Consider the following 56,578-nt stretch of genomic DNA (forward strand, 5'->3'; position numbering starts at 1 on the left):
CCGCCTCCCGACCCCGCCGTCCCCGACACGCAGACGCGGCCGGAAGCGACTCCCTCCCCCACGCCGACCCCTGCCCCGAAGCCGACTCCCACCCCGACGGCCGAGCCCACGCCCACACCCACCCCTTCGCCGTCCCCCACTCCCACGGTCTTCCAGGTCAACCGGTTGGGGTGGAGCGGGAACGGTGACGACACGGAGCCGACGGTGCGGTTCGGGCGCAGCAGCTGGATCTGGGACCGCTGGGGACTGAGCATCGGCGGCGAGCGGTACGAGCACGGCATCACCGTGGGCTCCCCGTCGTCCGTGCTCATCGACCTCAACCGCGGTTGCACCACGTATGACGCCCTGGCCGGTGTCGACGACCTGGCGTTGGGGATCGGCGCGGTCCGCTTCTCCGTCTACGGCGACAGCGGGCGGCTGTGGCGGTCGGAGGTGGTGCGCGGCGGCGACGCGGCGGTGCCGGTGAGCGTGGACATCACCGGGCAGCGGACGATCCGGCTGGTCGTCGAGTCCGCCGGGCGCTTCCCGTTCGTGCACGTGGCGGACTGGGCCCGGTCCAGGATCAGCTGCCGGTAGGAGAACGGGCGGCCAGGGTCGGCGCGGTGCTGATCCTGTGTCCCGCGGGGCTCAGTGCGTGTGGTCCCGCGCCGGGACCTCGCAGGCCCCGTCGGCGCACGCGCCGCCGTCCTGGTCCGTCTCGACCACCGTTCCGGTCTCCTGCGCGACCTGCTCCAGCGCGCGGAGGAACGTGGACGTCTCCTGGCCGCCCTGCACCATCCACTTACCCTCGAAGACGAAGGTCGGGACGGCCGTGATGCCGAGCCGCCGGGCCTCGTCGATCTCCCCGGTCACCTCGTCGACCAGCTCCTCGCCCGCCAGGAACGCGGCGACCGGCTCGCGGTCCAGGCCGACCGCTGCAGCGGCGTCCGCGAGGCGCTCGCGGTCGCCGATGTCCAGGCCCTCGGCGAAGTGGGCGTCCAGGAGGCGGCCCTTGAGGCGCGCCTGCGCGGCGTGACCGTAGGTGTCGAGCACGAAGCGCAGCAGGCGGTGGGCGAGCAGCGAGTTGTTCTCGACGACGGTGTCGAAGTCGAAGGTCAGGCCTTCGGCCGCGCCGAGCTGCGTGATCTTCTCGTCCATGGCGAGGGCCTGCGGCCCGTACTTGGCCGCCAGTACCGCGCGGTGCGGCTGCGGGGTCTCGGGGGCGGACGGGTCGAGCTGGAACGGCCGGTAGACCACTTCGACGGAGTCGGCACCCGGGAAGGCGGCGAGGGCGCGCTCGAAGCGGGCCTTGCCGACGTGGCACCACGGGCAGGCGATGTCGCTGTAGATCTCGACCTTCACGGACGCTCCCAAATTGCTTGAATGATCAATATTCAGCAACAGGAACCGGCCCGAAGCTATTCCCCGGCGGGTGCGGGTACCCGTGCGGAGGCTTCGAGCGTCTCCGCCGCGGCTCCCAGGTCCAGCCGCCCGCCCGCCGCGCTCGCGGCCTCGTACCCCGTGTCCCCCAGCGCGGCCCGCGCGCCCGCCTCCGCCTCACGGAAACTCACCGTCTCGGGCACCGTGCGGGGCAGCAGCGAGCCGCGCAGCGCCGACGACGCCCCGTGCAGCAGCGCGGCGGCCAGCGGCTCGCCCAGCACGACGAGGAGCTCGGCCCCGTACTCCAGCAGGCCCGCGACCATCGACTCCGTACAGCGCGACTCGATGCCCAGCCGCACCGCGCCCGCGGTCCTGGCCAGCGCGTCCCGAGGATCGCCTTCCGCGGCCGCGATCCGGGCGAAGAGGCCGGCCAGCACCACCCCGAAGACCGGCGGCGGAGTGCCCTGGCTCGCCTGGTCGCGGGCGAGCACACACAGCTCCCGGGCCCGCGCCACGTCACCGCGCCGCAGCGCCAGATGGGCGGACAGGGCGCGGACGTAGTTCCTGGCGTCCATCACCCCGAACCGCTCCGCCTCCTCCGCGGCCCGGCGGCAGAGCTTCTCGGCCTCCGCGTCATCACCCGAACGGATGGCGAGCTCCGCCATCCTTCCGACGAGGAACGGGCCCTCGGCGATGGCACCCAGCTCCTCGCCGAGCCGCAGCGCCGCCTCGAAGTCCGCGCGGGCCGCCGCGTACTCGCCCCACATGACCTCCATCTCGGCACGCGCGCCGTGCACCTGCGCGAGCATCCAGCGATCGCCGACGCGGTTGCTGAGAGCCGTCAGCTCGTCCCAGTCGTCGGTGGCGCGGGCCAGTCCGCCGGGCAGGTCGATGGCGACGTGCGTACGGAACATCAGTGCGGCCGCGAGCGACCAGTCGTCCCCGTGCTCACGGCAGTTGCGGACCACCAAGTCCGTGCACTCGCGGATCGCCGTGTGCCCGCCGCCGATGTAGCTCGCGACCGGCCACAGCAGGCCCGGGAAGCGGGCCGAGGCCTGCCGCGTGTCCTGGTACACCGCGGCGATCAACGCGGCCGTCTCCTGCACCGGAGGGGTGCTCAGGAACTCCTCGGAGGCATGGTCCGTACTCACGAAGAACAGCAGCAGCCGGGCGTCCATCCGCGCCCAGAAGTACGGGCCGTCCCGCTCACCCGGTTCACTCATCCCGGTGACCCGCGTCAGCCAGCCCGCGCCCTCCTCCCGGTAGTTGCGCAGCCACCAGAACCAGCCCATGTCCACGGCCAGGGCCAGCGCGTCCGCCTCGCCGCCCGCCGTGATCGCGCGCTGCAGTACCGCGCGGATGTTGTCCAGCTCGGCCTCCATGCGGCGCAGCCACACCAGTTGGCGCGTGGTGCGCAGGTGCGGATCGGCGGGTCGCACGAAGCCGCGGAAGTAACCGGTGTGACGGCGGGCGGCTTCCGCCAGCTCCCGTGGTCGCTCCCGGGCGCGTTCCGCCGCGTACTCGTGGATCGTCTCCAGGAAGCGGTAGCGGACGCCGTCCCGGCTCTCCTCGCCGTCCTCGCCGCCCTTGCCCGGCTGCGCCGCGACCACCAGGGACTTGTCGACCAGCTGGCCGATCAGCTCGATGACGTCGTCCCCGCCGACCACCGCCTCGGCGGCGGCCAGCGTCCAGCCGCCCGCGAAGACGCTCAGGCTGCGCAGCGCCGCGTGCTCCTCCTCCGACAGCAGGTCCCAGCTCCAGTCGACGACCGCGCGCAACGTCTGCTGACGCGGCAGGAGCGTGCGGCTGCCGCTGGTGAGCAGCCGGAACCGGTTGTCCAGGCGGTCGGCGATCTGACGCGGGGACAGCATGCGCAGCCGGGCCGCGGCGAGTTCGATGGCCAGGGGCAGACCGTCCAGCCGGCGGCAGATCTCGTCGACGGCCGCCGCGTCCTGCTCCACGTCGAACCCCGGGCGCACGGCCGCGGCGCGCTCGGCGAACAACCGGTGCGCGGTCGTCGGGGACAGCGGCTCCACCGGGCGCACGGTCTCACCGGGCACGCCCAGCGGCTCCCTGCTCGTCGCCAGTACCGTGACGCCGGGACAGGCGCCGAGCAGTTCCGCCGCCAACTCGGCGGCGGCACCGATCACATGCTCGCAGTTGTCCAGAACGAGCAGCAGCCGGCGGTGGGCGCAGTGCTCCAGCAGACGCGCGGTCGGATCGCCCGCCTCGGCGCCCGCGCCGCCGCCCGAACCCTTGATGCCCTCGCGGGCCACGCCGAAGATCGTCGTGTCCCGGCGGCCGAGAGCGCTCAGGACCGCCTGCGGGACCGCTTCGGGATGGTCGAGCGGGGCCAGTTCCGCGATCCAGACCCCATCCGGGTAGCCGGGCCCGGTCAGAGCCGCGCCCGCCTCTTCCGAGAGGCGGGTCTTGCCGGAGCCGCCGGGGCCGGTGAGGGTCACCAGGCGGGAGTGCGCCACGTCGGCCCGGATTTCCAGGAGTTCGGCCCGGCGGCCGACGAAGCTGGTGAGTCTGGGGCGGAGGTTGCCCTCCGGGGCCCTGGCGAACGCGGGCTCGGGGGCCGGGGTGGGGCGCGGTTCCGGTGGGTCCTCGGTGGTGAGCAGTTCGGCGTGCAGCGCGCGCAGTTCCGGGCCCGGGTCCGCGCCCAGCCGGTCCGCGAGCGCTCTGCGGGCCTGCTCGTACGCCATGAGCGCGTCCGCGGAGCGGTGCGCGGCGCGCAGCGCGCGGATCAGCTGTACGTGGAACGGCTCGTCCAGCGGGTGGTCCGCGACCAGCTCCCGCAGTCGGGGGAGCGTCTCGGCGGCGCGCCCGCACGCCAGGTCCGCGTCGATCCTGCGGTGCAGCGCCGTGAGCCGCAGCGCTTCGGGGCGGGCCCCCGCCGACGTCCGGTCCGGCAGATCGGCGTACGCCGGGCCGCGCCACAGCGCGAGCGCCTCGCGCAGGATTCTCGCGGCGGCCTGCGGGTCGCCCGCGTCGAGCGCGGCGGCGCCCTCGGCGGCACGCCGCTCGAAGACGTGGAGGTCCACGTCCTCGGGCCCGGTGAGGAGACGGTAGCCGCCCGGTCCGGAGGTGATGACGTCCTTGCCGAGGGCACGCCGCAGCCGGGAGACGAGCGCTTGCAGCGCGCCGCCTGCGTCGTGCGGGAGGTCGGCGTCCGGGCCCCAGACCTCCGCGATGAGCGCGTCGGCGGAGACGGGCCGGTCGGCGTGCAGCGCCAGGGCGGCGAGCAGGGCTCGGAGCCGGCTGCCACCGAGGGGAACGGGGGCGCCGGCGGGGTCACGCGCTTCGGTGGTGCCGAGGATCAGGAACCGCACGGGGACCATTCTGCCGGGTCGGTGAGCGCGGATCCGGTGGGCGCCCGCGCCCACCGGGCGTTGCCCCCTACCGGCGCCGCTTCGGGCCCGTCGGGCCCTCGTCCTCGTCGTTGTGGGTGCCCAGGAGTTCGTCGGCCAGGGTGGGGAGGTCGTCCAGGGGGGTTTCCTCGGCCCAGTCGGAGCGGGGGCGGCGGGCCGGAGGGGCCGCGTCGGGATCGATCGCGGGGAGCTCGCGGGTGCGCTCGTTGTCCGGGGTCTCCGGACGGAAGAAGGACGGCGGGACGCGGTCGGCCGGGCCGCGGTCCGCGGACCGCGGGCGGACCGGCGGCAGGACGGCCGTCTCGTCCGCGGCCGAGGGCCGGACCGGCGGCAGGACCGCCGTCTCGTCCACGGCCGGGGCCGGTGCTGCCGGCCTCTTCTTCGGCGCCGAGGCCGGCGAGGCCGGGACCGCCGGCAGGACCGCCGTCTCGTCCGCCGCCGCGGCCGGGGGCTTCGGGACCGTCGGGAGGACGGTGGTCTCGGCGTCCGGGGCCTTGGGGGCCGGCTTCGGCGTCTCCACGGTCTGCGTGGTGTTGCCGGCCGCTGCGGCAGCCGCGGCGGTTGCCGCAGCCGCTGCCGCGCGGGCCTCCTCGGCGCGGCGGAGGGCGTCCTCCGCCTTGCGCTGCTTCTCGAGGCGGCGGGCCTCGGCCTCGGCGCGGAGCTTGGACTCCTCCTCGGCCTGGCGGCGCAGCCGGTCCTGTTCCGCGGCGCGGGCGGCCGCTTCGGCGGCGAGCCGGAGCCGTTCCTCCTCGGCGAGGCGGGCGGCCTCCTCGGCGCGCAGGCGGGCTGCTTCGGCCTCCTGCTCGGCGGCCTCGCGGCGGGCGTCCTCCTCGATCTCCCGCTGACGCTCGGCCTCCTCCTCGCGCAGACGGGCGAGCTGTGCCTGACGCTCGGCTTCGAGGCGGGCTTCCTCGGCGAGCCGGGCGGCCTCTTCCTCGGCACGGATGCGGGCGGCTTCCTCGGCCTGGCGACGGGCCTCCTCGCGGGCCTCGATCTCCTGCTGGGAGAGCGGCAGTGCCTGGTCAAGACGGTGCCGTACGACAGTGGTGACTGCTTCGGGCTCCTGGCCGGCGTCGATGACGAGGTAGCGGGAGGGATCGGCGGCGGCCAGCGTGAGGAAGCCGGCGCGGACCCGGTGGTGGAATTCGGCGGGCTCCGACTCGAGCCGGTCAGGGGCCTCGGTGAAGCGCTCGCGGGCGGCCTCGGGCGAGACGTCGAGGAGTACGGTGAGGTTCGGGACCAGTCCCGCGGTGGCCCAGCGGGAGATGCGGGCGATCTCCGTGGGGGCCAGGTCGCGGCCGGCGCCCTGGTAGGCGACGGAGGAGTCGATGTAGCGGTCGGAGATCACGACGGCTCCGCGTTCCAGGGCGGGACGGACGACGGAGTCGACGTGCTCCGCGCGGTCGGCGGCGTACAGCAGCGCCTCGGCACGGTGGGACAGCCCGGCGGACGAGACGTCCAGCAGGATCGAGCGCAGGCGCTTGCCGACGGCGGTCGCGCCCGGTTCCCGGGTGACGACGACCTCGTGGCCCTTGGCGCGGATCCACTCGGAGAGCGCCTCTACCTGGGTGGACTTCCCGGCGCCGTCGCCGCCCTCTATCGCGATGAAGAAGCCGGTCGCGTGGGGCGCCGCGGCGGGCTCGCCGCCGCGCAGGGCCTCACGCAGGTCGCGGCGGAGCGGCACGCCCTGGCGGTCGTCGGTCTTGCCCAGGACGAGTGCGGCGACCGGCAGCAGCAGGGCGCCGATGAGCATCAGCGTGTAGGCGGCGCCGCCGTGCTGGAAGGTGAAGTGGCCGTTGGCGAGGCGGTGCGGGCCGATGAGACCGGCGAGCAGCGGGGCGCCGATGGCGGCGACGGCGACCGCGACGCGGACGACGGCGTGCAGGTGGTCGGTGGTGCGCGCGCGACGCTGCTCCTCGGCCTCCTGCTCGATGAGGACGTGGCCGGTGTTGGCGGTGACGCCGGCGGCCGTGCCGGCGAGGGCTGCCAGGAGCAGGACGGTGGTCTGGTCGGGGACCAGGCCGGTGAGCAGCAGCGCGAGGCCGGTGACGGCGATGGCGATGGCCAGCAGGCGGCGCCGTGAGAGGGCCGGCAGGACACGCGGTCCCACCCGGATGCCGAGGACGGTGCCCGCGGTCAGTGCCAGCACGAGGAGGCCGAAGCCGACCGGGCCGAAGCCGAGGTCGAGTGCGTGCAGCACCGACAGGGCGACGGCGGCGGCGATCGAGCCGGCCACGCCCGCGGTGGCCAGAACGAGGAGCGGGAGGGCTCCCGTGCGGCCGCGCTCCGAGCCGTCGGGTCCCTTGGGGAGCCGGAGACCTTCGAGCGGGGAGTGCGGGCGGACGGTCGTGGTGTCCGGCAGTTCGAGGAAGTACAGGACGGCGATGGACGCGGAGAACAGCCCGGCGGCGACGTAGGAGGAGAGCGCGACCTGGTGGAGGTCGAACCAGTCCACGCCGAGCGCGAGCAGGCTGTTCAGCAGGGTCACGACGAGGAGCGCCGCCGCGGCGACCGGCAGGGCGACGAAGCCGGTGCGCAGGTCCAGCCGGTGGAGCGTCGCGAGGTGGTCGGGGGCGGGCCGCACGGCCGTGTCACCGGGGGTCGGGACCGGGAGCAGCCCGGGGGCCGCGCCGTCCCTGGCGACCGTCCACAGGCGTTCGGCGATCCCAGCCGCGAAGGCGGTGACGAGCAGCCAGACGACGGCGGAGGACGGGACCCAGGTGATCCACAGCGGGGCGACGAGGAACAGCGCCAGCCGAACCCCGTCCGCACCGATCATGGTCCAGCGGCGGTCCAGGACGCCGGCGGTCGACGTGAGCGCCGACAGCGGGCCCAGCAGCACGGCGCCGAAGAGCAGGGTGGAGACCAGTCGGGCGCCGAGCACCGCGGCGACCGCGAAGGACGCACCCCGGTAGCCGCCGCCGAACGACCCGTCGAGCACGGCCGCCTGCACCGTGAGCCAGATCAGCACCAGCATGCCGAGCCGGTCGGCGATGCCGCCGGTGAGCTGGGCGCTCCACAGCTTCCGCAACTGCGGGATCTTCAGCAGGGCACCCACCGCCCGCTCGCGCGAGTCCGCCGCGAGGTCTCCGGCGAAAGCGTCGGTCACGTCCCTTGGCCGCTCGATTCGCGTCATTCGGACAGCCTATCCGGAGCACGGAAATCCATGACCCCCCGCCCGAACAAACAGGCGGAGGGTCATGGATGAGCCGGAGGTGCGGCGGATTGTCAGGCGCTCTGCCTACTCGGGGGTCTGCGTCGCCGCCGCGGTCTTCTTGGCCGTGGTCTTCTTCGCCGCGGTCTTCTTGGCAGCCGTGGTGGTCTTCTTCGCCGCGGTCTTCTTGGCCGGGGCCTTCTTGGCGGGAGCCTTCTTGGCCGCGGTCTTCTTCTTCGCCGGACCCTTGGCACGCTTCTCGGCGAGCAGCTCGTAGCCGCGCTCCGGCGTGATGGTCTCGACGTCGTCGTCGGTCCGCAGGGTCGCGTTCGTCTCGCCGTCGGTGACGTACGGGCCGAAGCGGCCGTCCTTGACGACGACCGGGCGCTCGCTGACCGGGTCGGTGCCCAGTTCCTTGAGCGGCGGCTTGGCGGCGGCGCGGCCGCGCTGCTTGGGCTGCGCGTAGATCGCCAGCGCCTCGTCGAGGGTGATGTCGAAGAGCTGGTCCTCGGTCTCCAGGGAGCGCGAGTCCGTGCCCTTCTTCAGATATGGGCCGTAGCGGCCGTTCTGCGCGGTGATCTCGACGCCCTCGGCGTCCGTGCCGACGACGCGCGGGAGCGACATCAGCTTGAGGGCGTCGGCGAGCGTCACCGTGTCGAGCTGCATGGACTTGAAGAGCGACGCGGTACGCGGCTTGATCGCGTTCTTGCCGGTCTTCGGGGTGTCCTCGGGCAGGACCTCGGTGACGTACGGCCCGTAGCGGCCGTCGCGGGCGATGATCGGGCGGCCGGTCTCCGGGTCGTTGCCCAGCTCGAAGTCGCCGCTGGGCTTGGCGAACAGCTCCTCGGCGTACGCGACGGACAGCTCGTCCGGCGGCAGTTCCTCGTGGACGTCGGCGCGCTGGTGGTTCTCCTCGCCCTTCTCGCCCCGCTCGATGTACGGGCCGTAGCGGCCGACCCGCAGCACGATGCCCTCACCGATGGGGAAGGAGGAGATCTCCCGGGCGTCGATGGCACCGAGGTCCTCGACGAGCTCCTTGAGGCCGCCGAGGTGGTCGCCGTCGCCGTTGCCGGCGTCCGCTGCCGAGGCCTTGGCCGCGGAGTCGGTGCCGCCGAAGTAGAAGTGCCGCAGCCACGGCACGGCCTGGGCCTCACCGCGGGCGATGCGGTCGAGGTCCTCTTCCATGGAAGCGGTGAAGTCGTAGTCGACGAGCCGGCCGAAGTGCTTCTCCAGCAGGTTGACGACGGCGAAGGAGAGGAAGGACGGCACGAGGGCCGTGCCCTTCTTGAAGACGTAGCCGCGGTCGAGGATCGTGCCGATGATCGACGCGTACGTCGACGGGCGGCCGATCTCGCGCTCTTCGAGCTCCTTGATCAGCGAGGCTTCGGTGTAGCGGGCCGGCGGCTTCGTGGCGTGACCGTCGACGGTCAGCTCCTCCGCCGTCAGCCCGTCGCCCTCGCTGACCTGCGGCAGCCGCCGCTCACGGTCGTCGAGCTCGGCGTTCGGGTCGTCCGCGCCCTCGACGTAGGCCTTCATGAAGCCGTGGAACGTGATGATCTTGCCGGAGGCGGAGAACTCCGCCGCGCGGCCGTCGCTCGACGTGCCACCGATCTTGACGGTGACGGAGTTGCCGACCGCGTCCTTCATCTGGGACGCGACGGTACGCATCCAGATCAGCTCGTAGAGCCGGAACTGGTCGCCGGTCAGACCGGTCTCCGCGGGGGTGCGGAAGCGGTCGCCGGAGGGGCGGATCGCCTCGTGCGCCTCCTGCGCGTTCTTCACCTTGCCGGTGTAGACGCGCGGCTTCTCCGGGAGGTACTCGGCACCGTAGAGCTGCGTGACCTGGGCGCGGGCGGCCTTGATCGCGGTCTCCGACAGCGTCGTGGAGTCCGTACGCATATAGGTGATGAAGCCGTTCTCGTACAGCTTCTGCGCCACCTGCATCGTCACCTTGGCACCGAAGCCCAGCTTGCGCGAGGCCTCCTGCTGCAGGGTCGTCGTGCGGAAGGGGGCGTACGGCGAACGGCGGTACGGCTTGGACTCGACGCTGCGGACGGCGAAGGCGCTGTCGGCGAGCGAGGCGGCCAGCGCGCGGGCGTTGACCTCGTCCAGGTGCAGGACGGTCGCGTTGTCCTTGAGCTGCCCGGTCGACGCGTCGAAGTCGCGGCCCTGGGCGATACGGCGACCGTCGACGCTGGTCAGACGGGCGGAGACGGTCGACGGGTCGGAGGCGTCACCCGCGCGGCCGGTGGCGAAGGTGCCGCTCAGGTCCCAGTACTCGGCGGTGCGGAACGCGATGCGTTCGCGTTCCCGCTCGACGACGAGCCGGGTGGCGACGGACTGGACACGGCCGGCCGACAGGCGCGGCATGACCTTCTTCCACAGGACCGGCGAGACCTCGTAGCCGTAGAGGCGGTCGAGGATGCGGCGGGTCTCCTGGGCGTCGACGAGCGGCTGGTTCAGCTCGCGCGGGTTCGCGACCGCCGCCTGGATGGCTTCCTTGGTGATCTCGTGGAAGACCATCCGGCGGACCGGGACCTTGGGCTTGAGGACTTCCTGCAGGTGCCAGGCGATGGCCTCGCCCTCGCGGTCCTCATCGGTGGCGAGGAAGAGTTCGTCGGAATCCTTGAGCAGGTCCTTGAGCTTCTTGACCTGCGCCTTCTTGTCGGCGTTGACGACGTAGATCGGCTCGAAGTCACTGTCTACATTGACGCCGAGACGAGCCCACGGCTGGCCCTTGAACTCCGCCGGCACTTCGGCGGCCCCGTTGGGGAGGTCGCGGATGTGCCCGACGCTGGCCTCGACCACGTAGCCCGGGCCGAGATAGCTCTTGATCGTCTTCGCCTTGGCAGGCGACTCGACGATGACGAGTCGGCGGCCGCTCTTTGCGGTCTCGCGGGTCGGGGACAACTTCGCTCTTCTCTCCGGGTCGAAGGGGTTCGCTGCGGAGTGTGACCGTACATCCCGGTCCCATGTCAAACGCGAAAAGTCCGCAACGCCACTCGAACGGTAACCCGATGTACGTTCTAACCTTTACAGCACACTGTCACACAGTAAAGGGGGCGCAGGTGAAGGCTACGTCCACCTGGCGACTTGTGCCGGAGCTTGAGAAGGCTCTAGCCGAAGGTATGACGGTCGAAGAATGGATCGGGGACAGGTGCCCTGTCTGCTCCTACGCCCGCATCAGCGAGGACAAGCTAGAGGGCGAAGCCATCGGTGTCGGCAGGCAGCACGCCAACAACGATCAAGCTGCGGTTGACCTGAACTGGGTAGTGGTCGCCCGGTACACCGACAACCACATCACCGCCGCTGACCCCGATATCCAGCGCCCCGCCTTCCTTGAAATGGTGCGCGATCTCCGAGCCAGGCGTACGCCTGATGGGGTACCCGTTTGCGGCATCATCGCGGTAGCCGAGGATCGCGTACGCAGGCTGCCCGAAGACTTCCTACGAGTACACCGAGCACTGACGGTGGACCGCCAGGGGTGCTTCTACGTGGTGGACGAGAAGCGCCACGTCGATGTGCACTCCGATGGAGCACAGGTTGTCGGTCTCGTCACATCTTCCTCTGATGAGAGGGAGGTATCGAAGATCAAACGGCGCTCGGAGCGCTCTATCCGCGATCGGGCCCGAGAGGGCAAGCAGTCCGGCGGACATCGCCGTTTCGGTTGGCTGCCGGCGGACGCGAAGGCAGGTCGGCCGAACAATGACCGTCTCGATCCGGCGGAGGCTCCATACCTGCGCACGGCCATCGAGGACATCATGACCGGCAAGTCCGAGCGGACCGTGACGCAATGGCTCATCGCTGAGAAGGTCCCCACCGTGAAGGGTGGGAAGTGGCAGAGCACGACCGTGCGGAACATGGTCAGCAATCCCGCGATCTGCGGCTACCGGATGCTGGACGGCGAGCTGGTGCGTGATCCGGAGACCGGTCTCCCCGTGGTCGGTGACTGGGAGACGATCGCGACGCCCGAGGAGTGGAAGAAGGTTCTCCGGCGCTACAACAGCTACTACAAGGTGGACCCGGAGACCCTCAAGGGAGACCCGAGCCGGGGGGTGCGCAAGCGCCGCAAAGAGATCACCCAGACCCGCAAGTACCTGATGTCCGGCTACCTGCGCTGCGGCCGGGTGGACCTGTCGGATCAGCGGTGCCTCTCGACCATGGTCGGCAACCCCGTCAGCGACAGGGCTCCCCATGGCACCTACGCCTGCAATGCGTCGAACTGCCCCGGAGTGGCACGGCGGATGGACTTGGTGGACAAGTCCATCACCAAGCTTGTTCAGACGATTCTCTCGCAGCAGTACGCCGCCAAGGAGCCCCAACACCGGGAATGGCACGGGCAAGCGATCCTGGATTCCCTGGTGAAGCGGAAGCGTCTCCTCAAGGAGGCGTACAACAGTGGCGCGGTACAGCCTGCCGACTTCTTCGAGATGCTTCCCGAACTCGACTTTCAGATCCTGGAATCGGAGAAGGATCAGGAAGAGTTCCTGGTCGCACAAGAGGCGCAGAACTTCCTAGCGGGGTTCACAACCGAGCGTTGGACGAAGTTCGATCTCCGCCAGAAGCGGATTGCGATCGGAACCGTCATACAGACGGTGATCGTCCATCCCTTGCCACAAGGGCGTTCCACCCGCGCGCCGTTCGATCCGGACCTCTTGGAGGTCATCTTCCGACCTAAGACATGAACAGATCGTGCAGGATTTCCAGCTGCTCTTCGCTCAGGCGGGGGGCAGCTTTGGCTTGCTCCTCAGCCCACGCGTCAATCCGTGCCTGAACGGCGTCCTCGCAGGTAGGCGCAGCGGTGGCCACTGTGGTCATGACTCCCCCTCGTACTTGAGTTGCGCGGCGAGGTTGTGTTGTTGGCGTGTGGTTTCGGCGAGGAGTGCTTCCCCTGGGCTGTATCCGTTGCCGAGATAGGCCCAGGAGGCTTCGGTGATGAGGGTGGTGTTTTCTTGTTCGTGCTCGGGTAGACCGGCACGGATGCGTTCGTGGGCGCGTTCGGTGCGCCAAGTGCGGCGTGCGCCGCGCAGTTCGCCGAGGGTCGTGGAGTAGCGACGGGATTTGCTGGAGAAGTGGCCCCGAAAGCCGAGCATGTGCGCCCAGTGGCGCAGTTTGAGGTGTGCCAGGTCGGGGATCCCGCCGAGGTCCCAGGCCGTGCGGATCATTTGGCGAACGTGTCGCTGCACCACAAGGTGGACGAGGGGTTGACCTTGCCCGGTGCCGTCGCAGGGTAGGCACTCGGTGCGGCGTCCGTCGGTGATGCGAAAGCCGCGCCCTTTGCAGTGGGGGCAGGTCACAGAGCGGTCGAGGGTCCCCGCGGTCTCTGCTCCCTTGGTGGCGTACTTCGCGACGTAGGCCGCCACCTTGTGATCGGTGAGCTTGTTCAGGGACGCGCTCAGGGGCCGTACGTCGATCTGCCGACCCCAGCGGAAGAGGCGGGAGCCGATCGCGTCGTTGTCGTCCAGGCGCACGGAGACGGCTTTCGCGGCGGCCCGGATCGCCTTGATCAGAACCTGTGTGGTCGCGTCAGCGGGGGGTTCTTGGTCGCTGCCTTCGGGCCCGTCGAAGCGGATGATCGCGTGGTAGTGGACCAGGCCGCGCTTTTGGTACTCGGCGACCTTGGCGAAGGAGATCCGCAGGACCTTGTTCAGGGCGCGGACGGTCAGGCTGAGTGCGGCGGCGACGGTGCGGCGGAGGTAGACAGTGAAGCGCTGCCACAGGGCGGGGGCGTGCGCGTTCCACAGCACGGCCCCGCTGTAGTCGTAGCGGGTGGGGTTGATCGGGGTGCCCAAGGACGGGTCGTCGAGAGTGTGGCGGTGGCCGCACTTGCAGGTGAGACGGGTACCCGTAGTGTTCTTGGCCCGGTTGTGAACCGCGCCGAACGACGGGGCGGTGAAGGTGGCGAACACCCGGGGGTGCCCGGAGACGCTTTCCGGAATGCCCTTGCCGCCGCAAAGCCCGGCTTTGATCAATTGGTAGGTGTCGGTGGCGTAGACGCGGGAACAGGCCGCGCAGCGCGAGGCACGGCGGTTGCCGCACGGCAGCAGGAGCCTGCCCGTGGGGTGGTCATCAGTGGTGAACACATGCAGGGCTTCACCGGTGTGCGCGTTGAGAGTGGCGGAGTAGCCGGTGAGCTGGACGGGGTGGGTGCAGCCGCCGAGGCGGTCGATCTGTTCCTGGACGCGGTCGAAGTCGAGGAGTTGGGCCAGGGCGAGCAGGTCACGGGCAGCGGTGCCGACCACGGGCGCGGCCGGGGGTGGTTCGGATGAGGTGGGGGGCGGGGTGCTGAGGGTGGCGAGCTGGGCAGGGGGGCACCACCGGGCGAGCAGGTTGTGTGCGGCCCGGCTGGTGTGCGGCGTGGCCGGGGCGGGGGTGGTCATGGTGGCGGTGTCCTTCCTTGCGGTAGGGGCGGCCCGGCCAGGAACGGCATGCGCGCGGGCATGGCGGTTCCTGGCCGGAGCCACAGGGGGTTTGAGCAGAGGGGGAGTTAGGCCGGCGGCCGGATGCTCAGGCAGTGAGTTGCGCGTGCACGGCACCGGCCAGTGGGGAGGCGACGCCGAGGCGACTGGCCAATTCCGGGGCGGTGATGTGCTGCCCGTGCCGTTGCTGATGGTCGGCAGCTATCCGGCGCCCTGCTTCCAGCAGCGGAGCGGGGACCGGCCGGGAGACCGCAGCGGGAGCGGCCGGGCCGGGCACCATGGCCGCAGTCGTAGCGGTCGGGACCGGGCCGGAGGCCATAGCCGGTTCCGGTGAGATCGCGGGAGCGGTCGAGGGGTCCGGGGTGCTGGTGTGGAAGTGAGCCAGGAGCAGGGGCCCGACCTTGCCCCAGCCCAGGAGCAGGAGGGGTGCGACGGTGTCCAGGGCGGCGCGGCCGTAGTGCCGGGCGGCGAGGGGTTCGGCGATGTTCAGGGCCAGGGTGAGGAGCCCGCACACGTGCATGAGGCGTTGTGCCGGGGCGAGTTCGGCCGGGGCGACGCCATGCAAGGCCAGGTGGCGCAGGGCGACCAGCAGGCCGACCACGGACAGATCCACCATGGGGGCGATCAATGGTGCGATCGGGTGTGGGACGCCCAGGCGAAGCGCCAGGGACCAGACGTTGCCGAAAGAGAAGGTGAAGGCCAAGGCCGCGATGACCGCCATCACGGCCGTGACGATGCGCTGCGTGTTGCGGTCGGCGGTGGCGGTCATCGCGGGGTGTCCCCCTTTCGGTCGGTGGGGTGAGGCGGGGTCAGCGGCCGTCACGGGGGCGAGGGTGGTTCTTGAACATCACCGGCGGTGCGGCCAGGGCCACGGCGAGCAGGTCCGTGGGGTCGGCGGTCAGGTGGGCGGTGTCGGCGGCGATCTGCGCGGCGTAGTACGGGTCCACCTCCGGCATCCGAACCCGGATGAAGCCTTCCTGGCCCTGGGTGACCATGGCCGCGACGCCGACGTATCCGGGGTCCTGCAACAGCACCGGATTGGCGTCCGGCCAGTTGCGGATGTCCTCCCCGAGCGCGGCCACCGAGGCTTCCGCCGTCTTCTGTGCGAAGGACAGCCCCACCGGGCACACGTCCCGGATGAACGTCGGGATCGCATCACCCGTGGCTTTCTGGGTGGCGAGGATGACCACCATCCCGATCGAACGGCCCTTCTTGACGAGGTCTTCCACTAGCCGGGCGTTCTCCGCAGCCAGCGCAGCCAGGGCCTTGGTCTTGGGGTCGCTGCCCTTGTGGTCACGGAAGTAGGTGTGCGCTTCATCGATGATCACGACGACCAGCGGCCATTCCGGGGACGGGCCGACGTGCCACATGTTGGCCACCCCCAGCACCCGCCGGATGGTGGACGAGCGCTCACGTCGCAACGCGACGAGCCGCTTAAGTAGCTCGTTGGCTTCCTCCAGGTCATCACCGGCGAAGGCGAAGAGACGTTTCACCATGTCGGCGTAGTCGCCCTCATCGGCCGAGGACACCTTTCCGTCCAGGACAACGATCTGCACCGCGCCGGATGGCGCCAGGCGGCACACGATGGCGTTGATCAGGGACGTTTTCCCGTACCCGGGCAGGCCGGCAACCGTGATGCCGGGGATGTTGGACACCCGCAGGCTCACCAGCTCGGCGTACTCGTCCACGCCCAGATCCCACAGGCTCACGTCCGCCAGCGGCAGCCCGGAGGGGACGAACGTGGTGGGGACGATCAGGGGGTCCGTGCGCACCGCGCGCATGATGACCTTGCCGGGTCCGTTCTGCCGTACCGACAGCCGGGTGCATCCCCAGTCGTCCGCCAGGTAGGCCGCCTTGTTCTTGAAGTCCTCCAGCCCCACGTTCGGCAGGCAGTTCGCGTGCACGATGACGCCGAACCGGTCCGGGATCGTCGAGATCTTCGGGCGCAGCTCCCGGGGCTTGGGAATCTGCCCGTCCTTGGCGGTAATCGACGCGACGAAGGTCGGGGTTTTGTCGAGGACCGACAGGCCGCACATCACGGAGACGCGCGGCCACCGGCGCCGTATCCGTGCCGCCTGTCGGATGCTGGCCCGCATCTCGGTATCGGCCCGCACGTAGCGGACGGTGATCCGGATGCCCAGCACCAGGAACACCAGCAGGCCAAGGGCCACGAGCAACGGCGCGTAGTGGGTGACCGTCTGGGGGGTCATGCCGTCCTCCTTTCGTTGTGGGTGTCGAACAGGAACTCGACCAGGGCCAATTCGAAATCGCCCCAGTCCGTCAGGTTGTCCAGCGGCGGATAGCCGTGGGCGACAAGCAGCGCGCCCATCGACTTCACGAACTGTTCGGTGAACCGGTCATCGCCGGGCACGTGGTCCAGCGGGTAGGCGCGTGGCGGGCCGAACATCACGCGGCACCGCCCCGGTAGAGGAACCGGAACAGGCCCACGTGCAGGTCGATCAGGTCCGGGCCCGTGGTGACGGGCGGGTAGCCGTGCGCCTCCAGGACCTTGACCACGTCGAGGAGCAGGCCCGCCGTGAAGCGGGGATCGTCGTCATCCGGTACGAGCGGATAGACCCGCTCCGCAGGCGCGGCGGTCACTTGACCAGCTCCAGGCCCTCAGCGCGGTAGGACAGGCCCACGTTCACCGCACCACCCATCCCAGCCATCCCCCACGGGGACGCGATCAGGCCCATCGGGCGCACCACCGCACCCGGGGCGAGCTTGTCCGGGATCTGCGACGCCGGAACGGTGATCTTGAGGATCTGGGCGCGCCCGTCGAACATCTCGACGAGGTTGACCACCGACAGCGCCTCACCGGACATCCGGTCGAAAGCCCGCTCCGGCGGCATCCCCTCAGCGGTGTCCTTCAGCTTGTCCACGGCCGCCACCGCGACCATGAACATCGATCCGGCGGTGTCGACCTTCGCGAATGCACGTGCCATGACTTGCTCCTTCGTTGAGCCGAACCCCGTTGGGTGCGGCGTGAGACCAACAGTGCCCGAACACTCTGGAGGAGTCAAGCGATCTAGATGACTTGGTTCGTTCGGAACGGACTAGAGGTCTTGCGCGCCGGGGTTATCCGCAGGGCGCGGCAGGTGTTCAGGGTGGTCTAGATCGGACTATCCTCGGCCTATGACGCTGCCCGCCCACGGCCCGCGACCGCCGTACCAACTGGCCGCAGACAAGATCCGTGAGGACATCCGGACCGGGAAACTGCGCCCTGGCGGGCGTCTGCCGTCCGCACGTGAGCTCAAGGACGAACTCGGCATCGCCAACGCCACCGTGCACGCGGCGCTACGAGTGCTCAAAGACGAAGGCTTGGTCTACTCCGTCCACGGCCGAGGCACCTACATCGCCGAGTCCAACTACAAGCCCGACCCCGTCGGCGAGTTCAAGTTCGACTACACCCCGCCCGCTTGGTACACGCAGAACGCCGGCGAACCCCAAGCGACTGGCGAAAGCGACGAGGAAGCCGCGGAACCGGATCAGCCGGCCCCGGCCCCCGGAGGCGATCAGGCATCCGCGATGACGGAATTCCTGATCGGCCTCCGAGACCAGATGCGCTCCATGAGCGCTCAGGTCACCGGGCTCACGCAGCAGGTGACCGAACTTGAGTCGAAGGTCCAGCGCCTAGAGCAGCAATCCGCACCTGAACACCCGTAAGGCGCTCGCGCACCTCGTCCAGCTCGGCCACTATCCGGGATCCCAGTTCGGCTATCTCCCGCATCAGGCGTAGATCCTTTTCCGTCATCACCATTCCCCCGCTTCGCTGCGAACCCGTCCCACCACTGCTCTCACGCATCGCCAGCCCCCGTACCGCCGCCGGTCGCTCCCGCAGGATCACGGACTGTAGAGCGGAAATCCGGCCGCTCCAAACGACCTTGATCAACTTGTCGGGCGCGCGCTTCTGGCCCCCGTACGCACTGGGACACAGGCGGACACAGGCGTACGCAGGCGGACACAACGGCACCCCGCGCCACGCTCACTTGCGTGATGAACGTCACATTTCCCTCCCCGGCCGTTAGGCGCTTCGCGGCCCCAGCGACGGAGGCGACACGAGCCGCGCTCCGCTGTCCGCACGGGCATCCTGGATCGGCAACATCACTGAAAACGTCACTGAAAAGCGCCCTCAAAATCACAATTCGGCAACTCCGTTCAGTGATGTTGCGCGTGCCGCTCAGCAACCGTGGTTTGCCCCGGAAACGCCCTACTTTGCCCACACTCAGCGCCGCTTGCCCGCCTTCCGCAGCCGCTAGCGGACCGGTCGCCGGGACACGGCGGATCCCGCGCCCCACTGGCAGCCTGGCACCAGAGCACCACCGCCAACGGCCCGCGCCCGCACCGAAGTCGCTCCCTCCCGTCAGATGGGCAGGAACTTCGATTCCGCGCCCGCCCCACGGGATGGCTCTGCCGTTGGTCAGCGCTTGTCGCCTCACGTTGCCCCTGCCATCGGTCGCCCTGCCCATGTCACTTAGCCGCCCCTCGGCGATGCACCAATGCTCCGAAGAAACGCCGGTTGGGCTAACCGGCGATCCCGTGCGAGAATCCCCGGCTTCCATCCGGGATCGAGCAGCACCCATTTCACGCATGCGGTGACCCACCTCCCAAAAGAGTCCGCAATTTGGACCTCTACCTACGGCAAGTCCCAGCGCCGGCCCTGTTGTGACACCGACTCCGCAATTTCCGTGCGACCCGTGTCACACGCCATGCGTCGCTCGCCGCCAACCGCGCCGCCCAGACGCATCCTGGGGGACACCCCACCTGTGGATAACTCTTGCGCCGCAGAGCCGGAACGCGGACGGCGCCGAGAGGCCAACAGCTCAGTACCAGCCGCGATTTGGGCGCGCGGGCGCCGATCAGAGTTCCTTGCGAAGTCCATGGGAGAAGCCTGCGCGAATCCGCCTGTGGATAGATTTCAAAAATCCGCTGCCAAAGCGCGCGTAAGCCCTCAAAGGGCGTAAAGCGTGCGAAAACTTTCGAGATCTGCCGGGCGTGGCATAGAGAGCGCTGACCCGATGCGCGAGGAAGGGTGGTGTCCCCTGGAGTGGTGTAGCAGCGATCACTTCTCGCGACTTGCTGCCACCACATCGCGGTACTACATCGTTCTGCGGGACACGATCCGCACACCGGACCGGCGGTCGACGGCAGTTACCCCCAGCCCTGGCGGCCAGCCGACCCTGTCCATGCTCACGCCCATGGCACTCGAATGGGAACAGATCATCGTCGACTCCTCCGACCCCATCGCCCTCGGGCGCTGGTGGGCCGAGGCTCTCGGCTGGGTAGTGGTCGACGAATCCGAGGAGATCATCGAGATCCGGCCTGAGCCGGACCAGATGCCGGGGCTGCTCTTCGTGCCTGTCCCCGAGGGCAAGACGTGGAAGAACCGGCTCCACCCCGACTTCCGCCCCGACGACCAGGAGGCCGAGGTCGCCCGGCTGCTCTCCCTCGGTGCCCGGCGTGCCGACACCGTGCAGGACGAGCAGCACTGGGTGACCCTCCTCGACCCGGAGGGCAACGAATTCTGTGTCCTGGGTGAGCGGAAGAGCTGAGCGGGCCGGGCAGCCGTTCGGGCGGAGGTGCCGGACGGTTTCGACTACCCGCAGGTGCCCCAGGCGCTGTTCGCCGACCCGGTTACACCACTACACGGGACATGACCCGAGGAAGCGCAGCCGGACGGGAAGCGCAGCAGCGGGTTACCCAGTGCCTTCCACCGGTCGCAGACGACGGAGGGCGAGCGCAGGACCAGCAGCCCGACCGGCAGCACCAGCCACGTTCCGCAGCAGCAGCCAAGCCCGGTCAGCAGCAGAGCTGTTAAGAGTTTCTTTACTGGATCAAGGCGGCCCGCTGACGCGGGCCGCGCGCGCTGGCGGCCCAAGGCCGCCGACGCTCCTGTCTCCGCCCCGCTCCGGCGGCCCCGGGCCGCTCAGCGCGCAAGGACAGAGAAGCGGACAACCAGGAGCAGGAAGCAACCCCGACAGCCCCACAGCAGCCCAACCAGGCCGCACCCACGACACGCAGCAGACGCAGCCGGACACCCACACGACCATGCAGCCCACGACACCGCCACCCATGAAGCCGCGGGAAGCCTGCCCAGCACAACCACCATCAGGTCCACCACCACCCAGCACCGGAGACCACGGCTGACACCACCACGCGCCGTCACGCACAAGCCCATGGATTGGCTGAACCAAGTGGAGCTACAACGAGCCTCCCGCGCCGATCCAGCCGCCGAACCCGCCTTCGTGGCTAGCGTTCGACGGCTGGCGTCCCACCCCGCTCTTCATGCGTGCCCTATGCCTTCAGTGCAGCGACCTCAACGGCTCGTTGGTGCAGGTTCCGCGCAGCCCCGTTGGTCAGGTGGGGCCTGATCCGGAGACGCATGGTGTGAAAGTGGTCGTCGCCTCGTGCTGAAGAGATCACGGCGTAATCGTCGAGGAAGGTTTCCCATGTCGCGCAGGCGGCTTCCACGTGGCCCAGTTCCAATTGCCGTTGTGCCAAGAGCCCGTTGGCGTGAACGCGGCCCTGCCGTTCCTGCGGAGGCCGGACGCGGTTGGACTGCTGCAACGCCTTCACCGAACCGGGCAGGTCACCCAGCTCGTACAGGACGTGGGAGACGTGGAACTGATAGGCAGACTGGTCGTAGCCACCCACCGCATCATTCCGCCCGTCGGCCTTAGACAGCGCCGTCTCGGTCTCAGCAAGCCGGGCGAACGCCTGCCGTCGGTCTTTGACCATCCCCGCACCGTGGGCCTGTTGTCCGGCGAGGAACGCCCGCAGGCGGGGGCCGGCCTTCGGGGAAGCTTCGGCGGCGGAGTCGGCCAGTTCCAGAGCTTTGGGACCGTGGCCCAGGTTCGATGCCTGCAACGCCATGCCGCGCAGCGTGCGGCAGTAGGTGAGGTGGTCCTCGGCGCTCCCGGCCAGGTGGAGTGCTTGCACGTAGTAGCGCTGTCCGAGGCCGTGCTCCCGCTCGTACATGGCCATCCAGCCCGTCAAATAGACCAGGTCCGACGCTGCGGCCAGCATGTCTCTCTTCACCGACTCCGACCCGTCGGCTCGGAGGTACGGCGACACGGTGTTCAGCAAGAACGCCGCCGCCATCGGCCGGGCGTGGCCGCCGCCGAGTTCATCAAGGATGTCCGCGATGCGGTCCGTCATGGTGCGGACGGTGGCAACCTCGCCGGGCCCCACCCGTATCGTGCGTCCGGCCGTGGAGGCTTCTAGCCTGCCCGAAAGATCGGTGTACCTGGGCACCATCAGCGCAGCCGAGTACAGGCCGGCCGCCAGCACGCCGCGCCGTGATGGGTCCATGTCCGCCCTTCCGAGGTCCACCAGATCCGACACCAGATCGGCACCGCCAGACTCAGTGTCGCTCCCGAATCCCGCTTCGGCGGACGTTACTGGGCGCCGCAGTCGCCGGGAGAACGCTTCGCAGATGAACGGCCTGATCTCCGGTCCCGGTAAGGAGCCCTTGAGCCAGTAGGAAACGGTCGAATCGTCGTAGGTGAGCGTCACCCCTTGCTCGGCTCCGACGCGTACGACTGCCCGCACGAGCTGGCCCCTTGTCCACTGCGCCTCCGTCAGAAGCGTGCGCAGGGCGGTATTCGGTGTGCGCGTGCGTGGTGCCATGCGATGACCTCCATCGTCGTTCACGGCATTCACGGTCCCGTCCAGCATTGCCCGTTCTCTCAGACGGCGTACCCGAGTTCACTCAACATCAGCCGCGCAACGAACAACCAGCGCACTCTCAGCCACCGCGCACCCAGCGTCTCACCGCAGGCAGTCCCGTGACCTCCGTCGCGGATCTTCAGGACGCCCCACCCACTACGGAGACGACACCATGACCGGAGACGACCACCAGACCAAGCCACCGCGTACAGCGCTCCATGCCAGTTCGACGCCGATCCAGAGGCGCGACCAGGAACTCAGCGCCAAGGCGCTCAGCCTCGCGGCCAGCGGCTGGGACACGTTCCAGAGACGGTCCGGCGAACCACACGAGGGGCAAGCATCGGGCGGTGATGCCGCATGACTGGCAGCGAGTGGGACTGGATCAAGGAAGACACCCTCGTCCTGGACACGAGCAACCATCGAGTCGGCGAGGTGCAGCAGATCGGCACTTGCTACCCGACCAGCGCGGAAGCCACTGAGTTCGCATGGTTGCGGCCACCGGGTGGCGGTGTCGAGTGGAGTGCCCCACTGTCAGCTCTCGAACCTGCGGGCGGTAACCAGTGATCCGCTCCGTGGCCGAGAAGCCACGCCATCGACGCCCGCCCTCCCCCTCCAGTGACGGCCGCACCATCGGAGCTCTCTTGATGCTCCTCAACGTGCTCGGCGCCCCCGCGGTTGCCGTCCTGCTGGTGGCGGGGCAGCCCACCGCACCACCTGCACCGAACTTCGCTGTGGCGATGCCGGACACTCCGCCGCCCAGCCTCTAGACCCCGGTCCCCGCCGATGTCTCGTACTCGGACGGGGACCGGTACCAGCGCGCCCGGCTCCAGCCACCCAGGAGTCACGGATTTCCCGACCGTGACGGCCGGAGCCGGGCGTACCCCCGCAGCACCCCGCGCGGCATCTCACCGAGCGGGCAGCATTCCAGGAAGGAACATCCCATGGCAAAGCCGCCGCCGCCCGGACCCCGCCGACCCCAAACACCGACGCCCCGGCCGCCGGACCCCTCGCCGATCCCGGCCAAGGGCCGCACCGCCGCATAGGCACGCCACCTGTAGCTCACCGACGAGACGAAGGAGACCACCATGGGATGGGGAACCGGCAAGGGCGGAAGTGGCGGTGACGGCAAACACTCCGGAGGGAAAGACCCGGGGACCAGCAAGCCATCTCCGGATGGGTCGAAGCCCGCTCCGGAGCCCAAGCACAAGGGCGGCGACAAGAAGTGACCAACACGCACCAGCAGGAGCAGGCCGCAGCCCAACGCGGCCTGCTCCGCGCGGTCTCAAACGACCTCGGTCATCAGCCGGCCCCAGAGTGGTTGGCAGCGTTCAACGCCGTACCGCGGCATCATTTCCTACCTGAGCGAATCTGGCTGGACGACGGAGACAACAGCTACGAACCGTGCGATCTGAAGAATGACACCGCACGCTGGTACACCGCCGCCTACGCGGATGTACCCGTAGTCACACAGGTCAACGATGGCGCGGAGCCCCAGGACGGTGACGTTTGGGCATCCTCCTCAGCGTCCGCGCCCTCCATCGTCTTCCGCATGCTGGAAGACCTGGACGCCCATGACGGCGCGAATGTGCTGGAAATCGGCACTGGCACCGGCTGGAGCACGGGCCTGCTCTCGCACCGACTCGGCGAAGCGAACGTCACGACTCTGGAAATCGACGGATCCGTGACCGCCAGGGCCCGCACCGCCCTCCACAACGCAGGCATGTACCCGCACGTGGTCTGCGCCGACGGGGCGAAGGGCTGGCCCTCGCGAGCCCCGTACGACCGGGTCATCTGTACCTGTTCCGTACGACGCGTGCCGCACACATGGGTACAGCAGGCCCAGCCCGGAGCCGTGATCGTCACAGCGTGGGACAACCCATGGATCACCTACGGACTCCTGCGCCTGGATGTACGCGACGGCATTGGCGAGGGCCGGTTCAGCCCCCATGGGGCGTTCATGCTCATGCGCGGCCAGCGCTCCGACCTACGCATCTATCGCGATGTCGTCCGGGACGCACACCGGCCCGCCGAGTCGCAGACCAGCTTGGCGCCGTGGGAAGTAGCCGGCCAGGACATCAACGCCCAGTTCGCGATCGGGATGCGCTTGGGCGACGTCTGGTACACCCGCCAGCAGGACCCGCATGTGGACGGCGTCATGACGCGACTGTGGGTAGCCACCACTGACGCGACCTCATGGGCCGCCATCGACTACGACGGAGAACGCGACGACCAATTCACTGTCTGGCAGCACGGCCCACGCCGCCTATGGGACGAAGTCGAAACAGCACACCACTGGTGGAGAGATAACGACTCCCCCGAACCAGACCGATTCGGTCTCACCGTCACGGCTTCCGAGCAACGAGCCTGGCTCCACAGTCCCGATGTTCCCGTAACACCCTGATCCTTGGTGCGAGGCCAATTCTTCGTGCGTCCAAGCCTCAGGCCCCCACCGGAAGACACCAAGGTGGGGGCCTGAGCGGCTTCATCGGACCAGGACGCCAACCCACCTCTTCCTCCACCTCGCGTGCCGCCGTCTCATCGGGAGTCTCGCCCTGCCCGATCAGCCCATGGGAGCTCCCAAGCCCACGCGAAGGCCACCCACTGCGCGGTCTCGTGGTCTATGGCCGAAATACCGACCCGACCCCCCGTTCAAGGTCCTCAGGGGCCATGATGGGTGTGAGTGCCCCAGTCCCTGGCATGTCCGTTCCGGACGCGCGATGGAACCCTAAGAGGGAGGGCACGGATGGCGACCAACTTTGGCCAACGAATCCGACGGCACCAGGTGGTGCGCCTTGCGGGTGACCTGGACCGTCCCCGCCAGGCGCTGTCGTGGACGCGATGATGCGCCCCGATCAGGACGGCTCGCCCCGTGACCTGTCCGGGGAGGGGCTCCTGGCTCGCCAGCGCTCGATTCTGACGTGGTGTGATCTGCATCTGATGGCCACCGCCACCCTGACCTGGCTCATGGTCGACGACACCCGCACGGTTACGGCGGCCATGGCCGAAGTCCTTGCCGACCCCGACAAGACGCAGCAGCCGCCCCGCCCAGACCATGTCCCGAGCGGACTCCAAATCTCCAGCGGCCGCTGCCCACGAGGTATCACCGGCATGGATCGTGTCGAACTCGGCCTGCATCTCCTCGCCGAGCGTACCTGTGCCGCCGCCGCGGTAACCCACCAGTTGACCGAGAGCGCCGTCCGCGTCAAGTTGCACAGCGCGCTGAAGATGCTGGCGGCCCCTTGCGACCCTCACCACCGGCAAACACTGCCCCCGGTCGTGGTCCCCGCGCCACCGGCACGCCGCAACTGGCCCGCGTCAGGCGGCGTGGCATGGGGCGTCTGATCTGCTCCGGAAGAACGTGGCGGGTCCCGGCCGAACAGGTAGGGCGCCCGGCTCGCACCGCCCTCGGGAAGCTCCGTGGGAGCAGGTCACGGTGGCAGATTTCGCAGGGCGATCGCGCAACCAGGGGCGGGTGGGCTGTGTTGCTCTCAACAGGGATCTGGCACACATTCCGTAGGTGGCCTTGGGCTGCTACGTCGGGTCGGTCAGCGGGAAGATGCGGAGCAGGTCGGCGAGGCGCAGGAGGCGCAGGGTGCGTGCGTCGGTGCAGATCAGCGAGAGGTGGCCGTGGCGTTCTTGCGAGCGGCGTCTGGCCCGGCACAGTAGGCCCAGGCTGCTGCAGTCGATGAAGGTGACGGCTCGCAGGTCCACCACGACATCGGGCCGGTGGCCTGCGGTAGCGGCGTCCAGGTGCTCGATCAGCTGGGGGGCCATGGCGAGGTCGATCTCCCCGTGCAGGGCGACCGTGGTACGGGTACCGATCGTGACACTGCAGACCGATCCATCGGGCCGATGGTCACTGGAGGACATGGCGCTCCCGGTTGTGATGTCACAACCTGGCTGCGCACGTGGCCCCCAGGACGGCACCGGTGCGGCGCCGATTGCCACCAGGGGCCAGAGTGGATTGCCCACAGTCTATGAGCCTGGCACATGCGCCCAATAGGGCCATAGGGCCCGGTTAGCCCGGATAGGTGAATGGCAAATCCGTCAGTCGGGCGAGCGTAAGGACGGGCTCTTGCCGCCCATAATCGGTTACGGAATGTGCGTCAGAGCTGCCTACTCACCTACGTAGCCAGGCGGTTGAGGTCCGTTGCCAGCGAAGGCGACCCTGATCGGTGACCATACGGTCAGGGCTTGGGGATCAAGGTGGTGTCCAAGCGGCCGTCGATGACCGCGTGAGCCAGGTCGGAGATGCGTAGGTTGTGGCTGCGGGCGTAAGCGCGCAGGGTGGCGAAGGCCCGGTCCGGTTCGGTGTTCCAGCGTTCGGCCAGGACGCCCTTCGCTTGTTCGATCACGACGCGGGAGTTGAGGGCGCTTTGCAGCTGTGCGTTCTCCAGGTGGGCATTGTCCAGGGTGCGTTGTTGGAGGATGGCGATGGTGGCGATGTCGGCCATCGCCTGCGCGAGGGCGACATCCTCGTCGGCCAAGTGGCCGGGTTCGGTGTGGAACAGGTTCAGGGCTCCGACGATCCTGTCGCGTACCCGTAGCGGGACGGCGTGGGTGACGACGAAGCCCGATTCTGCCGCCCGGACCGCGAAGTCCGTCCACTGGACAGTGGTGGCCGGGTCCGTCAGGTCGACGTTGGCCCGGGCCGTCCCGGAGTGGTAGCAGTCCACGCATGGACCCTGGGCGTGCTGCAGTGTGAACAGCTCCAGCAATTGGGTGTTCTCGTCCGAGGCTGCGACGGCCTGCAGTTCGCCATGCAGGTCGGCCAGCAGGATGCCGGCCGCCGAGACGTCGAGTAGCTCCACGCAGCGGGTCGAGAGGCGTTGCAGGAAGTCGATGACGTCGAAGTCGTCGATCAGGGAGTCGGCCAGCTCCACGAAAATCTCCATCAGCCGCATCGTGCGGGCCATACCCATCATCCCTCTCGAGTGTCGGACGACGGTGCGTCCGGATCCGGTGTGAAACGCAAGCGTCGTGCCACCACATCTGCGGCCACCTCGCGCAGCGGGCTTCCCTGGGCGTACGCGTGGGCCCGCAGCCGCAACAGTGCCTGCGCCAACGGCACCCCCAACTGAACGCTGAGCATCCCCGTCGCCTGGTGGACCTCCGCCCAATTCAGATCCACGGAACTGCTTACATCCGCAGTCGGGCGTAGTTCGGAACCGTTACCGCTCAGATACCAGGCGGTCAAAGCAGCGGCCAGCATCGAGGCATCGGAGGCCTGCGAATCCAGCAGCGGCCCGGGGACGCTGCACCGCAAGGTCAGGGCCCCGACGCGGATCGCGCCCAAGCCCAGCGGGAAGCAGAACAGGCCTCCAACCGGCAGGTCCGCTTCAGTGATCGCGGCGCGCAACGCCGGCCACTGATCCGGGCGGGCGGTGTGCAGGTCCGGGACGGTGATCGTGCAGTTCGTGCGGGCGCAATCGATTCCGGGCCCTTCCCCCAGGGTGAACTGCAAGTCCTCCAGCAGGGTACTGGCGGCGCTGTGAGACCAGAGGGGTTCCAGCCCATCACCGTCCAGGACCAACGACAGCGCCACACCGTCCACCCACAACGCGGTCGCGCACGCCGCCGCAAGGTCCCCGTGCCGCCCCAGATGCAGCCGCGTCAAGACATCCGCCATCCGGTCACCGATCATCGGCGCAGCCTCCGGTAACCCAGCACCAGCCGCACATACCCGAGCGGGTGCGGGGGCCAATGGCAACAGGCATCGGCGATGGTGGCGTAGGGCGGGAAGATTGTGGTCATTTCCACTGTGTCGAAGAGCCGACGGATGTCGGGCGCGTCGTACACCAGGCGCAACCAGCCGCCTGCGCTCACGCACTTCGCGCGGGCCGTGCACAACTCCCGCAGGGCGGTGCAGTCCATGAACGTCACCGCCCGCAGATCCACGACCAACTCCGGTCTGAGGGGATCGGCGCAAGCGCGACGAAGGACCGTCCCGAAGGAGGGGACAGTATCCAGGTCCAGCTCACCGCGCAGCTTCACGATCTGGCACCGCCGCTGTTGGACTGGCTGCTCACTCGTGATCGTCATCAGTGCCCACCTCTGGGAGTCCTCGCGTCCGACCGGACATGCCAGGGTCAAGGGCACTCACCCCCATCATGGGCCCTTCGACCCGTGATGGGGGGAATCCAAGGAAACCGAGACCAGCGCTTCACCCAGAAATGTTGGCGGGCCCACACGAGAGCCCAGACTGCCCCATCCGGGGGCTATTCGGTTTCTGCACGCGGCGACGAGGTGGGACTCGGGCTCGCCGACGCTGGCCCGCCCAAGCGAGCAAGACTGGTCCGAGCCCGACGGGAAGACGGGGCCATGGTTGGGGCATCTCCTAGATCGACGCCCAACGTGTCCGCCAACTCCCTCAACGCCTTCTCAGGGATCCGAGGTGCCTTTGCGGCCTGTTCTTCCACCCAACGGTTGATGATTTCGTCCATGTCGTCTCTGACCTGCGCTTCCTGCACTGGTTGGTGACAACATCGGTAACCCGACAACCGTCATTCCTGCCGCACGGCCCGACCGCTCTGTCCGTTTCCGGGCCGCGTGACATGCGCTTATACCTGTACGAGACACCAGACGCCGGCGAGCAGCGAGACCGCCCCGAAAAGAATGGTCAGAACCGCGCCCGCGGGGCCACCGCCCTGGGTCACCGGCGCCCGTCCCGCCGTGCGCGCCCCCGCCCAGACCAGAAGCGCCGCCCCGAACAGCGCGAAGACCATTCCGGCGAACAGTGCGGGTGTGCGCTCCATGCCCGTCCCCTTCTATATGACCTTCCGCACGGCGTTCTCGCGGCTCGCGCCGGAGACTCGCACCTCCGTACGGCGTCCGGGCGAATACCAGGTGAATGGCGGCGGACAAGCGAGCGCTACATCACATCGAGCGAGGCCCGTTTGCGATCACCGCGTTCGAAGGGCGCGTCGGTGCCCTCGGGGAAGCGACGCCTCGTCACGTTGTCCGGGGATCAACCCCCCATTCTGCCCCGGGCGGGACGGGCACTGGGGCGAACTGGAAAGATGTGCGGCGTCGACCGCAACCGCCGTGTCCGACGCCCGACGTTTCTCAGCAGGGGGAGCCACCCGCCATGTCCGACCAGAACCCGTACGGCCAGCCGCAGGACCCGCAGCAGCAGCCGGGCGCGGCATACGGCTACCCGCAGTACGGCCAGCCGCAGCAGCCCCCGCAGAACCCGTACGGCCAGCCCGGCGGCCAGCCCGGCTACGGCTACCCGCAGCAGCCGGGCATGCAGCCCGGTTACGCGCAGCCCGGCGCGTACACCGGCGACCCGGCCGCGCCGTACGGCTACGACCCCTACGGCCGCCCGTACTCCGACAAGTCGAAGGTGACGGCGGGGCTGCTCTCGCTGTTCCTGGGCGGCTTCGGCGTGGGCCGGTTCTACACCGGCCACATCGGCATGGCCCTCGGCCAGCTCTTCACGCTCGGCGGCTGCGGTGTCTGGTCGCTGATCGACGGCATCATCCTGCTGACCGGCAACAACAACACCGACGCCCAGGGCCGCGTCCTGCGTGGCTGAAACCCGTCTGCGGCCGACCGCCGGCCGGGTGCGGCGCCTCGTCTCGCACCCGGCCGCGGTCCCGCTCGCGCTCCTCGCGGGCGCCGGGTACTTGTGGACCACCAACCCGCACGAGCCGGGGCACCTGTTGCCGCGCTGCCCCTTCAACTGGGCGACGGGGCTGCTCTGTCCAGGGTGCGGTGCGACGCGCATGGTCTATGACCTGATGCACGGTGATATGTCCGGCGCCTTCCATGACAACGCCGCCCTGTTCGTCATCGCTCCGGTGGGCCTGTACCTCTACGGCCGCTGGCTGGTGGAGGGGTTGCGCGGCCGGTCGTACCGGCCGGTCGTACCGGGCCGGTACCAGGCGGTCGTCATCGGCGCCGCGTTGATCTGGGGTGTACTGCGCAATATCAATTAGCACGCATCTGATCACAATTCCATGAAGTCGGGTCGAATGATGTGACTCCCGGTAGGCGTTGCTGCCAAGATCAGGCCACGCATCGGGGGGCGGAGCACCTACGCACGTCCCGTTGGTGTCTCGTCCCCTACGCAAGGAGCCATCCATGGCCACCCCCACGCCCGACGCCCCGTTCGGTTACGACCCGCAGGGCCGTCCGCTCTCGGACAAGTCCAAGATCACCGCGGGCCTGCTGCAGCTCTTCCTCGGCACCCTCGGCATCGGACGTTTCTACACCGGCCACACCGGCATGGCCCTCGGCCAGCTCTTCACCCTCGGCGGCTGCGGCATCTGGTCGTTCATCGACGCCATCATCTTCTTCACCAGCAAGGACCGCACCGATTCCAACGGTCGTGTGCTGCAGGGCTGAGTCCCCCGCTGACCGCTCCGCCTCGGCCCGCTCCCGTTCTCCGCACGGGAGCGGGCCGAGGTGCGTTGCAGCGTCCGGACGTCCCGTCAGTCCTCGATCGGGTCCAGGAAGGCCTGTTCGACGAGGAGCCGGATCGAGTCCGGCGTACGGTCGCGCAGTATCACCGGGTCCTCCCCCAGCAACTGCGCGATGGCGTCCAGGATCCGGCCGGCCGGCAGCGTCCCGTCGCACACGCCCGCGAACCCCGCGCCGACCGTGTCGACCTTGGTGGCGCGCCGCATCCCGCGGTTGGCACGCAGCACCACGTGCTCCGGGTCCTCGGCACCCGGCAGGCCCACCTGTTCCTGCACCACCTCGTCGGCGAGCCGGAAGCGCGCTTCCAGCAGGGCCGCGTCGTCGTGGGTGCGCAGGAAGTCCTGGCGGACGAACCAGTCCTTGATGTGCGCGCCGAGCGGCTGCTCCACCGGGTGCGGCCATTCCTCGGCGGTGATCGCCGGCCGGTCCGAGCCCGACTTGCGCAGGGTGATCCAGCCGAAGCCGATGCCCTTGACCTTGCGCTGCTCGAACTCGTCCAGCCAGGCGTCGTAGCGGGCCGCGTACCGCTCGGGGTCGTCGCGGTGATCGCCGCCGTCGCGCAGCCACAACTCGGCGTACTGGGTGATGTCCTGCACCTCGCGCTGCACGATCCAGGCGTCGCAGCCGCGCGGCACCCAGCCGGCCAGCCGCTCCCGCCAGTCCTCGCCTTCGGTGTGCTGCCAGTTGGCGAGGAGCTGGCAGTAGCCGCCGTCGTTGAGGTGCGCGGCGGACTGCTGGACGAGGGTGCGGCAGAGATCGTCACCGCGCATCCCGCCGTCGCGGTACGTGAAGCGGCCCGCCGGGGAGATGACGAACGGCGGGTTGGACACGATCAGGTCGAAGCGGTCCTCGCCGACCGGATCGAAGAGGCTGCCCTGCCGCAGATCGGCCTCCGGCGCGCCGGAGAGCGCGAGGGTGAGGCGCGCGAAGTGCAGGGCGCGCGCGTTCACGTCGGTCGCGGTGACGCGGGTGGAGTGCCGGGAGGCGTGCAGCGCCTGGACGCCCGAGCCGGTGCCGAGGTCGAGGGCGGAGCCCGCCGGGTCGCGGATCGTGAGCCCCGCGAGCGTCGTGGAGGCCCCTCCGACGCCCAGCACCAGGTCCGCCCGGTCCACGCCGGGCGCCGTGCCGATGCCGGCTGCGCCGCCCACGGCGCAGCCGAGGTCCGAGACGATCCACCAATCCTCGCCGCCGTCTCCCGCGTACGGGCGTACGTCCACGGTGGCGCGCAGTTCGTCGCCGTCCCTGACCAGCCAGCCGTCGGCGAGGCACACCTCGACGGGCAGGGCGGCGCGCAGCCGCTCGTGGGCCACCGGCCGCTGCAGCAGGAAGAGCCGCACCAGCGACTCCAGCGGGCTGCCGCCGCGGGTGGCGCGCAGCGCGGGCACGGTCTCGGCCCTGGACAGGGCCGCGTAAGCGGTGGCGCCGAGCAGATCGAGGCAGCCGTCGGCGGTGAAGGCGGCGGCCCGCAGGGCGTCACGCAGCTGTTCCGCGTGATCCGGGGCGGGGAGGGGCGGGGCGCTGGAGAGGGGCGGGGTACTCACGCTTCCATTGTCGCGGAACGAGCGCGGCCCGGCGCCCTCGGAGGGGCGCCGGGCCGTGTCGGATCGCCGGGATCAGGTGAGGCGGCCGCCGACCGCGTGCGGTCGGCGGCGTGCCCCGGTCAGGTCGCGGACGGTGAGACCGGCGGGGCCGAGGCCGGTGACTTGCAGCCGGTCTGGTTGGCCATCGACTTGCCGACCTCACCCTTGCGCAGGGTGTTGAGAGCCGCCTCGGCGGTCTTGTTGGCCGTGTCCGCCTCCGCCGAGGCGGCGGTGAGGCCGTCGGCGAACTTCCCCTGGTCCGTGGTGTCGAGACCGTCCACCTTGGCCTTCACCGACGCGTAGGCGGTGGAAGCCTTGGTGAGGTCGGCGACGGTCGCCTTCTGCTGGGCCGCGCCGTCGTCGACCGGTGGCGCCCCGGCCTTGCTCACGATGTCCGCGAGCGCCTTGTACGCCTCGGAGATCTGCTCGAAGGCCGCGGAGTCCGCCGCCTTCACATCCGCGGGCTTGCCGTTCTTGTCGACCTTCGTGATGGCCGTGTTCGCGTCGTTGATCTGCTTGGTCTGTGCCGAGGCCTGGTCGCAGACGGTCTTCGCCCAGGCGTCCAGCTGGTCGTTCGAGTCGTCGCTGCCGCATCCCGTCAATGCCAGGAGCAGAGCGGCACCGGACAGCGCGCCCACGAGCTTCTTCTTCACCGGTTGTGTCCCTTCCATGGCTCTACGGCCCCGGAACTTACACGCCAAATGGGTGTCGACCACGAGTCCGAAGGACGATTCATCCTTTGATCAAGCCATTTGTACCAAGGAACAGGCGGTGTCGCCGCTCACGAGCACGGCGGCGGGCGGCACCAAAAGGTGCCGCCCGCCGCCGTTCTGACGTGACGTCGGTCCGGATCAGGGAGTCCGGATCAGGTGCCCGGATCCGTGGGTCCGGGCCGGTTAGGAGACCGACGCCGGATCGGCCGAGCGTTCCGGCGTCGAGGCGTTGTTGCCGTCCTCCATCGCGATGCCACGCCGCTTGGAGTTGTAGACCGCGCCGACGATGATGGCGATCGAGACCACCGCGACCGTGATGCGGACCGCGAGGTTCGCGTCGTCGCCGTACGAGAACTTCACCACCGCCGGGGCGATCAGCAGTGCCACCAGGTTCATCACCTTGAGCAGCGGGTTGATCGCCGGGCCGGCGGTGTCCTTGAACGGGTCGCCGACCGTGTCACCGATGACGGTCGCGGCGTGGGCCTCGCTGCCCTTGCCACCGTGGTTACCGTCCTCGACCAGCTTCTTGGCGTTGTCCCAGGCACCACCGGAGTTGGCCAGGAACACCGCCATCAGGGTGCCGGTGCCGATCGCGCCGGCCAGGTACGAGGCGAGCGATCCGACACCGAGGGAGAAGCCGACCGCGATGGGTGCGAGGACGGCGAGCAGGCCGGGGGTGGTCAGCTCGCGCAGCGCGTCCTTGGTGCAGATGTCGACGACTTTCCCGTACTCCGGCAGTTCGGTGCCGTCCATGATCCCTGGGTGCTCGCGGAACTGCCGCCGCACCTCGTAGACGACCGAGCCCGCGGAGCGCGAGACGGCGTTGATGGCGAGGCCGGAGAAGAGGAACACGACGGCCGCGCCGAGCAGCAGCCCGAAGAGGTTGTTCGGCTGCGAGATGTCGAGGCTGAGCCATCGCAGGTCCGACGGGGAGATGTGGGCTCCCGCGACCGCGGTGTCGATCGCCTCCTTGAACGCGCCGAAGAGCGCGGTGGCCGCGAGCACCGCCGTGGCGATGGCGATGCCCTTGGTGATGGCCTTGGTGGTGTTGCCGACCGCGTCCAGGTCGGTGAGCACCTGGGCACCCTCGCCGTGCACGTCCCCGGACATTTCGGCGATGCCCTGGGCGTTGTCGGAGACCGGGCCGAAGGTGTCCATGGCCACGATCACGCCGACGGTGGTGAGCAGGCCGGTGCCCGCCAGGGCGACGGCGAACAGCGCGAGCCACACCGAGGTGCCGCCGAGCAGGAACGCCCCGTAGACCGACAGCCCGATCAGCACCGCCGAGTAGACCGCCGACTCCAGGCCGATGGCGATGCCGGCCAGGACGACGGTGGCCGCGCCGGTCAGCGAGGACTTGCCGATGTCCTGGACGGGACGCCGGCTGGTCTCGGTGAAGTAGCCGGTGAGCTGCTGGATGAGCGCGGCGAGGACGATGCCGATGGCGACCGCGACGAGCGCGAGGACGCGCGGGTCGCCCGGGTGGGCGGCGATGTCGGCCGGGACGCCCTTCAGCTCGGCGTAGGTGGCCGGCAGATAGAGGTAGACCGCCACGGCGACGAGCACCATGGAGATGACGGCGGAGATGAAGAAGCCGCGGTTGATGGCGGTCATCCCGCTGCGGTCGGAGCGGCGCGGCGCGACCGCGAAGATGCCGACCATCGCGGTGAGCACGCCGATCGCGGGGATCAGCAGCGGGAAGGCCAGTCCGGCGTCGCCGAACGTCACTTTGCCCAGGATGAGTGCGGCCACCAGGGTGACGGCGTAGGACTCGAAGAGGTCGGCGGCCATTCCGGCGCAGTCACCGACGTTGTCGCCCACGTTGTCCGCGATGGTCGCGGCGTTGCGCGGGTCGTCCTCGGGGATGCCCTTCTCGACCTTGCCGACCAGGTCGGCGCCCACGTCGGCGGCCTTGGTGAAGATGCCGCCGCCGACACGCATGAACATCGCGAGCAGGGCCGCGCCGAATCCGAAGCCCTCCAGCACCTTGGGCGCGTCGGCCTTGTAGACGAGCACGACGACCGAGGCGCCCAGCAGGCCGAGGCCCACCGTGAACATGCCGACCACACCACCGGTGCGGAAAGCGATCTTCATCGCGCGGTGCGAGACATCGGTCAGATCCGCTTTCGGCTCACCGGGCGCGGGCGTGGCCGCCCGGGCGGCCGCGGCCACGCGCACATTGGCGCGCACCGCCAGCCACATGCCGACATAGCCGGTGACCGCCGAGAATACGGCGCCCACGAGAAAGAACACCGAACGGCCGATTCGCTGCGAGGTGTTGTCCGAAGGCAGCAGCATGAGCAGGAAGAACGCCGCTACGGCGAAGATCCCCAAAGTGCGGAACTGCCGGGCGAGATAGGCGTTCGCGCCTTCCTGCACGGCAGCCGCGATGCGCTTCATGCTGTCGGTGCCCTCGTCCGCCGAGAGCACTTGACGTACCAGCACTCCGGCGAGCGCCAGTGCCGCCAGTGCGACCACCACGATGATCAGTACGAGATTCCGGTTGCCGTCGGTCAGTACCGGCCCGGCGGCCAGTGCCTGAGCGATGTCGTGCGTGTGAGGGGTAAGTGGCCCCGCCATTCGTCCTCCTTGACGTTTGGCGCATGGGCGCGCGGCTCCTGCGACTCCCACAGCCGCGACGCTCAGCGAGCTGAGCAAAGATGGACGGATTGTAGGGAGCGGGACTAGATCAAAACAGTGCGCGGGATCAGAATTCGCCTGTGTCGAGGAAGCCGGAATTCCCCACCGGCGCGTAAACCACCGAATGCGGTGAACAATCGGGCGCGGGGGAGGCGGCGCGGGGGGCACGGAGGCGACGCGGCAGGACGCGAGGACGGCGTCGGGGCAGCGCGACGGGCGTGCGTGGCGGGCGTGCGTGGCGGCCCACCGGGCGCCGGGGCGCGGGGCGGCCGTTTCACCCGCCGCGGTTGGGCTGTTCGGGTGAGGCGCGACGGGCAGTCATCGCGGAACGCACCCGGGCGTGTCGAGGCGCTTCGGGACGCGTGGGTTCCTGAGCCGGGGCATGCGGAGGCTCGGGGTGGGTCCTGAGGAGCGGTGCGTGTCCTAGGGGAGCACGGCAACAGGTGCCGTCGGCCAGCTCATGCGGATGATCCCGCCGTGCTCGCCCACGGTGACCTCGACATCGTCGACCAGGCCGCTGATGACGGCCAGGCCCATCTCGCCCTCTTCGTCGGACTCGTCGGCGCCGGACCCCCGGGCCGACGGGACGGAGCCCGCCGGCGAGCCCGGTGACTCGTCGCCGACCTCGATGGAGAACTTCTTCTCCTCCTCGGTCAGCAGGACCCGCACGGGCCGGTCCACGCCGTTGCTCAGGTGCAGGCCGACAGCTCGACTGCACGCCTCGCCCACGGCAAGCCGCACCTCGTCAAGGACTGCCTCGTCCACCCCCGCCCGGCGCGCTACCGCAGCCGCTACGAGCCGTGCGGTACGCACGTGCTCGGGCTGAGCGCTGAAGAGCAGTTCTACGGTGGGCATGGCCTCCCCCTCGCTCCTATGGGTGGGCATCACAGGGGACCGGGCGACGAAACCGCCCGGTACCCCCGTCCTGCGACGATCGGGATGATCAGTCGTTCGCCGCGACAGCCTCGTCGACCGAGGTGTGGATCGGGAACACCTTGGTCAGGCCGGTAATCCGGAAAATCTTAAGAATGCGCTCCTGGTTGCACACCAGGCGCAGCGAGCCTTCGTGCGCCCGCACCCGCTTGAGACCGCCGACCAGCACACCCAGACCGGTGGAGTCGAGGAAATCGACTCCCTCCATGTCCACAACCAGGTGATAACTGCCGTCGTTCACCAGCTCTACCAGCTGCTCACGCAGCTTGGGCGCGGTGTACACATCAATCTCGCCGCCGACCTCGACGACCGTACGGTCGCCAACGGTTCGAGTCGACAGGGACAGGTCCACGGATCCTCCAGCACCTTGCATCGAGCGGCGTCGCCCCCGGGAACCTCCCCGTCGAAGGGGAGGGTACGGATCGGCAGCCGCGATGGCATTCAATCACTTCACAGCGGGCCAGCACGACGCCTTCCTGCGATTGTCCGTCATGCCGGTGACACACTGAGTGTCGATGGCTAAGGATCAACTTCCGCAGTCGGCGCATGGCCGCCCGTCCCCCCGCACCGTTCTCGAGCGGCTCGCCACGGGGGCAGGCCGAGCCGCACGCATCACCCATACGGAGCACTTGCCCCCGCGGGTGGGTCGCCATGCCGATTGGCCTGATCAGATCCGTCCGGAGGTGCTGAACGCCATCCGGACGGCCGGTATCGACCGCCCCTGGGAGCACCAGGCGGTCACCGCGGGCCACGCGATGCGCGGCCAATCGGTGGTCGTCGCCACCGGAACCGCCTCCGGCAAGTCCCTCGCCTACCTCGCCCCGGTCCTCAGCGCCCTCCTGGACGGCTCGGAGGCTCCGAACGGCCGTGGGGCCACCGCGCTCTATCTGGCGCCCACCAAGGCCCTCGCAGCGGATCAGCGGCGAGCGGTCGCCGCACTCGCCCGACCCCTCGGTTCGGCGATCCGTCCCGCGCTGTACGACGGCGATACTCCGTTCGAGGAACGCGAGTGGGTCCGCCAGTACGCCACGTACGTCCTCACCAACCCCGACATGCTGCACCGCGGCATCCTCCCCGCCCACGCGCGCTGGGCCTCGTACCTGCGCCGGCTGCGCTACGTCGTCATCGACGAGTGCCACACCTACCGGGGTGTCTTCGGCTCGCACGTCGCCCAGGTGCTGCGGCGGCTGCGCCGGCTGTGCGCCCACTACGGCGCCGATCCGGTCTTCGTGCTCGCCTCGGCCACCGCCGCCGATCCCGCGGCCGCCGCCGGCCGTCTGACCGGCGTCCAGGTCGTGGAGGTCACCGACGATGCCTCCCCGCGCGGCGAACTGGCCTTCGCCCTCTGGGAACCGCCGCTGACCGAGATGAGCGGCGAGCACGGCGCGCCCGTCCGCCGCACCGCCACCGCCGAGTGCGCCGACCTCCTCACCGACCTCGTCGTCCAGGGCACCCGCACTGTCGCCTTCGTCCGCTCCCGGCGTGCCGCCGAGCTGATCGCCCTGATCGCCCAGGAGAAGCTGGCCGCCGTCGACCCCTCGCTGCCCTCGCGGGTCGCCGCCTACCGCGGCGGCTACCTCCCCGAGGAGCGCCGCGCCCTCGAACGCGACCTGCACTCGGGCCGGCTCCTCGGTCTGGCCTCCACCACCGCCCTGGAGCTGGGTGTCGACGTCTCCGGACTCGACGCCGTCCTGCTGGCCGGCTATCCCGGCACCCGCGCCTCGATGTGGCAGCAGGCGGGCCGCGCCGGGCGCGCCGGGCAGGGCGCCCTCGCCATCCTCGTGGGCCGCGACGACCCGCTCGACACCTATCTCGTCCACCACCCCGAAGCGATCTTCCAGCGCCCGGTGGAGTCCACGGTGCTGGACCCCGACAACCCCTACGTCCTCGCCCCCCATCTGTGCGCGGCCGCCGCCGAACTCCCTCTCACCGACGACGATCTGACGCTCTTCGGCCCCGAGACCGCCGCTCTCCTCCCGCAACTGGAACGCCGCGGCCTGCTGCGGCGCCGGTCCGGCGGCTACTTCTGGACCCGCCGGGAGCGCGCCGCCGATCTCACCGACATCCGGGGCGCCGGCGGCAAGGCCGTCCAGGTCGTCGAGTCCGCCACCGGGCGGCTGCTCGGCACCGTCGACGACGCCTCCGCCCACGCCTCGGTCCACGACGGCGCGGTCCATCTCCACCAGGGCCGGACGTATCTGGTCGAGCGCCTGGACCTCGAGGACGCGGTGGCCCTGGTCGGGGAGGCCGACCCCGACTACTCGACCACGGCCCGGGAGAACACCTCCGTCTCCGTCCTCTCCACCGACCTGGAGGAGTCCTGGGGAGCGGCCCGCGTCCACTTCGGATCGGTCGAGGTCACCCATCAGGTCGTCTCCTTCCTGCGCCGTCGGCTGATCACCGGTCAAGTGCTCGGCGAGACCAAACTCGACCTCCCGCCGCGCTCGCTGCGCACCCGCGCGGTGTGGTGGACCGTCACCGACGACCAGTTGGAAGCCGCCCGGATCCACCCCGAGGAACTGCCCGGCGCCCTGCACGCCGCGGAACACGCCTCCATCGGCCTCCTCCCGCTCTTCGCCACCTGCGACCGCTGGGACATCGGCGGCGTCTCGATCCCGCTGCACGCCGACACCGGTCTGCCCACCGTCTTCGTCTACGACGGCCACCCGGGCGGTGCGGGCTTCGCCGAGCGCGCGTTCCACACGGCCCGCGGCTGGCTCACCGCCACCCGGGAGGCCATCGCCTCCTGCGAGTGCGAGTTCGGCTGTCCCTCCTGCGTCCAGTCCCCCAAATGCGGCAACGGCAACGAGCCGTTGGACAAACGGGCCGCCGTCCGTCTCCTGGACTGCCTGCTGGCCCGCGAGACGGATCCCGGAGCGGGTGCCGGCTCAGCCCTCGATGCAAGTGCCGACTCAGGTGCCGACTCAGATGCCGGTCCGCGGGTCGACCCGCGTACGGCGCCGGAAGCCGGCCCGGTCCCGCCCGGAGGGTGAGGCGTCGGGCCCGGGGAGGCGGGGCCGGCGCGGGAGCGGACCCGTGCCGGGCCGACGGCGGCGGTGACGTCCGCGATCCCGCCCGTCACCGTGCACCGGACGAGCCGGGCGCCCTGGGCCGCCGCCGTCCGGGCAGCCCGCGCGCAGGCGGCCGCCGGGCCGTCCATGGCGTGGTCGGCCGCGGCCAGAGCCGCGAGATCCGCCGCGCCGCCCGCCCGGTGGCGGGCGGTGATCGCCTGGCCCATGGCCAGGACCGCGGCGAACGCCAGGCACAGCACCCCTATGAGCAGCGCGGCCCAGATCGTCGCCGAGCCCCGGTCCCCGCCCCGCCGCCCGCCGCTCACCGGATCGTGTCCTCGGCGAGCGCCGCCGCCTCGGCGTGCAGCGCGACCTCCAGCAGCGGTGCCCGGGCGGTGACGCGCACCCTGACCAGTTCACCGTCGCGGGCCAGTGACACCGCGGCTCCCCGCGGAGCGGCGGAGCGGGCCGCCGCCACAGCGGCGGCATCCGGCTCGGACCGGGCCGCGGCCCGTGCGCCCGCCCGCGCGGCGTCCACGCACTGGATCTGTGCCGCCACGGCCATCAGCCCGGCCAGCAGCACGGTGGTGAAGAGCACCATGACCGGTAACGCCACGGCGGCCTCCGCGGTGACGAACCCCCGCTCGCCCCACCGCGTCCTGCCGGACGGTGGCCGGGAGGGCGGTTTCGCCGGCCGTTCGGAGAGCCCTTCGGGCCGATCCTCAGAAGGACACATCGAGTGCCCTCTCGATGAGGCCGCTGAGCGCGGACTTCACCGCGCCGCTGGTCACGATCTTGTAGAGCACGGCGGCGAATCCGCAGGCCGCCAGGGTGCCGACGGCGTACTCCGCCGTGGTCATTCCCGCGTCCCTGGTCGACCGAAGCCGTTCGGCCGTCGCGCGGAGCATTCGGACCATCATGACGTTCCCCCTTGCATCGATATGCGTTGACTGACGTTCGTGTGCCGCGGTCTCACGGGCCCTGGCCGGAGCCGCCGGCGAGGATCCCCGCCGTCAGCCCCATCACCACCGGAATCACTCCGACGAGCAGGAAGGCCGGCAGAAAACACAGGCCGAGCGGGGCCGTGGCCAGCACTCCCGCGCGCCGGGCCCTGGCGAGCGCCGAACGACCGCGTGCCGCCCGGTAGTCGGCCGCCAGGCGTGCCACCTCCTGGACCGGTGCCACTCCGGTGTGCGAGGCGCGCGCCAGGCAGCGGGCGAGCCCCTTGGCCGCGGGCAGCCGGCCGAACCGTTCCCAGCACCGCTCGGGGTCGCCGCCCAACCGGACCTCGGCGGCGACCCGTATGAGTCCGTCGCCCAACGGCCCGCCGAGGGAGCGGCCGACCGCTTCCGCCGCGTCGCTCGGCCGGGCGCCCGCCGCGAGGCAGGCGGCCAGCAGGTCGGCGCAGAGCGGCAGCTGACGCCCGGCGTCCCGATCGCGGCGGTGACCGCCGGCCGCCGCCCGTGACCGGCGTTGCCGGCGCCGCATCCCGTACGCGGCGAGCAGACCGGTCACACATCCCGCGAACCCTCCGACGAACACGGCCACGCCGAGCGCCACCGCCGCCACCGGACCCCAGGTCCGCAGCGCGGGCCCTCTGGTCCACCACGCGGCTCCGGGACTCTTGGCGACCCCCACCCCGAACAACAGCCGGAGCCTGCCGAGCGCGGCGCGTTCCCGCCGGGTCTCGATCAGCGTCACCACGACGCACAGGAGGGCGGCGCCGACCGAGACAGCTGTCCCCAGGCTGTGGACGCCATCGCCGTTCACCAGGACTCCTCGGCGGACCGCACGATGCGTCCGGTCCAGGCGAGCCCCGCCCACTCCAGCAGGCCGCCCGCCAGCAGGCAGGCCAGCCCTGTCGGAGTGCCCAGCAGCGTCCCCACCGGATCCGCCCCCAGGCCCGCGCCCAGCACCACGCCGAAGAGCGGCAGCAGGGCCAGCATCAGCGCGGTCGAGCGGGGCCCGGCCAGTTGGGCGCGCAGATCCTCCCGCTGGTCGCGTTCGGCGCGCAGCGCGGCGGCGATCCGGTCGAGGCCCGCCGCCAGTCCCGCGCCGCCGTCGACGGCGACCTGCCAGCAGGCGGCGACCGCCGCCAGCCCCTCGGCCCCCTCCTGGCGTGCCGCGGCCCGCAACGCCTCCGGGACGTCCCCGCCGAACCGGGCGGCTGCCAGCAGCAGCCGCGCCGCGTCCGTCAGTTCGGGGGCGTGCGGCCAGCCGTCGTCCTCGATCGCTCCCGCCAGCGCGGTGTGCGGCGGCCTCCCGGCCCGCAGATCACCGGCGACCGTGCCGCAGAGGACGCCCACCGCGGTCACGCGACACTCCACCCCCGCCCGCCGCGCCCTTTCCCGCAGTTGGCGGCCGACCAGCGGCACAGCCGCCGCTCCGGCCAGCGCCGGCAGCACCGAATGCGCCATCAGAGCAAGGAGCAATCCACCGGGCAGACAGAGCAGTTCCCGTCCGATCCGCCACCCCAACCGCTCCCGCAGCGGTGCGAGCAGCGCCTGCCCGCGGGCGATCGGCGCGCGCCACACCCCGGGCCCCCACGTCCACGCGATGCCCGGCCGCTGCCCGCCGGCCAGCAGCACCCTGGCTCGGCGCAGAACGGCGTCCCCTCCGTACATCAGCCACCCGGCGGCTCCGGCGCAGAGCACTGCCGCCCACAGGGCCACCGGGACCGTCCCGGCCCTCATGACGCACCCCGCTCGCACAGGGCCGCCAGCCGGGCCCAGCCCGGCCCCCGCTGCCCCGCGCCGTGAGCTCCGCACACCACGGCCGGAACGGTCACCACCAGTCCGTCCGCGCGGCGTTCCAGCACATGGATCTCGGAGACCCTGCGCACCCCCGACCGGTCCCTGGCCAGATGGACGATGACGGACAGCGCCGCCGCCAACTGGCTGTGCAGGGCGGCCCGGTCGAGCCCGGCGGTCGAACCGAGCGCCTCCAGCCGGGCCGGAACGTCGCAGGCCGCGTTCGCGTGAACCGTGCCGCAACCGCCCGGGTGTCTCGCCTAGCACTGCATAGGCGATCGACTCACTAGGGGCCCGGTGTGAGCCAGCAAACCTGCGTGATCTACGACCGTCTATCTCGTCTCTTCGCCGAGGAGGCACCCGACCACCGCATCGCAGCGTGCAAGGCGTACGCCAAACAGCGCGGATGGAAAGTGGTGCACGTCGCCACCGACACCAACGTCAGCGGAGCAACCCGACTCGAAGACCGGCCCGGAATGCGCGAGGTCCTTTCCTGGCTTCCGCGCGTTGACTTCGTGCTGTCCGCAAAGCTCGACCGGTACGCGCGAAGCGTTCTGGAGTTTCAGCGACTCTTGCGCGCAGCCAACTCCACGAACACGACGATCATCACGGCCGACGGCGTGGTGTCACCGGAGAACGCTTCCATCATCATCAACGTTCTCGCCGCATTCGCTGAGTACGAACGCGACATGATCAAGTCACGTATCACGGACTCAAAAAAGTATTTCCGGGCTCGGGGCAACCACCTAGGAGGATTGGCACCGTATGGATATGCCGTAAGCGGGCCGATCAACAACAAGCGTTGGATCATTGACGAAGAGGCAGCAGGGGTCATCCGAGAGTGCTCCGATCGGCTTATCAATCAAGGCGGGACACTCACGGGGCTAGCACGGGAACTGAACGCACGCGGAATCCTACCCCCGGCGGACCACGCACGTAAGCGCGACGGGCGGAAGCTTCGCGATCAGCGGTGGCATTCCACCACCCTGCGCGATGTGCTTTACACCCCAGCCGTTCGGGGGTGGCTCATTCAGGCGGTGCCCGGAACGAAGCGGAGCGCGCTGACTAATCAGCCGGTGCTAGACGCTGAGGGAAAGCCTGTATCAGCAGGACCGGAAATTCTCAGCGCCGAGGTGTGGTCAGCCGTACGCGCTGTCATCGACGGTAAGTCCAAGGGGCGCGGCAGTGAGCGGAGCGGAAAGGCGATGCTGTTGCACGTGGCCCAGTGCTCCGAGTGCGCCGGGCCTATGTATCGGCAGCGCCGCGCCGTACAAGGAAAGGATTACAGCACGTACGTATGCCCCAACGGCGTAGGAAAGACCGGTACCCATAAGCCCAACGTGCTCACGGCCCAGCATCTAGAAGACCTGGTGGCTGCCGACTACCTCAAAAAATTCGGTGGCATAGCGCTCATGCGCTGGGCTGAGCCGGACGGGAGTGCGGTCCTGCAATTCTCAGAGGTCACGGGCCAAATTGAGCGCCTGGCGGGAAACCTTGCCCAGCTTGACCCGAACGGCAGTGCGACGCGCATTGTCATCGCGCAAATCAAGGCACTTGAGAAGCGACAAGCAGAATTGCAACAAGAAGCGGCACACGCCGAAGGACGTTGGGTTAGCGCTGGCGGCAGTGTCGCAGATGCATGGGAGGCCCGGAACGACGAAGGGCGGCGCGGTTTGCTGCGGGACCTGGGGGCACGGATAGTCATCCGCCCAGCAACGCCCGGAGCGCCGAGGAGGTTCGACCCGGATCGTGTGCAGCCCCACTATGACGGTCCGGAGTGGTGGCGGGAGCAAAGCCCGGCAGCAGCAGCCCTTGAGGCCATAGCCCTTGAGGAGGCACTTAACGCGTAGTCCGGCAGTGTCCGGCCCGTAGCGCCCTCGCAGCCCCGTTCGGCCCTAGTGGTCGGGCGGGGCCTTTTCATGCCCTCAGCGGGCCGCACAGTGACGAAGTGACGAAATGACGTATAGCTAGGAACCGTACATAGAAAAAAGTAAAGCTATATAGCCGGATACAAAACTGCCTGTCACTACGTCACTTCGTCATCCCCGCGCGGCTCAGCGGCGTAGGCAATCAGCTCCCTAGATACAGGGTGAAACTAGCTCTCCGCGTGGGGCGCGCGTAACGCGATGAAGACGGTTCCGGGTTTGCTCCTGGCCCGTCTTCATCGCCCTCGCCCCGCATTGTGCGAACGTCAGCCGCACACATTCAATCTTGGGCCGTCCCGGTCTTCCCTTGCTGACGCTTGGGGAAGACCGGGACGGCCCTTTTTTCGTAACCCAAGGAGCCACCATGAGCGCAACCCCACTCGACGCCATGCCGCCGACTCGTTCAACACCCGGATTTTCCGACCAACGCGCCGGTTCCGTGCGGGGCAAGGTGAACGCAATTCTCGCCGTGATGGCAGACACGGTGATCGCTGACGGGCCGTACCCGCAGGGAAAGCCTCACCCGCTGCTGCCGGATCTTGCGGACCTTCTTAGCGCTGCCGCCGAGTTCGGCCGGGCGACATTGGAAGCTCGGGTGGCGCGAAAGGCGGGACTAATCCCCGGGCTCGGGATTGCGGAGAATCGCGCGTGAGCTATTCAGCCGCACACGCCCGCGTAAGACGTTATTTCGGCCCAGCTTCACTTTGGCCTTGCCAATGGTGCGGGCTTACCGCGTCGGATAACGCCTACGACCACACGGACCCCAGCCCGCAAATTTCGCCGGCCGGACTGACCTATAGCGACGATCCGAACCGGTACATAACGCTGTGCCGTTCCTGCCACCAGGTGTACGACGCGACCCATGCGCAGGACTCGGAGGGATTCCGTCCGGCCATTCCGCGCCTTGAACGTGCCGCCTGGGATCGCGTGAGCGTGGAAAAAAGATCCGTTGAGAAGCGTCAGCGCGAAGCACATCGACGCGCCTTTCTGCTGTTCCACTCGCAGAAACACAGCAAATGATCGAGCGGTAACCCCAGCGCTTCGCGCAACACACTTACTCAATTGAGTAGGCACCCCTAAAGCAAGGAATAGACTAATGACCGTTACTAATGCCGTCGCTCTCTCTGAGTACCTTCTCCGCCGCGATCAGGCCATTACAGAGCTTCGCCGCACGCCCGCGCCGAGCGCATTCCGGCAGCAGGAACTTCTCACCGCTATTGCGGAGGCTGACCGCGCGGTGAAGTCCGGTATCACGTCTGACGCCGACGACGAACGCGCCCAGCGTGCCGCACAGGGGCCCTCCTGGTTCCCCGTAGAGCCGTCTAACCGCACCTTCGAAGATGCACGCGTGCTCGGAGTCCGGCTGGGCGAAATGCGAGACACCGAGTACGCGGCTGCCGCGCTGGATAACACGCCTATTCCGACCGTGCTCAATGCTGCTGGTCGCGGCTCAAGGCTGCTACAGCGAGTGAATGCGGTTCCTTTCACGAAGGCACGCGGTTATATCGCCCAGGCTGAACCCATGACCGCTGAGGTCATTGGCAGAGATGGTGAAAGCGACTTCACGAAGCAGGTCGTAAAGGGTCACCTGGCTACGGTCGTCAAAATTGTTGCGAGCGCGTCCGTCGACAAGACGACGCTTACCGACATGCTGCCCGCAGAGGAGACGCTAAGAGTGTCCATTGCTGCCGCTGTGGGGCGCTCTGTCGACCGAGCTCTAGTGAACGGTGCCACGGACGGCGAGAACACCGTGACGGGCCTTCTGACGGACGGCGTGAGTGTTTCCACAGACGTCGCGGCGTTCAACCTTTCCGCTCTCCTCGGCGCCGTTGCTCGGATTACTGACGCTGGCGGTGCCGCTGACGTGATCCTTGCGGACTCGGCGACCGTTGCCGCGCTAAGCGAGTCCATCGACGGGACGAAGCTGAACCGTCTGCCAGAATTGGTGGCGCTGCCCCCGCTTGCTGATGGGACGGTAACCATTCCTGCGGGCACAGTCATTGTCGCTGATCTAGCATCAGCCGCCGTGGCCGTTCGTCAGAACCTAGAAGTGATCAAGGCCGAGCTAGCGCCGGAAGCCTTTGATACGGATTCCGTGTTTGTCGCCGGGCGTATTCGAATCGGTGGCATAAGCCTTCCCGCTCCGGGCTTTGCGCAGATTCTCGTCAACTCGGCGGCTTGATTCGTGTGCGCTGACTGTGCCCGCGAAGAACGGATTCTTCGGGAGAAACGAGACAGTGCAGCCCGGGATTTCCTGACCCGGCGAGCTTCACGACGTGGCGAAGATGGATGGCCCTGCGCAATGCAAAGGATCTGCACCGATGGGGAATTGCACGCACCGGAGAGTTTGAACCTGGTTCACGTGTCCCGCTGCTTGTCATGGGGGATCGTGCTGCCCGAGGTGAAAGGCACGGATCGCGCTTCAGTGTGCGAGCCGTGTAGGGAATGGATGACACAAGCAGCAATTCTGCGCAAGGGACTAGATGACTAAGCTTCGGCGGCTCATCCGCTGGCAAGCGCATCGGGTGATTTCTCCAGCGCGTGAGCCGATCCTCATTGAACTTGCCGCTCGGGTAATCGCCTTCGGTGCCACAAGCAATCCTGTTCCGTGCGCTGCATGCGGTGGGTTCGGTCCCGCTGGGGCTGTTGCCGTCCTGTGGGAGATGCCAGTAAATGATGGTGGGCGGCGCCATGCGGACAACGCGAGGGTGTGGTGTAGAGGCTGCCTTATCGACGGAGGCCGGTCGGACTATTTGCAGGCAACGAGGGGTGCCGCGATAGCAAAGCACCAGAGGGGCGCTAACGCAATTATGGTGCTGTAGGTCGCAGGGCCCGGTAGGGGATTATCCCTTGCCGGGCCTTCTTCTCGTATAAGGGGTGGGAATTTGAAAAAACGATGCCTTGATTGCCGGGACTGGTCGTTGCCCAGTAAACCTAGATGCCCGCTGCACGACGGGCAGCGTGAGGCAATGCGCAACCTTAACCGGCGGCTGGTCCGGCGTGCTCGGCTGGCAACTGGCGATGGTGCACAGGCTCGGCTACGGCGCTCCGTCAATTCGGCAGGGGAGGCACCATGCGCAATGTGTCATCGGGTTTTTCTGGCCAGTGACCTTGACGTTGATCACAGGGTTCCGCTCTCAGTTGGCGGTCGAGATATTGACAGCAATGTGCGGCCTCTTTGTAGGGCAGATCACCGCACGAAGACAGCGGAAGAGATTCGCGCACGAGTCCAGCGGGGTAACCGGGTCAAAAGTTCAGGAGGTATGCCTTCTAGCGATCCCAGTCCTAGCTCTAAACACGCGCCCTGAGTGTGACGCCATTTTTAGGTGAGCTTGGCTTCCTATTGCCGCGCCGACCTGCGGGGATGCCGCTCCGCCGCACCTTAGATCATCCCAGAATGAGTAACTTAGAGCACGCCTAACTTAGGTGAAGCACCATCGAAGCCCCGGAAAACCCCCGGTAAGTGCGACCCCTTCTATCGTCCATATTGAGGCATCATCGACCGAGGGCAGTGTTTCTGCTTCTACTATGGACACATGGATACTGGATGCCCCACTATTGGCTTATGGTCGCAGTAGCAGCAGCACTACTTGGAACACTTTTGGGGTCATTGGCCACCATCGGAGCTGCCATAGTTTCAGGTTGGGCGCAGCGCGAAGGTGCTCGCATATCGGCTAGGTCCCAATACATAAAAGACAGACATCAACCACGCAGCGACACCTACAAGTCATTTATGAAGATGGCCGTGGATCTCACGGATCGGGTAGTGGAGAATGACGGCTACGAGGACACAACAGCGGACGAAGAGCGCACCATCAGAAAGAAAATTTCGGAACACTGGATCGACCTGAGTCTTATAGGCCCGAATTCTGTAATCGCAGCCGGCTCGGAAGTTCGAGATCGCTGCTTCTCAGTCGTTCGGCAAATGACCCGTACTCGCGAATTTGGGTACGAAGTAGCTGACAGCGATCAGCAAGATGAAGGGGAGCCGATAGCCGTTTACGAGAACGCCATGGGCATCCTAGATGAATTGGCCTACGCTCTTTTTGACGAGGTCAAACAATTCGCCGAAGTTGCCAGCGCTGCACTCGACGACGACGGAACCGAATTGCCCGGTCTGACAGTTAGGCGGCGCTGACCAAAGGCGTCGCGAAGCCCGAGGGGCTGGGGAAGCGCTGGGCATGGGGCAGGGTCTCTGCGCGTCCTAGCCTGCCCTCTTGCACTGATCACGCGTAGGGGTGACCCTCGTGCACGGACGTGCAACCGACTCGGCAGAGGAGTGCCCAATGGCCCTAAAGTTCCTGGGGATTTGGCCCAACACCCCGGACGACGGATCTCCCACGATCTGGCTGGACGACACGACCGGCGACCTGATCATTCAGTCATGGACGGCGGACGCCGAGACCCTCCGACAGGCTCAGGAAGTCGGCTCGGTACCGGGCCACTCGTCCGATGTTCCGGACCACGAGAGCGTGATCCGGCTTCCCGCCAACATGCTTCAGTTCATCCCCCGCCCGGACAGTGAGGCCAACGGTGGCAACAGCGGTACGTGAAGCACTCGCCAAGGCGCAGCACTCGGCAACGCACCTTGAGATGCGGGACAGCTACATGCGGGATGATCCGGAGTTCATCCGCTGGCAGGAGGGACATCGGTACGACCCGGACAACCGCGAGTCTTGGTGGCGCTCATGGCTGGATGTGGTGGCTGAGACGACCGGCCGAGGGGTTCACATACGCCGCCTACGCGTCGTCTCCGAGCCGCTGAGCGACTATGTGCGGTACGAGTACGACGGCACCTTTACGAACGTCGCAGCAGGCGAAGACGTGCGTTGGTTGCCCCGCTCGAACGCGCGTGGCCTCCTGCTCCCCGCGCTGGACGGTTGGGTCGTGGACGAGGAAACCGTGATCCTGCACCACTTCAGCGGAGAGGGTCAGTGGACCGGAGCGCGCATGGAGGTCCACCACGATCAGGAGTTGGGTGCGCTGTACTCGACGGCTTACGAAGCAGCGTGGGCGCGAGCCATTCCCCACGCGGAATACCGGCCTGCCTGACGATCACGCGCCATGGCTCTTTCTGCGTCATCCAGTGCCCAGCAGGCCCGGCAGGCTCTCGCGGATCGTCTCGCGGAACTCTGCCGGGATGCTGGCCTGTCCGGGCTCGACCTAGCGGAGCGCTGCGACTGGAGCCGCTCCAAGTCGTCCCGGATCATGAACGCCCGCACGCCCCCGTCCGCTGACGACATTCGGGCATGGTGCAAAGCGTGCGGAGCCGAGGAACAGACAGAAGATCTGATTGCCATGCTGCGGACAGCCGAGGGCATGTGGGTTGGCTGGCGTCGAATGGAGCGGGCTGGGCTTAAGTCAGCGCAGGAAGCACGCTTGCCGCTCTACCAGCGAACTCGCCGTTTCCGCTCGTACTCGTCGTGGCTTGTGCCGGGAATGATTCAGACGCAGCCGTACACCACGGCAGCACTCCAAGCGATCCAGCGACGGCGCGGCCTGGTGGACGATGTGGCAGGCGCTGTAGCCGCGCGTGTGGAGCGTCAGCGGGTCCTGTACGAGGGTGACCGACGGTTCGCTTTCCTTGTTGAGGAGTCGGTGTTGCGGGCTGGAATCGGCGGCGCTGAAGTCATGACCGGACAGCTTGGCCACCTGATCTCTGTTGCCTCACTCCCAAACGTCAGTCTGGGAGTTGTTCCTATGAGCCCGGATCGGGAACGCTGGCCGGCCGAGGGCTTTTGGATCTACGACACAGCACAAGTCAACGTCGAATTGATCTCCGGCTACCTCACCATTACCCAGCCGAGCGAGATTGTCATGTACGCCGAGGCATTCGCGGAATTGGCAGCACTGGCCGTCTACGGTTCGTCCGCCCGTGCGCTGATCACGTCGGCCACAGATGCCCTCGCATAACTCGCGTGCAACCTCGTGCACGGCGCTGGGAGTTGGGGCGATGCCCTCCCTACCGTGGTGGTCAATCGGGCCACGCGGCGACGATGGCGCGTTCTACTGGGACGGACGGCGAAACCATGACGAGAGAGATCGTTTCGACCCTTTGGCCCGAGATGCGGGCGAAGGTGGCCCCCGGCTGTGACGTGTGCGCTGCTCTGGCCAAGGAGTGGGACGAAAGGCGTGACCGCGATGTGTTGATGGAGATCAACAATCACCCCCATGGCACGCCCAAGCTGTCGCGCGTGGCCGAGTGGATCGGCGCGGGAGGGGTCGAAATCCAGTGAGTGCGCCCGCAAAGCGCCTGAGTGACCGACAGAGCGCCTTACCTGCCCCGGAGCTCGTCAGCCTTATAGAAGCGCCCGAGGGGTCGTGTGTGGTCTCTCAGGCCGCTAGGCGGGCACAGTGCGGCAGTACGGTCGTTCCCCCTCCGCGCCCCTGCACCGAGGAGACCTCGTGACGCGCGCTACCTACCGTTTTCGCGCTCACGCACTGACAGCGGACGAGACGGCCGAGGCGGACCCCACGTTGTACGCCATGGAGTGCAAAGGGTGCGGGCAGAGCAGCGACGGGGCCGAGGAAGCCAAAGACGGCACCGAGTGGGCCGCCGATCATTTCAAGGCCAACCCCAGCCACCCAACCTATCGAGAGCACATCGCGCGCTCCTACCGCTTCGAACCAAGGGAGTGGCTGTGACTGACCAGGAAATCTTGGCACCTGTCCAAGAGGTCACGGCGACCGCCGGGGACTGCCTGATGACCATTCACCGGCTCCGGGGCACCACGCCCACGTGTGGGGCGGCCGGAGAGGTTGTTCAGTGGCAGCGCGCTGTCACGTGCCCCGAGTGCCTGAGCAACGCGTGACCTCCGAGCCCTGCCGCTGGCCGAGGGTCGCAGTACGTGAGGACGAGACCGCCCCGCCCGCGTGCTCCCCCAGCCGCGCATGGTCTGGGTTGATCCTCTTGGTCAACTACCCCAAACTGGCGAGTGGTTGAGCCCTTCGGACCTCCACGAGCACTGCCGTCTTCCTACCTACGGTGCCGTAACTTACGGTACCGTAGGTTCTGGCGCCTAGGACGTTGGCGTCGTCACGACAGACGGTCCAGGCCGGAGGCAGTAGTGACCAGCAACTATCGGGCACGGAAGATCAAATCGGTGTTCCTAGATCTGCGTATTGGCGGAGTTCGGCTGACGATGCAACGGGCGCCGTACAAGCTGGCGACCGCGCTGCTCTCGTCCGGCGGTGCCGTCGTAACCTGGTTCCTGACCCGGTAACGGTGCGTCATCGAGGGTGCGAAGCGCCGCCCGTGCCTGAGGCAGCCCATGTACGGTTGCGCCAGGCACCCGCCTTCATGGCCGGTGTTGAGCGCGGCGAGCAGCTCGGTGACCTCCGGTCCGCGGACCTCGCCGACCACCAGTCGGTCCGGGCGCATCCGAAGGGCCTGGCGCACCAGGTCCCGCAGCTCCACCAGACCCGCGCCCTCCTGATTGGCCGGGCGGGTCTCCAGGCGGACGACGTGCGGGTGGTCGGGCCGCAGTTCCGCGGAGTCCTCGGCGAGCACGATGCGCAGATCCGGTTCCACCAGGCCCAACAGGCAGCTGAGCAGGGTGGTCTTCCCGGTGCCCGTGCCGCCGCTGATCATGAAGGAGAGCCGGGCGTCGAGGACGGCCCGCAGCAGCCGTGCGGTCTCCGCGTCCATGGTGCCGGCGGCGATGAGCTCGTCCAGGGCGAAGGCGCGGGCCCGCACCACGCGCAGCGACAGGCACGGTGAGCCGACGACGACGGGCGGCAGTACGGCGTGCAGCCGGGTGCCGTCCGGAAGCCGGGCGTCGACCCACGGCCGCGCGTCGTCCAGCCGCCGGCCGGCGGTGGTCGCGAGCCGTTGGGCGAGCCTGCGCACGGCGGCGGCGTCGGCGAAACCGACGTCGCTGCGCTCCAGGCCGTGCCCGCGGTCGACCCACACCTCGTCCGGCCCGTTGACGAGCACGTCGGTGACGTCCGGATCCGCGAGGAGCGGCTCCAGCGGGCCCGCGCCGACCATTTCGGAGCGCAGCGCGGTGACGACTCCGAGCACTTCGGTGTCACCCAGCAGCCGTCCTTCGGCCCGCAGCGCGGCCGCGACCCTGCTGGGCGTCGGGTCCCCGCTGTACTCCGCGAGGCGGAGTCTGACGGCGTCCAGGAGCGCCGCCCTCGGTTCCGCGCTCATACCGGCACGCTCCCGCCACTGGGCAGAGCCTGGGACAGGAAGGCGGAGCAGAAGCGGGCCAGCGGCCCGCGTCCGCTCGCGCCCGGGGGCCGGCAGCCCTCCCGTGCTTCCGCCAGGTCGGGTTCCGACGGCAGTTCGCCGGCCAGCGGCAGGCCGATGAGCCGGGCGATCTCCTCGTCCCCGAGTCCTGAGGTGAAGGGCCCCCGGGCGACCACCCGCAGGTCCTTCAGGACCATGCTGACGGCCGAGGCGACCCGGGTGGCCGCAGCAACCGCGCGCAACTCGGCCGGGACGACCAGGAGTCCGACGTCGATGTGGGCCAGCGATTCCGCGACCGCCTCGTCGACCCGCCGGGGCAGGTCCACGACGACGACCCCGCCGCGCCGCCGGGCGGCGCCCAGCACGGACCGCATGGCCTGCGGCGGGATGACTACCGAGTCGCTGCGGTCCCAGCTGAGGACGCTCAGCGCGTCCAGCCGCGGCAGCGACTCCTCCAGCGCTCCGCTGTTGACGCGGCCCCGGGAGTCCGCAAGGTCGGGCCAGCGCAGCCCGCCGGCGCGCTCCGCGCCGAGCAGGATGTCGAGGCCCCCGCCGAGGGGGTCGCCGTCAATGAGCATCGCGCGGCGGCCGTCGCGGGCCGCGGTGACTGCGAGGGCGCAGGCCAGCGTGCTGGCCCCGGCACCGCCCCGGCCGCCCACCACGCCGATGGTCAGGGCCGGTTCGGTGACTCCCTCGGCCACGTCGGCGATCCGGTCGACCAGCCAGGACTCGGCGTCCGGAAGGAAAAGGACATGATCGGCTCCGATGTCGACGGCTCTGCGCCATACGTCCTGGTCGTCCAGGTCCCGGCCGACGAGCAGCACGCCTTTTCGCCGGGCGGCGCCGCGGAGCCGGGTGGTGTCGTCGGAGCCGACGAGGACCAGCGGCGCGGATTCCCAGCTGCCCGCGCGGGGTGGGGCCCCGAAGGCCACTTCCGGTTCGGCGCCCGCCGCCGCGCACAGCCGCAGCAGATCGTCGAGCAGTGCCTCGTCCTGAGTGACGATCAGCGGTCCGCCCGGCTCCTCTGCGGCCGCCGGGCTCCGGTCGGGTGTGATGGATTCAGCCACGGCTCTGTCCCCTCGTTCGTCCGGCGTGCACGGTGCGCATCGCCTGCGAACAGAGTCCGGCCGTTCCGCCGAATCAGATGATCTTGGTCAGTACCGGTGGATAACTCCGAGGTTGTGGATAACTTCGTCACTCGAACGGGTGAGTTCGCCACCGGAGCGCAACGATTACGGAACGTGACACGTCGAACCGGATAGAGGCAGCACAAGAGGAGCGGGAGCTACCGCATAAAAGGAGGAAGAGCTACCGGGACGTCGGTCCGAAAAGACATCCGGACATGCGACGACCCCCGCCGGGGGGGAGAGCGGGGGTCGTCCCCACAGTCCGACTCGGGGGGGGAGGAGCCAGACCGGGTTAGCACGGTCGCGAACGATCCGTGACTTCCATGGTGTACCCGACAGCCTTCTCAGGCAAACCCACGCGCCTCAGCTTACGCCGAATGGTGGTTGCTTATGCTCGTGCTCGTGGAAAACCACCTGTCCCCGCGCACCGCAGCATTCTTCGACCTCGACAAGACCGTGATCGCCAAGTCGAGCACCCTCGCCTTCAGCAGATCCTTCTACCAGGGCGGCCTGATCAATCGACGGGCCGTGCTGCGCACCGCGTACGCCCAGTTCGTGTACCTCGTGGGCGGCGCCGACCACGACCAGATGGAGGGGATGCGCAAATACCTCTCCGAGCTGTGCCGCGGCTGGAACGTGCAGCAGGTCAGGGAGATCGTGGCCGAGACCCTGCACGACCTCATCGACCCGATCATCTACGACGAGGCCGCCTCCCTCATCGAAGAGCACCACGCCGCCGGCCGCGACGTGGTCATCGTCAGCGCATCGGGAGCCGAGGTCGTCGAACCCATCGGCCGGATGCTCGGCGCCGACCATGTGATCGCCACCCGGATGGTCGCCGCGGACGGCTGCTACACGGGCGAGATCGAGCACTACGTCTACGGGCCGGCCAAGGCCGCGGCCATCCTCGAACTCGCCGACGCCGAGGGATACGACCTGGAACGGTCGTTCGCCTACAGCGATTCGGTGACCGACATCCCCATGCTGGAGGTCGTCGGCCATCCGTACGCGGTGAATCCGGACCGCGGGCTGCGCCGGGAGGCGACCGGCAAGGAGTGGCCGATCCTCACCTTCAACCGGCCGGTCCGGCTCAACCAGCGGATCCCGTCCCTGTCGATGCCGCCGCGTCCGGTGCTCGCCGCCGCAGCGGTCGGAGCGGCCGCCGCCACCGCCGGTCTGGTCTGGTACGCGGCCCGGAGGCGACGTCCATCGCTTTTGTCCTGATTGAACGCAAAAGTAAAGAAGTGCGCTCAGGGGTTCCACTTCAGCCGCGGCGGCGGTAGAAAGGACTCACAGGCCCGCGAGACCACGGACTTCCGAGAGGAAGACCGCAGAGTATTCGGCCCCACGGACCCAGCATGGAAGTCGGGCACCCACGCGCAGCCGACCCGCTAACCGGGCCAGCCGTACCAGGTGACGGGCAAAGTCCTGACCTGATCGGCAAAATTCGAGCACGCATGGTAACGCGACGGACATGCCAGCGGCGGCACCCCAGGGTGCCGCCGCAACCCTTTCCGGGCCTGGTGGAAGCCGGTCGCCTCAGGCCGCGCCGCGCTGCAGCGCCTCGCAGACCGCGACGCTCTCGCGCACTCCGAGTTCCAGCGCCTTCCCGCAGTGTCCGATCCAGGCGGCCATGCCCTCGGGCGTTCCGGACGCGTAACCCTCCAACGCCTTGAGGTAGTCGGCCCGCCCGAGTTCGGCGTGGCCCACCTCGGCGGGACAGATCGACTTGGGGTCGAGTCCGCTGCCGACCAGCACGATCCGCTCCGCCGCCCGCGCGACCGGCCCGTTGAACGAGCCGAAGGGCCGCAGCGACAGCAGTTCCCCGTGCACCACCGCGCCGACGACCAGCGCGGGTGCCTCGCTCCCGGTGCGCAGCAGACCGGCCAGCCCCTCGAGTCGGGCGGCCACCTCTCCCGACTCCGGAAGCGAGAATTCCACCAGCGGTTCGTCGACCGGTTCGCCGGCCAGCCGCGGCCTGCCCACGGTGTCGTCCGGAGCGGCGCCGCCCGCCGCCACCAGGTGCAGCCGGGCCAGCGCCTGCACCGGCGAACGGCGCCAGACGCTGAGCATCTGCCCGGCCTCGGCGGTCAGCCGCAGCGCCGCACCCACCGTGTGGGCCTCGGCGTCGGCGGAGAAGTCGCTGCGCCGCCGCATCTCCTCCAGCGGCCAGTCGGCACCGGCCAGCGCGGCGGAACCGCGCGCTCCGCGCAGCGCCGCCTCGGACGTCACCTCTTCGGACCGGCGGCGCATCACACGGTGGCCGTAGACCTTGTCCACGGACTGCCGTACGGCGTCCACCGCGTCGGACACGCCGGGCAGGGAACCGAGGATGGCGAGCGGATCAGCGTTCGTACCCATGCGTACGACCCTACGCACAGCGGAACGCGCCGATGGACCCCGATCGAGTGGCCTTCCCCACTCCAAACCGTCACTGCCCGTAGATGTCCGACTACCCTTGGCGAACATGAAGATCGCTTTCGTTGGAAAGGGCGGCAGCGGCAAGACCACGCTGTCCTCCCTGTTCATCCGCCACCTCGCGGACATCCGTGTGCCCGTCGTCGCCGTCGACGCGGACATCAACCAGCACCTCGGCCCGGCCCTCGGCCTGGACGAGGAGGAGGCCGCCGCGTTCCCCGCGATGGGCGCCCACCTGCCGGAGATCAAGGAGTATCTGCGGGGCGCCAACCCGCGGATCACCTCGGTCGAGACCATGATCAAGACAACTCCGCCGGGCAGCGGCTCACGGCTGCTTCGGATCGTGGAGGAGAACCCGGTCTACGCCGCGTGCGCGCGCACCGTCCCGCTGGACGACGGCGCGCAGGTGCGGTTGATGGCGACCGGCCCGTTCAGCGAGTCCGACCTCGGGGTCGCCTGCTACCACTCCAAGGTCGGGGCGGTGGAACTGTGCCTGAACCACCTGACCGACGGCCGTGACGAGTACGTCGTCGTGGACATGACGGCGGGCAGCGACTCGTTCGCCTCGGGGATGTTCACCCGGTTCGACATGACGTTCCTGGTCGCCGAGCCGACCCGCAAGGGCGTCGCCGTCTACCGCCAGTACAAGGAGTACGCCCGCGACTTCGGCGTCGCGCTGCGCGTCATCGGCAACAAGGTGCAGGGCGCCGACGACCTGGCGTTCCTGCGCGACGAGACCGGGGACGACCTGCTGGCCACCGTCGGGCACTCCGACTGGGTGCGCGCGATGGAGAAGGGCCGTCCGCCGAGCTTCGCGCTGCTGGAGGAGGCCAACCGTCACGCGCTGCGGACCATGCACGAGACCGCAGACGCCTCGTACGAAGCCCGC

At 68.9% G+C, this 56,578-nt stretch carries 54 protein-coding genes and 2 pseudogenes (1 of these 56 cut by a window edge); 25 read left to right on the top strand and 31 right to left on the bottom strand.

Features of this window, described 5'->3' with window-relative positions; all coding sequences use genetic code 11:
* Positions 1-576 (top strand): NPCBM/NEW2 domain-containing protein (locus O3X23_RS00005; protein WP_269268878.1); only part of this gene is annotated, 576 nt, incomplete at its 5' end.
* A 51-nt stretch (positions 577-627) separates the two neighbouring features.
* Here the strand turns inward: O3X23_RS00005 and O3X23_RS00010 are convergent.
* From O3X23_RS00010 to topA, 4 genes are all read right to left on the bottom strand, one after another.
* Positions 628-1,341, bottom strand: a complete 714-nt coding sequence (locus O3X23_RS00010) for a DsbA family oxidoreductase (RefSeq protein WP_269268879.1) — start codon at positions 1,339-1,341, stop codon at positions 628-630.
* A 56-nt stretch (positions 1,342-1,397) separates the two neighbouring features.
* On the bottom strand, positions 1,398-4,694 hold the full coding sequence (locus O3X23_RS00015) for a BTAD domain-containing putative transcriptional regulator (protein WP_269268880.1): 3,297 nt from the start codon (positions 4,692-4,694) through the stop codon (positions 1,398-1,400).
* Positions 4,695-4,761: 67 nt separating this feature from the next.
* Positions 4,762-7,869: a dTMP kinase gene (tmk, locus tag O3X23_RS00020; RefSeq protein ID WP_269268881.1), complete on the bottom strand. Its 3,108-nt coding sequence runs from the start codon at positions 7,867-7,869 to the stop codon at positions 4,762-4,764.
* 105 nt (positions 7,870-7,974) lie between these two features.
* A complete protein-coding gene (gene topA, locus O3X23_RS00025) occupies positions 7,975-10,797 on the bottom strand; it encodes a type I DNA topoisomerase (protein WP_269268882.1) in 2,823 nt (940 codons plus the stop codon).
* Between the two features lie 218 nt (positions 10,798-11,015).
* Here topA and O3X23_RS00030 point away from each other — a divergent pair, with 218 nt between their 5' ends.
* The gene (locus tag O3X23_RS00030) at positions 11,016-12,572 is read left to right on the top strand and encodes a recombinase family protein (protein ID WP_269268883.1); all 1,557 of its coding nucleotides are present in this window, start codon (positions 11,016-11,018) and stop codon (positions 12,570-12,572) included.
* 129 nt (positions 12,573-12,701) lie between these two features.
* On the opposite strand, the gene O3X23_RS00035 is transcribed toward O3X23_RS00030, so the two are convergent.
* The 6 genes from O3X23_RS00035 to O3X23_RS00060 all read right to left on the bottom strand — a co-directional run bounded on the left by O3X23_RS00035 (position 12,702) and on the right by O3X23_RS00060 (position 17,251).
* Complete coding sequence (locus O3X23_RS00035) at positions 12,702-14,267, bottom strand: replication initiator (protein ID WP_269268884.1); 1,566 nt, start codon at positions 14,265-14,267, stop codon at positions 12,702-12,704.
* A gap of 127 nt (positions 14,268-14,394) precedes the next feature.
* The gene (locus tag O3X23_RS00040) at positions 14,395-15,075 is read right to left on the bottom strand and encodes a DUF2637 domain-containing protein (RefSeq protein ID WP_269268885.1); all 681 of its coding nucleotides are present in this window, start codon (positions 15,073-15,075) and stop codon (positions 14,395-14,397) included.
* Between the two features lie 40 nt (positions 15,076-15,115).
* Positions 15,116-16,516 carry an FtsK/SpoIIIE domain-containing protein gene (locus O3X23_RS00045; protein ID WP_269268886.1) on the bottom strand — a complete coding sequence of 467 codons (1,401 nt, stop codon included), beginning with the start codon at positions 16,514-16,516 and terminating at the stop codon, positions 15,116-15,118.
* Positions 16,513-16,713, bottom strand: a complete 201-nt coding sequence (locus O3X23_RS00050; protein ID WP_269268887.1) for a hypothetical protein — start codon at positions 16,711-16,713, stop codon at positions 16,513-16,515. Before O3X23_RS00050 ends, O3X23_RS00045 begins: the two co-directional genes overlap by 4 nt.
* Complete coding sequence (locus O3X23_RS00055; RefSeq protein ID WP_269268888.1) at positions 16,713-16,907, bottom strand: hypothetical protein; 195 nt, start codon at positions 16,905-16,907, stop codon at positions 16,713-16,715. The genes O3X23_RS00050 and O3X23_RS00055 overlap by 1 nt, the downstream gene beginning before the upstream one ends.
* On the bottom strand, positions 16,904-17,251 hold the full coding sequence (locus O3X23_RS00060) for a hypothetical protein (RefSeq protein WP_269268889.1): 348 nt from the start codon (positions 17,249-17,251) through the stop codon (positions 16,904-16,906). The genes O3X23_RS00055 and O3X23_RS00060 overlap by 4 nt, the downstream gene beginning before the upstream one ends.
* 190 nt (positions 17,252-17,441) lie before the next feature.
* Between O3X23_RS00060 and O3X23_RS00065 the strand changes: the two genes are divergently transcribed.
* Together O3X23_RS00065 and O3X23_RS00070 are read left to right on the top strand one after the other, a co-directional pair.
* Positions 17,442-17,972 (top strand): winged helix-turn-helix domain-containing protein, encoded by a 531-nt coding sequence (locus O3X23_RS00065; protein ID WP_269268890.1) that lies wholly within the window; start codon positions 17,442-17,444, stop codon positions 17,970-17,972.
* A gap of 1,532 nt (positions 17,973-19,504) precedes the next feature.
* A complete protein-coding gene (locus tag O3X23_RS00070; RefSeq protein ID WP_269268891.1) occupies positions 19,505-19,858 on the top strand; it encodes a VOC family protein in 354 nt (117 codons plus the stop codon).
* Positions 19,859-20,600: 742 nt separating this feature from the next.
* Here the strand turns inward: O3X23_RS00070 and O3X23_RS00075 are convergent.
* Complete coding sequence (locus O3X23_RS00075; protein WP_269268892.1) at positions 20,601-21,935, bottom strand: hypothetical protein; 1,335 nt, start codon at positions 21,933-21,935, stop codon at positions 20,601-20,603.
* Positions 21,936-22,146: 211 nt separating this feature from the next.
* Between O3X23_RS00075 and O3X23_RS00080 the strand changes: the two genes are divergently transcribed.
* The 3 genes from O3X23_RS00080 to O3X23_RS00090 all read left to right on the top strand — a co-directional run bounded on the left by O3X23_RS00080 (position 22,147) and on the right by O3X23_RS00090 (position 24,375).
* On the top strand, positions 22,147-22,335 hold the full coding sequence (locus O3X23_RS00080; protein ID WP_269268893.1) for a hypothetical protein: 189 nt from the start codon (positions 22,147-22,149) through the stop codon (positions 22,333-22,335).
* Positions 22,336-22,618: 283 nt separating this feature from the next.
* A complete protein-coding gene (locus O3X23_RS00085) occupies positions 22,619-22,741 on the top strand; it encodes a hypothetical protein (RefSeq protein ID WP_269268894.1) in 123 nt (40 codons plus the stop codon).
* Between the two features lie 455 nt (positions 22,742-23,196).
* Positions 23,197-24,375 carry a methyltransferase domain-containing protein gene (locus O3X23_RS00090; protein ID WP_269268895.1) on the top strand — a complete coding sequence of 393 codons (1,179 nt, stop codon included), beginning with the start codon at positions 23,197-23,199 and terminating at the stop codon, positions 24,373-24,375.
* A 37-nt stretch (positions 24,376-24,412) separates the two neighbouring features.
* Here the strand turns inward: O3X23_RS00090 and O3X23_RS00095 are convergent, their stop codons facing one another.
* Entirely contained in the window at positions 24,413-24,538 is a 126-nt protein-coding gene (locus O3X23_RS00095) for an NUDIX domain-containing protein (protein WP_443047667.1), read from the bottom strand.
* Between the two features lie 265 nt (positions 24,539-24,803).
* Between O3X23_RS00095 and O3X23_RS00100 the strand changes: the two genes are divergently transcribed.
* Positions 24,804-25,316, top strand: coding sequence for a hypothetical protein (locus tag O3X23_RS00100; protein WP_269268896.1), 513 nt, complete (start codon positions 24,804-24,806; stop codon positions 25,314-25,316).
* Between the two features lie 189 nt (positions 25,317-25,505).
* Here O3X23_RS00100 and O3X23_RS00105 read toward each other — a convergent pair whose 3' ends face one another.
* The 5 genes from O3X23_RS00105 to O3X23_RS00125 form a co-directional block, all read right to left on the bottom strand.
* Positions 25,506-25,844, bottom strand: coding sequence for an STAS domain-containing protein (locus O3X23_RS00105; protein ID WP_269268897.1), 339 nt, complete (start codon positions 25,842-25,844; stop codon positions 25,506-25,508).
* Positions 25,845-26,161: 317 nt separating this feature from the next.
* On the bottom strand, positions 26,162-26,890 hold the full coding sequence (locus O3X23_RS00110) for a GAF and ANTAR domain-containing protein (RefSeq protein ID WP_331283862.1): 729 nt from the start codon (positions 26,888-26,890) through the stop codon (positions 26,162-26,164).
* A 5-nt stretch (positions 26,891-26,895) separates the two neighbouring features.
* On the bottom strand, positions 26,896-27,618 hold the full coding sequence (locus tag O3X23_RS00115; RefSeq protein WP_269268899.1) for an ANTAR domain-containing protein: 723 nt from the start codon (positions 27,616-27,618) through the stop codon (positions 26,896-26,898).
* Entirely contained in the window at positions 27,615-28,016 is a 402-nt protein-coding gene (locus O3X23_RS00120; RefSeq protein WP_269268900.1) for an STAS domain-containing protein, read from the bottom strand. Before O3X23_RS00120 ends, O3X23_RS00115 begins: the two co-directional genes overlap by 4 nt.
* A gap of 518 nt (positions 28,017-28,534) precedes the next feature.
* Positions 28,535-28,729 carry a hypothetical protein gene (locus O3X23_RS00125; RefSeq protein ID WP_269268901.1) on the bottom strand — a complete coding sequence of 65 codons (195 nt, stop codon included), beginning with the start codon at positions 28,727-28,729 and terminating at the stop codon, positions 28,535-28,537.
* Positions 28,730-29,061: 332 nt separating this feature from the next.
* Here O3X23_RS00125 and O3X23_RS00130 point away from each other — a divergent pair, with 332 nt between their 5' ends.
* From O3X23_RS00130 to O3X23_RS00140, 3 genes are all read left to right on the top strand, one after another.
* On the top strand, positions 29,062-29,511 hold the full coding sequence (locus tag O3X23_RS00130) for a TM2 domain-containing protein (protein ID WP_269268902.1): 450 nt from the start codon (positions 29,062-29,064) through the stop codon (positions 29,509-29,511).
* A complete protein-coding gene (locus tag O3X23_RS00135; RefSeq protein WP_269268903.1) occupies positions 29,504-29,914 on the top strand; it encodes a DUF2752 domain-containing protein in 411 nt (136 codons plus the stop codon). Before O3X23_RS00130 ends, O3X23_RS00135 begins: the two co-directional genes overlap by 8 nt.
* Before the next feature lie 145 nt (positions 29,915-30,059).
* Positions 30,060-30,323 carry a TM2 domain-containing protein gene (locus tag O3X23_RS00140; RefSeq protein WP_138357097.1) on the top strand — a complete coding sequence of 88 codons (264 nt, stop codon included), beginning with the start codon at positions 30,060-30,062 and terminating at the stop codon, positions 30,321-30,323.
* Positions 30,324-30,409: 86 nt separating this feature from the next.
* Here O3X23_RS00140 and O3X23_RS00145 read toward each other — a convergent pair whose 3' ends face one another.
* The 5 genes from O3X23_RS00145 to bldG all read right to left on the bottom strand — a co-directional run bounded on the left by O3X23_RS00145 (position 30,410) and on the right by bldG (position 36,616).
* A complete protein-coding gene (locus O3X23_RS00145; protein WP_269268904.1) occupies positions 30,410-31,939 on the bottom strand; it encodes a DUF7059 domain-containing protein in 1,530 nt (509 codons plus the stop codon).
* 119 nt (positions 31,940-32,058) lie between these two features.
* Positions 32,059-32,631 carry a small secreted protein gene (locus O3X23_RS00150; RefSeq protein ID WP_331283863.1) on the bottom strand — a complete coding sequence of 191 codons (573 nt, stop codon included), beginning with the start codon at positions 32,629-32,631 and terminating at the stop codon, positions 32,059-32,061.
* A 243-nt stretch (positions 32,632-32,874) separates the two neighbouring features.
* Complete coding sequence (locus O3X23_RS00155) at positions 32,875-35,271, bottom strand: sodium-translocating pyrophosphatase (RefSeq protein ID WP_269268906.1); 2,397 nt, start codon at positions 35,269-35,271, stop codon at positions 32,875-32,877.
* A gap of 483 nt (positions 35,272-35,754) precedes the next feature.
* Positions 35,755-36,186: an ATP-binding protein gene (locus tag O3X23_RS00160; protein ID WP_269268907.1), complete on the bottom strand. Its 432-nt coding sequence runs from the start codon at positions 36,184-36,186 to the stop codon at positions 35,755-35,757.
* 88 nt (positions 36,187-36,274) lie between these two features.
* Positions 36,275-36,616 carry an anti-sigma factor antagonist BldG gene (gene bldG / locus O3X23_RS00165; protein ID WP_138357092.1) on the bottom strand — a complete coding sequence of 114 codons (342 nt, stop codon included), beginning with the start codon at positions 36,614-36,616 and terminating at the stop codon, positions 36,275-36,277.
* Between the two features lie 163 nt (positions 36,617-36,779).
* Between bldG and O3X23_RS00170 the strand changes: the two genes are divergently transcribed.
* A complete protein-coding gene (locus O3X23_RS00170) occupies positions 36,780-39,257 on the top strand; it encodes a DEAD/DEAH box helicase (protein ID WP_269268908.1) in 2,478 nt (825 codons plus the stop codon).
* Positions 39,258-39,295: 38 nt separating this feature from the next.
* Here O3X23_RS00170 and O3X23_RS00175 read toward each other — a convergent pair.
* The 6 genes and pseudogenes from O3X23_RS00175 to O3X23_RS00200 form a co-directional block, all read right to left on the bottom strand.
* Positions 39,296-39,601 (bottom strand): annotated as a pseudogene (locus tag O3X23_RS00175) (Rv3654c family TadE-like protein); the annotation flags it as partial.
* The gene (locus O3X23_RS00180) at positions 39,598-39,891 is read right to left on the bottom strand and encodes a TadE family type IV pilus minor pilin (RefSeq protein WP_331283864.1); all 294 of its coding nucleotides are present in this window, start codon (positions 39,889-39,891) and stop codon (positions 39,598-39,600) included. The pseudogene O3X23_RS00175 and the gene O3X23_RS00180, both read right to left, overlap by 4 nt.
* A gap of 106 nt (positions 39,892-39,997) precedes the next feature.
* On the bottom strand, positions 39,998-40,195 hold the full coding sequence (locus O3X23_RS00185; RefSeq protein WP_443047643.1) for a DUF4244 domain-containing protein: 198 nt from the start codon (positions 40,193-40,195) through the stop codon (positions 39,998-40,000).
* A gap of 52 nt (positions 40,196-40,247) precedes the next feature.
* Complete coding sequence (locus tag O3X23_RS00190; protein ID WP_269268910.1) at positions 40,248-41,045, bottom strand: type II secretion system F family protein; 798 nt, start codon at positions 41,043-41,045, stop codon at positions 40,248-40,250.
* Positions 41,042-41,968 carry a type II secretion system F family protein gene (locus O3X23_RS00195; RefSeq protein WP_269268912.1) on the bottom strand — a complete coding sequence of 309 codons (927 nt, stop codon included), beginning with the start codon at positions 41,966-41,968 and terminating at the stop codon, positions 41,042-41,044. The genes O3X23_RS00190 and O3X23_RS00195 overlap by 4 nt, the downstream gene beginning before the upstream one ends.
* Positions 41,965-42,279 (bottom strand): annotated as a pseudogene (locus O3X23_RS00200) (ATPase, T2SS/T4P/T4SS family); the annotation flags it as partial. The gene O3X23_RS00195 and the pseudogene O3X23_RS00200, both read right to left, overlap by 4 nt.
* 45 nt (positions 42,280-42,324) lie before the next feature.
* Here O3X23_RS00200 and O3X23_RS00205 point away from each other — a divergent pair.
* The 11 genes from O3X23_RS00205 (at position 42,325) to O3X23_RS00250 (ending at position 50,595) form a co-directional block, all read left to right on the top strand.
* Positions 42,325-43,875 carry a recombinase family protein gene (locus tag O3X23_RS00205; protein ID WP_269268913.1) on the top strand — a complete coding sequence of 517 codons (1,551 nt, stop codon included), beginning with the start codon at positions 42,325-42,327 and terminating at the stop codon, positions 43,873-43,875.
* Positions 43,876-44,314: 439 nt separating this feature from the next.
* On the top strand, positions 44,315-44,602 hold the full coding sequence (locus O3X23_RS00210) for a hypothetical protein (RefSeq protein WP_269268914.1): 288 nt from the start codon (positions 44,315-44,317) through the stop codon (positions 44,600-44,602).
* Positions 44,599-44,970, top strand: a complete 372-nt coding sequence (locus O3X23_RS00215) for a hypothetical protein (RefSeq protein WP_269268915.1) — start codon at positions 44,599-44,601, stop codon at positions 44,968-44,970. Before O3X23_RS00210 ends, O3X23_RS00215 begins: the two co-directional genes overlap by 4 nt.
* 76 nt (positions 44,971-45,046) lie before the next feature.
* Positions 45,047-46,132, top strand: a complete 1,086-nt coding sequence (locus O3X23_RS00220; protein WP_269268916.1) for a phage major capsid family protein — start codon at positions 45,047-45,049, stop codon at positions 46,130-46,132.
* An 898-nt stretch (positions 46,133-47,030) separates the two neighbouring features.
* Entirely contained in the window at positions 47,031-47,258 is a 228-nt protein-coding gene (locus tag O3X23_RS44070; protein ID WP_443047644.1) for an HNH endonuclease, read from the top strand.
* Positions 47,259-47,515: 257 nt separating this feature from the next.
* Positions 47,516-48,088 carry a hypothetical protein gene (locus tag O3X23_RS00225; protein ID WP_269268917.1) on the top strand — a complete coding sequence of 191 codons (573 nt, stop codon included), beginning with the start codon at positions 47,516-47,518 and terminating at the stop codon, positions 48,086-48,088.
* Between the two features lie 148 nt (positions 48,089-48,236).
* Positions 48,237-48,503, top strand: a complete 267-nt coding sequence (locus tag O3X23_RS00230; protein WP_269268918.1) for a hypothetical protein — start codon at positions 48,237-48,239, stop codon at positions 48,501-48,503.
* Positions 48,484-49,002, top strand: coding sequence for a DUF6879 family protein (locus tag O3X23_RS00235; protein ID WP_331283865.1), 519 nt, complete (start codon positions 48,484-48,486; stop codon positions 49,000-49,002). The genes O3X23_RS00230 and O3X23_RS00235 overlap by 20 nt, the downstream gene beginning before the upstream one ends.
* Positions 49,003-49,014: 12 nt before the next feature.
* Positions 49,015-49,863: a helix-turn-helix domain-containing protein gene (locus O3X23_RS00240; RefSeq protein WP_269268919.1), complete on the top strand. Its 849-nt coding sequence runs from the start codon at positions 49,015-49,017 to the stop codon at positions 49,861-49,863.
* A gap of 116 nt (positions 49,864-49,979) precedes the next feature.
* On the top strand, positions 49,980-50,186 hold the full coding sequence (locus O3X23_RS00245) for a hypothetical protein (protein ID WP_269268920.1): 207 nt from the start codon (positions 49,980-49,982) through the stop codon (positions 50,184-50,186).
* A 169-nt stretch (positions 50,187-50,355) separates the two neighbouring features.
* Positions 50,356-50,595, top strand: a complete 240-nt coding sequence (locus O3X23_RS00250; RefSeq protein WP_269268921.1) for a DUF7848 domain-containing protein — start codon at positions 50,356-50,358, stop codon at positions 50,593-50,595.
* A 433-nt stretch (positions 50,596-51,028) separates the two neighbouring features.
* Here the strand turns inward: O3X23_RS00250 and O3X23_RS00255 are convergent, their stop codons facing one another.
* A complete protein-coding gene (locus O3X23_RS00255) occupies positions 51,029-52,105 on the bottom strand; it encodes a TadA family conjugal transfer-associated ATPase (protein ID WP_443047646.1) in 1,077 nt (358 codons plus the stop codon).
* Positions 52,102-53,211 (bottom strand): septum site-determining protein Ssd, encoded by a 1,110-nt coding sequence (gene ssd / locus O3X23_RS00260; protein WP_269268922.1) that lies wholly within the window; start codon positions 53,209-53,211, stop codon positions 52,102-52,104. Before ssd ends, O3X23_RS00255 begins: the two co-directional genes overlap by 4 nt.
* 450 nt (positions 53,212-53,661) lie before the next feature.
* Between ssd and O3X23_RS00265 the strand changes: the two genes are divergently transcribed.
* A complete protein-coding gene (locus O3X23_RS00265; RefSeq protein WP_269268923.1) occupies positions 53,662-54,495 on the top strand; it encodes an HAD family hydrolase in 834 nt (277 codons plus the stop codon).
* A 315-nt stretch (positions 54,496-54,810) separates the two neighbouring features.
* On the opposite strand, the gene O3X23_RS00270 is transcribed toward O3X23_RS00265, so the two are convergent.
* Entirely contained in the window at positions 54,811-55,632 is an 822-nt protein-coding gene (locus O3X23_RS00270) for an oxidoreductase (protein ID WP_269268924.1), read from the bottom strand.
* Positions 55,633-55,738: 106 nt separating this feature from the next.
* Between O3X23_RS00270 and O3X23_RS00275 the strand changes: the two genes are divergently transcribed.
* Positions 55,739-56,578 carry the 5' portion of an ATP-binding protein gene (locus O3X23_RS00275; RefSeq protein ID WP_269268925.1) on the top strand. It continues 165 nt past the right edge of the window, so 840 of the gene's 1,005 nt are visible here — the first part of the coding sequence; it begins with the start codon at positions 55,739-55,741; its stop codon lies beyond the right edge, outside the window.

The organism is Streptomyces sp. H39-S7 (assembly GCF_027158205.1).
In the GTDB taxonomy this organism is placed as follows: Bacteria; Actinomycetota; Actinomycetes; order Streptomycetales; family Streptomycetaceae; genus Actinacidiphila.

Bases quoted from the DNA above. Each gene is read 5' to 3' on its own strand.
- tmk (WP_269268881.1), bottom strand. From the start codon at position 7,869: ATGACGCGAATCGAGCGGCCAAGGGACGTGACCGACGCTTTCGCCGGA.
- O3X23_RS00030 (WP_269268883.1), top strand. From the start codon at position 11,016: ATGACGGTCGAAGAATGGATCGGGGACAGGTGCCCTGTCTGCTCCTAC.
- O3X23_RS00035 (WP_269268884.1), bottom strand. From the start codon at position 14,267: ATGACCACCCCCGCCCCGGCCACGCCGCACACCAGCCGGGCCGCACAC.
- O3X23_RS00040 (WP_269268885.1), bottom strand. From the start codon at position 15,075: ATGACCGCCACCGCCGACCGCAACACGCAGCGCATCGTCACGGCCGTG.
- O3X23_RS00045 (WP_269268886.1), bottom strand. From the start codon at position 16,516: ATGACCCCCCAGACGGTCACCCACTACGCGCCGTTGCTCGTGGCCCTT.
- O3X23_RS00050 (WP_269268887.1), bottom strand. From the start codon at position 16,713: ATGTTCGGCCCGCCACGCGCCTACCCGCTGGACCACGTGCCCGGCGAT.
- O3X23_RS00060 (WP_269268889.1), bottom strand. From the start codon at position 17,251: ATGGCACGTGCATTCGCGAAGGTCGACACCGCCGGATCGATGTTCATG.
- O3X23_RS00065 (WP_269268890.1), top strand. From the start codon at position 17,442: ATGACGCTGCCCGCCCACGGCCCGCGACCGCCGTACCAACTGGCCGCA.
- O3X23_RS00070 (WP_269268891.1), top strand. From the start codon at position 19,505: ATGGCACTCGAATGGGAACAGATCATCGTCGACTCCTCCGACCCCATC.
- O3X23_RS00075 (WP_269268892.1), bottom strand. From the start codon at position 21,935: ATGGCACCACGCACGCGCACACCGAATACCGCCCTGCGCACGCTTCTG.
- O3X23_RS00080 (WP_269268893.1), top strand. From the start codon at position 22,147: ATGACCGGAGACGACCACCAGACCAAGCCACCGCGTACAGCGCTCCAT.
- O3X23_RS00085 (WP_269268894.1), top strand. From the start codon at position 22,619: ATGCTCCTCAACGTGCTCGGCGCCCCCGCGGTTGCCGTCCTGCTGGTG.
- O3X23_RS00105 (WP_269268897.1), bottom strand. From the start codon at position 25,844: ATGTCCTCCAGTGACCATCGGCCCGATGGATCGGTCTGCAGTGTCACG.
- O3X23_RS00110 (WP_331283862.1), bottom strand. From the start codon at position 26,890: ATGGCCCGCACGATGCGGCTGATGGAGATTTTCGTGGAGCTGGCCGAC.
- O3X23_RS00115 (WP_269268899.1), bottom strand. From the start codon at position 27,618: ATGATCGGTGACCGGATGGCGGATGTCTTGACGCGGCTGCATCTGGGG.
- O3X23_RS00120 (WP_269268900.1), bottom strand. From the start codon at position 28,016: ATGACGATCACGAGTGAGCAGCCAGTCCAACAGCGGCGGTGCCAGATC.
- O3X23_RS00125 (WP_269268901.1), bottom strand. From the start codon at position 28,729: ATGGAGCGCACACCCGCACTGTTCGCCGGAATGGTCTTCGCGCTGTTC.
- O3X23_RS00130 (WP_269268902.1), top strand. From the start codon at position 29,062: ATGTCCGACCAGAACCCGTACGGCCAGCCGCAGGACCCGCAGCAGCAG.
- O3X23_RS00140 (WP_138357097.1), top strand. From the start codon at position 30,060: ATGGCCACCCCCACGCCCGACGCCCCGTTCGGTTACGACCCGCAGGGC.
- O3X23_RS00155 (WP_269268906.1), bottom strand. From the start codon at position 35,271: ATGGCGGGGCCACTTACCCCTCACACGCACGACATCGCTCAGGCACTG.
- O3X23_RS00160 (WP_269268907.1), bottom strand. From the start codon at position 36,186: ATGCCCACCGTAGAACTGCTCTTCAGCGCTCAGCCCGAGCACGTGCGT.
- O3X23_RS00170 (WP_269268908.1), top strand. From the start codon at position 36,780: ATGGCTAAGGATCAACTTCCGCAGTCGGCGCATGGCCGCCCGTCCCCC.
- O3X23_RS00185 (WP_443047643.1), bottom strand. From the start codon at position 40,195: ATGATGGTCCGAATGCTCCGCGCGACGGCCGAACGGCTTCGGTCGACC.
- O3X23_RS00195 (WP_269268912.1), bottom strand. From the start codon at position 41,968: ATGAGGGCCGGGACGGTCCCGGTGGCCCTGTGGGCGGCAGTGCTCTGC.
- O3X23_RS00210 (WP_269268914.1), top strand. From the start codon at position 44,315: ATGAGCGCAACCCCACTCGACGCCATGCCGCCGACTCGTTCAACACCC.
- O3X23_RS00220 (WP_269268916.1), top strand. From the start codon at position 45,047: ATGACCGTTACTAATGCCGTCGCTCTCTCTGAGTACCTTCTCCGCCGC.
- O3X23_RS44070 (WP_443047644.1), top strand. From the start codon at position 47,031: ATGTGTCATCGGGTTTTTCTGGCCAGTGACCTTGACGTTGATCACAGG.
- O3X23_RS00225 (WP_269268917.1), top strand. From the start codon at position 47,516: ATGGTCGCAGTAGCAGCAGCACTACTTGGAACACTTTTGGGGTCATTG.
- O3X23_RS00230 (WP_269268918.1), top strand. From the start codon at position 48,237: ATGGCCCTAAAGTTCCTGGGGATTTGGCCCAACACCCCGGACGACGGA.
- O3X23_RS00240 (WP_269268919.1), top strand. From the start codon at position 49,015: ATGGCTCTTTCTGCGTCATCCAGTGCCCAGCAGGCCCGGCAGGCTCTC.
- O3X23_RS00245 (WP_269268920.1), top strand. From the start codon at position 49,980: ATGACGAGAGAGATCGTTTCGACCCTTTGGCCCGAGATGCGGGCGAAG.
- O3X23_RS00255 (WP_443047646.1), bottom strand. From the start codon at position 52,105: ATGAGCGCGGAACCGAGGGCGGCGCTCCTGGACGCCGTCAGACTCCGC.
- O3X23_RS00265 (WP_269268923.1), top strand. From the start codon at position 53,662: ATGCTCGTGCTCGTGGAAAACCACCTGTCCCCGCGCACCGCAGCATTC.
- O3X23_RS00270 (WP_269268924.1), bottom strand. From the start codon at position 55,632: ATGGGTACGAACGCTGATCCGCTCGCCATCCTCGGTTCCCTGCCCGGC.